General features: G+C 37.9%; 48 protein-coding genes and 3 pseudogenes (1 of these 51 running past the window's edge). 19 read left to right on the top strand and 32 right to left on the bottom strand.

What is annotated here, in order from left to right; genetic code table 11:
• Both JOC54_RS14050 and JOC54_RS14045 read right to left on the bottom strand, forming a co-directional pair.
• Positions 1 to 705, bottom strand: partial view of a DUF871 domain-containing protein gene (locus JOC54_RS14050; RefSeq protein ID WP_204466829.1) — the 5' portion only. It extends 354 nt beyond the left edge of the window; the window shows 705 of its 1,059 coding nt (coding positions 1–705); the start codon lies at positions 703 to 705; the stop codon falls past the left edge of the window.
• An 18-nt stretch (positions 706 to 723) separates the two neighbouring features.
• Positions 724 to 2,079 carry a PTS transporter subunit EIIC gene (locus tag JOC54_RS14045; RefSeq protein WP_204466828.1) on the bottom strand — a complete coding sequence of 452 codons (1,356 nt, stop codon included), beginning with the start codon at positions 2,077 to 2,079 and terminating at the stop codon, positions 724 to 726.
• A 228-nt stretch (positions 2,080 to 2,307) separates the two neighbouring features.
• On the opposite strand from JOC54_RS14045, the gene JOC54_RS23430 reads away from it, so the two are divergent.
• The 5 genes from JOC54_RS23430 (at position 2,308) to JOC54_RS14020 (ending at position 8,316) form a co-directional block, all read left to right on the top strand.
• A complete protein-coding gene (locus JOC54_RS23430; RefSeq protein WP_204466827.1) occupies positions 2,308 to 3,900 on the top strand; it encodes a sigma-54-dependent Fis family transcriptional regulator in 1,593 nt (530 codons plus the stop codon).
• A gap of 215 nt (positions 3,901 to 4,115) precedes the next feature.
• Complete coding sequence (locus JOC54_RS14035) at positions 4,116 to 5,108, top strand: 2-keto-3-deoxygluconate permease (protein ID WP_204466826.1); 993 nt, start codon at positions 4,116 to 4,118, stop codon at positions 5,106 to 5,108.
• Positions 5,109 to 5,120: 12 nt separating this feature from the next.
• Positions 5,121 to 6,422 carry a four-carbon acid sugar kinase family protein gene (locus tag JOC54_RS14030; protein WP_204466825.1) on the top strand — a complete coding sequence of 434 codons (1,302 nt, stop codon included), beginning with the start codon at positions 5,121 to 5,123 and terminating at the stop codon, positions 6,420 to 6,422.
• Entirely contained in the window at positions 6,419 to 7,411 is a 993-nt protein-coding gene (pdxA, locus tag JOC54_RS14025) for a 4-hydroxythreonine-4-phosphate dehydrogenase PdxA (RefSeq protein ID WP_204466824.1), read from the top strand. The genes JOC54_RS14030 and pdxA overlap by 4 nt, the downstream gene beginning before the upstream one ends.
• A 503-nt stretch (positions 7,412 to 7,914) precedes the next feature.
• Positions 7,915 to 8,316, top strand: a complete 402-nt coding sequence (locus JOC54_RS14020) for a DUF2500 domain-containing protein (RefSeq protein ID WP_204466823.1) — start codon at positions 7,915 to 7,917, stop codon at positions 8,314 to 8,316.
• A 41-nt stretch (positions 8,317 to 8,357) separates the two neighbouring features.
• Here the strand turns inward: JOC54_RS14020 and JOC54_RS14015 are convergent, their stop codons facing one another.
• The 6 genes from JOC54_RS14015 to JOC54_RS13990 all read right to left on the bottom strand — a co-directional run bounded on the left by JOC54_RS14015 (position 8,358) and on the right by JOC54_RS13990 (position 13,973).
• The gene (locus JOC54_RS14015) at positions 8,358 to 8,957 is read right to left on the bottom strand and encodes a CHRD domain-containing protein (protein ID WP_051991440.1); all 600 of its coding nucleotides are present in this window, start codon (positions 8,955 to 8,957) and stop codon (positions 8,358 to 8,360) included.
• A 293-nt stretch (positions 8,958 to 9,250) separates the two neighbouring features.
• The gene (locus tag JOC54_RS14010; RefSeq protein WP_204466822.1) at positions 9,251 to 10,522 is read right to left on the bottom strand and encodes a methyl-accepting chemotaxis protein; all 1,272 of its coding nucleotides are present in this window, start codon (positions 10,520 to 10,522) and stop codon (positions 9,251 to 9,253) included.
• A gap of 17 nt (positions 10,523 to 10,539) precedes the next feature.
• A complete protein-coding gene (locus JOC54_RS14005) occupies positions 10,540 to 10,920 on the bottom strand; it encodes a hypothetical protein (RefSeq protein ID WP_204466821.1) in 381 nt (126 codons plus the stop codon).
• A gap of 12 nt (positions 10,921 to 10,932) precedes the next feature.
• Positions 10,933 to 11,298 carry a carboxymuconolactone decarboxylase family protein gene (locus JOC54_RS14000; RefSeq protein ID WP_054793881.1) on the bottom strand — a complete coding sequence of 122 codons (366 nt, stop codon included), beginning with the start codon at positions 11,296 to 11,298 and terminating at the stop codon, positions 10,933 to 10,935.
• Positions 11,299 to 11,312: 14 nt separating this feature from the next.
• The gene (locus tag JOC54_RS13995) at positions 11,313 to 12,947 is read right to left on the bottom strand and encodes a thiamine pyrophosphate-binding protein (RefSeq protein ID WP_204466820.1); all 1,635 of its coding nucleotides are present in this window, start codon (positions 12,945 to 12,947) and stop codon (positions 11,313 to 11,315) included.
• Positions 12,948 to 13,202: 255 nt separating this feature from the next.
• Positions 13,203 to 13,973: an N-acetylmuramoyl-L-alanine amidase gene (locus JOC54_RS13990; RefSeq protein ID WP_054793883.1), complete on the bottom strand. Its 771-nt coding sequence runs from the start codon at positions 13,971 to 13,973 to the stop codon at positions 13,203 to 13,205.
• Positions 13,974 to 14,354: 381 nt separating this feature from the next.
• Between JOC54_RS13990 and JOC54_RS13985 the strand changes: the two genes are divergently transcribed.
• Both JOC54_RS13985 and JOC54_RS13980 read left to right on the top strand, forming a co-directional pair.
• Complete coding sequence (locus JOC54_RS13985) at positions 14,355 to 15,149, top strand: DUF817 domain-containing protein (protein ID WP_204466819.1); 795 nt, start codon at positions 14,355 to 14,357, stop codon at positions 15,147 to 15,149.
• A 21-nt stretch (positions 15,150 to 15,170) separates the two neighbouring features.
• Positions 15,171 to 15,494: a hypothetical protein gene (locus JOC54_RS13980; protein WP_204466818.1), complete on the top strand. Its 324-nt coding sequence runs from the start codon at positions 15,171 to 15,173 to the stop codon at positions 15,492 to 15,494.
• Here JOC54_RS13980 and JOC54_RS13975 read toward each other — a convergent pair.
• A complete protein-coding gene (locus tag JOC54_RS13975; RefSeq protein ID WP_204466817.1) occupies positions 15,484 to 16,017 on the bottom strand; it encodes a hypothetical protein in 534 nt (177 codons plus the stop codon). The two genes, JOC54_RS13980 and JOC54_RS13975, sit on opposite strands and share 11 nt — an antisense overlap.
• Before the next feature lie 69 nt (positions 16,018 to 16,086).
• Between JOC54_RS13975 and JOC54_RS13970 the strand changes: the two genes are divergently transcribed.
• The gene (locus JOC54_RS13970) at positions 16,087 to 16,545 is read left to right on the top strand and encodes an NUDIX hydrolase (protein ID WP_204466916.1); all 459 of its coding nucleotides are present in this window, start codon (positions 16,087 to 16,089) and stop codon (positions 16,543 to 16,545) included.
• 18 nt (positions 16,546 to 16,563) lie between these two features.
• On the opposite strand, the gene JOC54_RS13965 is transcribed toward JOC54_RS13970, so the two are convergent.
• The 5 genes from JOC54_RS13965 to JOC54_RS13945 form a co-directional block, all read right to left on the bottom strand.
• Positions 16,564 to 17,235 (bottom strand): 5'-methylthioadenosine/S-adenosylhomocysteine nucleosidase family protein, encoded by a 672-nt coding sequence (locus tag JOC54_RS13965; RefSeq protein ID WP_035419449.1) that lies wholly within the window; start codon positions 17,233 to 17,235, stop codon positions 16,564 to 16,566.
• Positions 17,236 to 17,393: 158 nt separating this feature from the next.
• Positions 17,394 to 18,449, bottom strand: coding sequence for a LacI family DNA-binding transcriptional regulator (locus JOC54_RS13960; RefSeq protein WP_275582715.1), 1,056 nt, complete (start codon positions 18,447 to 18,449; stop codon positions 17,394 to 17,396).
• Positions 18,450 to 18,570: 121 nt separating this feature from the next.
• On the bottom strand, positions 18,571 to 19,410 hold the full coding sequence (locus tag JOC54_RS13955) for a sugar ABC transporter permease (RefSeq protein WP_054793888.1): 840 nt from the start codon (positions 19,408 to 19,410) through the stop codon (positions 18,571 to 18,573).
• Positions 19,410 to 20,657 carry a carbohydrate ABC transporter permease gene (locus JOC54_RS13950; RefSeq protein WP_204466915.1) on the bottom strand — a complete coding sequence of 416 codons (1,248 nt, stop codon included), beginning with the start codon at positions 20,655 to 20,657 and terminating at the stop codon, positions 19,410 to 19,412. The genes JOC54_RS13955 and JOC54_RS13950 overlap by 1 nt, the downstream gene beginning before the upstream one ends.
• Positions 20,658 to 20,819: 162 nt before the next feature.
• Positions 20,820 to 22,091: a sugar ABC transporter substrate-binding protein gene (locus JOC54_RS13945; protein ID WP_204466815.1), complete on the bottom strand. Its 1,272-nt coding sequence runs from the start codon at positions 22,089 to 22,091 to the stop codon at positions 20,820 to 20,822.
• A 349-nt stretch (positions 22,092 to 22,440) separates the two neighbouring features.
• Here JOC54_RS13945 and JOC54_RS13940 point away from each other — a divergent pair, with 349 nt between their 5' ends.
• Both JOC54_RS13940 and JOC54_RS13935 read left to right on the top strand, forming a co-directional pair.
• Positions 22,441 to 24,552, top strand: coding sequence for an alpha-amylase family glycosyl hydrolase (locus JOC54_RS13940; protein ID WP_239586733.1), 2,112 nt, complete (start codon positions 22,441 to 22,443; stop codon positions 24,550 to 24,552).
• A gap of 120 nt (positions 24,553 to 24,672) precedes the next feature.
• Positions 24,673 to 26,436, top strand: a complete 1,764-nt coding sequence (locus tag JOC54_RS13935) for an alpha-glycosidase (protein WP_204466814.1) — start codon at positions 24,673 to 24,675, stop codon at positions 26,434 to 26,436.
• Positions 26,437 to 26,768: 332 nt separating this feature from the next.
• Here the strand turns inward: JOC54_RS13935 and JOC54_RS13930 are convergent, their stop codons facing one another.
• The 3 genes from JOC54_RS13930 to JOC54_RS13920 all read right to left on the bottom strand — a co-directional run bounded on the left by JOC54_RS13930 (position 26,769) and on the right by JOC54_RS13920 (position 30,195).
• Complete coding sequence (locus JOC54_RS13930) at positions 26,769 to 28,694, bottom strand: ATP-dependent nuclease (RefSeq protein ID WP_204466813.1); 1,926 nt, start codon at positions 28,692 to 28,694, stop codon at positions 26,769 to 26,771.
• Between the two features lie 328 nt (positions 28,695 to 29,022).
• Complete coding sequence (locus tag JOC54_RS13925) at positions 29,023 to 29,787, bottom strand: hypothetical protein (RefSeq protein ID WP_204466812.1); 765 nt, start codon at positions 29,785 to 29,787, stop codon at positions 29,023 to 29,025.
• 81 nt (positions 29,788 to 29,868) lie between these two features.
• The gene (locus tag JOC54_RS13920; RefSeq protein ID WP_204466811.1) at positions 29,869 to 30,195 is read right to left on the bottom strand and encodes a hypothetical protein; all 327 of its coding nucleotides are present in this window, start codon (positions 30,193 to 30,195) and stop codon (positions 29,869 to 29,871) included.
• A gap of 150 nt (positions 30,196 to 30,345) precedes the next feature.
• Here JOC54_RS13920 and JOC54_RS13915 point away from each other — a divergent pair, with 150 nt between their 5' ends.
• The gene (locus JOC54_RS13915; protein ID WP_367617807.1) at positions 30,346 to 30,687 is read left to right on the top strand and encodes a helix-turn-helix domain-containing protein; all 342 of its coding nucleotides are present in this window, start codon (positions 30,346 to 30,348) and stop codon (positions 30,685 to 30,687) included.
• A gap of 310 nt (positions 30,688 to 30,997) precedes the next feature.
• On the opposite strand, the gene JOC54_RS13910 is transcribed toward JOC54_RS13915, so the two are convergent.
• The 8 genes from JOC54_RS13910 to JOC54_RS13875 all read right to left on the bottom strand — a co-directional run bounded on the left by JOC54_RS13910 (position 30,998) and on the right by JOC54_RS13875 (position 40,704).
• Positions 30,998 to 32,662 (bottom strand): recombinase family protein, encoded by a 1,665-nt coding sequence (locus tag JOC54_RS13910; RefSeq protein WP_204466810.1) that lies wholly within the window; start codon positions 32,660 to 32,662, stop codon positions 30,998 to 31,000.
• Between the two features lie 243 nt (positions 32,663 to 32,905).
• A complete protein-coding gene (locus JOC54_RS13905; RefSeq protein ID WP_204466809.1) occupies positions 32,906 to 33,784 on the bottom strand; it encodes a tyrosine-type recombinase/integrase in 879 nt (292 codons plus the stop codon).
• Positions 33,777 to 35,540, bottom strand: coding sequence for a DUF927 domain-containing protein (locus tag JOC54_RS13900; protein ID WP_204466808.1), 1,764 nt, complete (start codon positions 35,538 to 35,540; stop codon positions 33,777 to 33,779). The genes JOC54_RS13905 and JOC54_RS13900 overlap by 8 nt, the downstream gene beginning before the upstream one ends.
• Before the next feature lie 120 nt (positions 35,541 to 35,660).
• Positions 35,661 to 36,005, bottom strand: coding sequence for a hypothetical protein (locus JOC54_RS13895; RefSeq protein ID WP_204466807.1), 345 nt, complete (start codon positions 36,003 to 36,005; stop codon positions 35,661 to 35,663).
• Positions 36,006 to 36,165: 160 nt separating this feature from the next.
• On the bottom strand, positions 36,166 to 37,089 hold the full coding sequence (locus JOC54_RS13890) for a hypothetical protein (protein WP_204466806.1): 924 nt from the start codon (positions 37,087 to 37,089) through the stop codon (positions 36,166 to 36,168).
• An 82-nt stretch (positions 37,090 to 37,171) separates the two neighbouring features.
• Positions 37,172 to 37,465 (bottom strand): hypothetical protein, encoded by a 294-nt coding sequence (locus JOC54_RS13885; protein WP_204466805.1) that lies wholly within the window; start codon positions 37,463 to 37,465, stop codon positions 37,172 to 37,174.
• Positions 37,466 to 37,471: 6 nt separating this feature from the next.
• On the bottom strand, positions 37,472 to 37,927 hold the full coding sequence (locus JOC54_RS13880; protein WP_204466804.1) for a JAB domain-containing protein: 456 nt from the start codon (positions 37,925 to 37,927) through the stop codon (positions 37,472 to 37,474).
• A 1,013-nt stretch (positions 37,928 to 38,940) separates the two neighbouring features.
• Positions 38,941 to 40,704 carry a DUF262 domain-containing protein gene (locus JOC54_RS13875; RefSeq protein WP_204466803.1) on the bottom strand — a complete coding sequence of 588 codons (1,764 nt, stop codon included), beginning with the start codon at positions 40,702 to 40,704 and terminating at the stop codon, positions 38,941 to 38,943.
• Positions 40,705 to 42,330: 1,626 nt separating this feature from the next.
• Here JOC54_RS13875 and JOC54_RS13870 point away from each other — a divergent pair.
• Positions 42,331 to 43,440: pseudogene (locus tag JOC54_RS13870) on the top strand (IS3 family transposase).
• A 136-nt stretch (positions 43,441 to 43,576) separates the two neighbouring features.
• On the opposite strand, the gene JOC54_RS13865 reads toward JOC54_RS13870, so the two are convergent.
• The 5 genes and pseudogenes from JOC54_RS13865 to JOC54_RS13845 form a co-directional block, all read right to left on the bottom strand.
• Positions 43,577 to 44,722, bottom strand: coding sequence for an HNH endonuclease (locus JOC54_RS13865; RefSeq protein ID WP_204466802.1), 1,146 nt, complete (start codon positions 44,720 to 44,722; stop codon positions 43,577 to 43,579).
• 109 nt (positions 44,723 to 44,831) lie between these two features.
• Positions 44,832 to 46,739: a DNA adenine methylase gene (locus tag JOC54_RS13860; protein ID WP_204466801.1), complete on the bottom strand. Its 1,908-nt coding sequence runs from the start codon at positions 46,737 to 46,739 to the stop codon at positions 44,832 to 44,834.
• A gap of 64 nt (positions 46,740 to 46,803) precedes the next feature.
• A complete protein-coding gene (locus JOC54_RS13855; RefSeq protein ID WP_204466800.1) occupies positions 46,804 to 47,010 on the bottom strand; it encodes a helix-turn-helix domain-containing protein in 207 nt (68 codons plus the stop codon).
• A gap of 253 nt (positions 47,011 to 47,263) precedes the next feature.
• Positions 47,264 to 47,860 (bottom strand): nitroreductase family protein, encoded by a 597-nt coding sequence (locus JOC54_RS13850; protein ID WP_204466799.1) that lies wholly within the window; start codon positions 47,858 to 47,860, stop codon positions 47,264 to 47,266.
• 959 nt (positions 47,861 to 48,819) lie between these two features.
• Positions 48,820 to 49,432 (bottom strand): annotated as a pseudogene (locus tag JOC54_RS13845) (family 1 glycosylhydrolase); the annotation flags it as partial.
• A 20-nt stretch (positions 49,433 to 49,452) separates the two neighbouring features.
• Here JOC54_RS13845 and JOC54_RS13840 point away from each other — a divergent pair.
• Entirely contained in the window at positions 49,453 to 49,776 is a 324-nt protein-coding gene (locus JOC54_RS13840) for a hypothetical protein (RefSeq protein ID WP_204466798.1), read from the top strand.
• Positions 49,777 to 49,807: 31 nt separating this feature from the next.
• Entirely contained in the window at positions 49,808 to 50,122 is a 315-nt protein-coding gene (locus JOC54_RS13835) for a hypothetical protein (protein WP_204466797.1), read from the top strand.
• A 632-nt stretch (positions 50,123 to 50,754) separates the two neighbouring features.
• Here the strand turns inward: JOC54_RS13835 and JOC54_RS13830 are convergent.
• Positions 50,755 to 52,278: a flagellin N-terminal helical domain-containing protein gene (locus JOC54_RS13830; protein WP_204466796.1), complete on the bottom strand. Its 1,524-nt coding sequence runs from the start codon at positions 52,276 to 52,278 to the stop codon at positions 50,755 to 50,757.
• Positions 52,279 to 52,364: 86 nt separating this feature from the next.
• Positions 52,365 to 52,574, bottom strand: a complete 210-nt coding sequence (locus JOC54_RS13825; RefSeq protein ID WP_204466795.1) for a carbon storage regulator — start codon at positions 52,572 to 52,574, stop codon at positions 52,365 to 52,367.
• 356 nt (positions 52,575 to 52,930) lie between these two features.
• Between JOC54_RS13825 and JOC54_RS23425 the strand changes: the two are divergent.
• The 5 genes and pseudogenes from JOC54_RS23425 to JOC54_RS13800 all read left to right on the top strand — a co-directional run bounded on the left by JOC54_RS23425 (position 52,931) and on the right by JOC54_RS13800 (position 57,549).
• Positions 52,931 to 53,754 (top strand): annotated as a pseudogene (locus JOC54_RS23425) (MurR/RpiR family transcriptional regulator).
• Positions 53,755 to 53,859: 105 nt separating this feature from the next.
• Positions 53,860 to 54,786 (top strand): 1-phosphofructokinase, encoded by a 927-nt coding sequence (pfkB, locus tag JOC54_RS13815; RefSeq protein WP_204466794.1) that lies wholly within the window; start codon positions 53,860 to 53,862, stop codon positions 54,784 to 54,786.
• A complete protein-coding gene (locus JOC54_RS13810) occupies positions 54,779 to 56,203 on the top strand; it encodes a PTS fructose transporter subunit IIC (protein ID WP_204466793.1) in 1,425 nt (474 codons plus the stop codon). The genes pfkB and JOC54_RS13810 overlap by 8 nt, the downstream gene beginning before the upstream one ends.
• A gap of 21 nt (positions 56,204 to 56,224) precedes the next feature.
• Complete coding sequence (locus JOC54_RS13805) at positions 56,225 to 56,680, top strand: PTS sugar transporter subunit IIA (RefSeq protein WP_204466792.1); 456 nt, start codon at positions 56,225 to 56,227, stop codon at positions 56,678 to 56,680.
• Entirely contained in the window at positions 56,680 to 57,549 is an 870-nt protein-coding gene (locus tag JOC54_RS13800; RefSeq protein ID WP_204466791.1) for a class II fructose-bisphosphate aldolase, read from the top strand. The genes JOC54_RS13805 and JOC54_RS13800 overlap by 1 nt, the downstream gene beginning before the upstream one ends.
• The last annotated feature ends 122 nt before the right edge of the window (positions 57,550 to 57,671 follow it).

Here is a 57,671-nt window from a genome sequence, read left to right as displayed (position 1 = left end):
CGCATAAAGCCGGAACTGTTCCAAACTTTCAGCTGATAAGCCAATGTCCCCGATAATAACGGTATCAACAGACTCACCTTTGAACAGATCTATAAAGGCAGCAAATGGAGACCAATCCCGATGATCCTCTAACGTTGGTAACTGTTTGAATAGTGGTCCTCTTGGGTTGTCTCCTGGAACAAAAGCCATTACTGAAAATCCTTTTTCTCGAAAGAGCTTATTTGCCTGTTGAAACGTAGCTCGGCCAAGCCCCGTCTCCGGTCTTGGATAGAAATTATGACCAACTTCTAGATGATTTTGGTTTACTCCTGCTTCAAGCAAGGTCTGTATGTCCTCTTCATGTAGCGTACTTGCATTTAAAATAACGGTCATCTTTGTTGAAATAGTAGCAACTACTTCGGGGGAGAAGCCATAATCGATTCGCAGCCCCGTCACACCCCAATCCAGCAACTCTATGATCTCATCTTCATCAATCATTAAATACTTGAGCGATTGAGGTGACACATCGCATATAAGCTCCATTTGCTGCTGCTTGGCAAAACGCGCTACTTCTTTTAAACGACCTGCATAAAGAGATGCATCCTCTTCAGGAATATGCAGAGAAGTGAACAGCAAAGTAAAACCATTTTCATAGACTGTCTGCAAATAGTCTCTCTGCTCTTTAAATGATTGATTCAGATAAACCGATACACCTAGCTTCACCATATAAACCCCACCATCTTTTTAAATATCCTTTGCCATCTCATCTTTAAAACCAAATAGATACGTAAAGATAAAACCAAATAAGTAGGCGAGACCGATACCAATCAAATAGTTCAGGTATTTGCCTTCTGCAATGAGCGGTGTTAGAGATAAACCGGAAACTCCAATGCCAAGAGCACCTGTTGAAAACATCGCCTGCACGGCTCCACCAATTGCTGCACCCATACTCGCTGTAATAAACGGACGACCTAGCGGGAGCGTCACACCATACAACAACGGTTCACCAATACCGAGAAAGCCAACGGGAAGGCCACCTTTTATAATGTTGCGTAGACGCTGATTCCGTGTTTTTGTAAATATGGCAATGGCTGCACCGACCTGACCTGCTCCTGCCATTGCGAGAATTGGCAGCAAGGTTGTGAAATCAAATGCATTTATTAACTCCGCATGAATAGGTGTTAATCCGTGGTGCAGACCGACCATGACGAGCGGTAAGAAGAATCCTGCCATCAATGCACCCGCAAGCGGACCGCCAAAGCTCAATACAGCGTTAATCCCTGATGTAATTCCTTCTGCAAGTACACCAGCAACAGGCATAATGGCATAAATCGATAGGACGCCTACAATTAGAACGGTAAACAGTGATGTAAAGATAATATCAACCGATCGCGGAATAATCTTTCGAATATGACGCTCAAAAAAGACCATCAGCCAGGCTGCAAAGATAACACCGAATAAACCACCCCGTCCTGGCTGTAAGGCTTCACCAAAAATCGTCACTTGCTCAAGTGCGGGGTTAAAGATAAACATCCCGGCTATCGCGCCTAGTACCGGCGTACCGCCAAATTCTTTTGCCGTATTCCATCCGACCATGATTGCTAAGTACGTAAATAATCCGCCGCCAAGAATGGTCATCAGCTGGAGCCAAGTATGATCTTCTGCCTGCACACCCGTATTTATAATGAATTGAGCAACCCCGTTAATAATTCCAGATGCGACAAGACCCGGAATTAAGGGAATGAAGATGTTTCCAATTCTGCGTAAAAACTGTTTAACAGGCGTTTTGTTTTTTCGCTTGCGCTCGTCCCGGTCTGCCGCAGCTGTCTCTTCAAATGAGCTGCTTTCTTGCGAACCAATCATCCCTCTTATTTCCGCTGTAACGGCATTAACTGTGCCTGGTCCGACAACAATTTGCCACGTATCATCTGCTACAACGCCCATTACTCCATCAATTTTCTTGAGCTTTTCTTGATTAACAAGACCGTCATTTTTTGCAGCAATTCGAACGCGGGTCATACAGTTTGTTAGTTTGAGAATATTCTTTTTTCCACCGATATGCTTAATAATGTCAGAAGCCATTTGTTGATCTTTGTTCACCCATATCGCCCTCTTTCTTTTTCAAGTTTTCCACCTATCAAAATTTGAATTATTCCTACAATGATAAGTATATTACCCTCTTTTTAAAATATTTAGTCAATATTTTATTTTCATATCAGTTATTAAATTTCATTTAGATCGGCCTCTATTCGATTATGTCCAATAGATTGTTTTCACCTCTCGAAAGTGGTACTGTCAAAGTGAAAAGTAACGTATGGAGGGTAACAGGTGAAGAAAATAAAAGTAACCATTATCGCACCTTATGAAGGGCTAGTTGAAATAACGAAAAGGATTAGTCCAGAATTTCACAAGCTTTCTATTGATGTTCATGTTGCCGATTTACAAGATTCGGTTCCTCTTTTAACATCAGGGATTGAAGCAGATACAGACCTGTTTATAAGCCGTGGTGGTACGGCTAATGTGATCCGTACTTATACGACCAAACCAGTTATTGAAATTCCCATATCCGGTTACGATATTTTACGAATGATTTTGCTTTTTCAGGCCGAGTCCGATCACACGGAAATTATTGCATTTGAGAACATCTCACATAACTTCAACAAAATATCAGAGCTCATTCAGACAACCATTCCCATTACAGCCGTTACGTCAGCTGAGCAGGTAGAGCCGGCCATTCTTCAGGCAAAGTCAATTGGACGTAGAATTATCGTCGGAGACGTCATCACAATAAATCTTGCAAAAAAACATGGCCTCGATGGAATCTTAATTACCTCTGGTGAAGAATCTGTTCACACGGCACTTGAGCAAGCTGATTTACTTGGAGCCTCCATGATTCAAAAAGACAGCAACGAGGCGTTATTACAACGTGCTTTTGAGCAATCAAATGAAATGTTCTTCATTATGAACCGGAATGGACATGTCTTAAAGAAAAGCCCGCACTTTATCCATACATATGATCAAACAACGCTTGAACGGTTTATTCGTAAAGCAAAAGCCTTGCTGAAGCAGGAAATTAGCTCGACTGTTATACTCTCAAAAGATGCATATATCCAGCTTCAAATTAAACCATTCACGCACGAAAACGAAAAAATGATTTATGTCTCCATCCTCAAGACCAATCAATCCAATCCATTAAAAATCGGCCAGATCCAAACAAAACACCTCAGCTTATCGTTTGTACTCGGACGAAACGAGCCCTTAATTCAATCGTTTAATGAAGCGACAAACTATAAAGGAATTCTTATTAATGGACTGGAAGGATCAGGGGAAGAGGTTCTAGCAAAAGCACTATTACCTAAACACGCGCAAGTAATTGATGCCCTAAACCTGCTTGAACATTCACCGATTGACTATTCGACCATTCCGCTATTCATTAGGAATATAGATGCTCTTGCAGAAACAGAACAGACTCACGTATTGCAAACAATAGAGGCTTTTTCAGAGCCTGTAGTTATTCATAGTAAATTTCTTCTGACAACTGATGATCAACTCTATCCCATTCAACTTCCCTCTTTGATTGAGCGCGAGAAAGAATGGGATCAATTTGTCAGGAAATTGATTGGCGAAGCGAACCAATTGTACGGAAAGCAAGTGATTGGCTACCGAGGTGAATTACCTGAAATCGCATTAAAGCGGTACGAATGGCTAATAGAATATGTATTTTCTCTAGTGAAATCATCGATCCAGCCACATATTACGTTATCTGAAACGAGCAACCACTTTATTTCCCTTCATAAATCGCTTGAAGAAATTGAAAAAGACATAATTAAACATGTTCTTGCTGAAGAAGACTTTAATCAATCTAAAGCGGCGGAACGCTTACAGATTAATCGAACAACCCTCTGGAGGAAATTAAAATAAAGATTTAGCTCCTGCCGCATTACCTAATTTAATCTTGGTAATACTACAGATAATTTAAAAGAATAAAACCAGCTAATAACGTTGCATTATGCAACGTTATTTTTAGTATTACTTGTTTTTTTAAAAAGAAAGCGTATTATTCGTTTTGTAAGCGATATTATTTTATACCCTATTTATTTTAGTGTTGAAAAATGAAACAGAGAGAAGGTATACTCATGAAGTTAAAACAATCAGTAGAAAAGATTCCAGGCGGGATGATGGTTGTCCCCTTACTAATTGGTGCCTTGATAAATACAATAGCACCGGACATGCTGCGAATTGGAAACTTTACGCAAGCACTCTTCGTTGATGGAGCCACAACGTTAATTGCACTATTCTTATTGTGCGCAGGTTCCCAGATTAATGTTCGAAGCTTTGGCGTTTCTTTTGGTAAAGGTGCTACGTTACTCATGGTGAAATGGATTTTTGGAGGAGCCGTTGGTGCTATCATCTATCTATTAGCCGGTGGACCAGAAGGGTTATTCCTTGGTTTAGCACCTATTGCTGTTATCGCGGCAATGACCAATTCAAATGGTGGACTTTATGTAGCGCTAGCAGGGCAGTACGGTAAAGGCGAAGATAAAGCAGCCTATTCAGTACTTGCCATGAACGACGGTCCTTTATTTACAATGCTAACGCTCTCTTTAGTCGGTGCAATGGGCGTTCAAAGTGGTTATTTCTCAATTACAGCATTTATTGGTGTTCTTCTCCCAATTGTCATTGGATTTATCCTCGGTAACATCGATGAAGACATGCGCACATTTCTTGGCAAAGGAAGCGACATGCTCATTCCATTCTTCGCCTTTGCACTTGGAATGAATATTAGTTTTGCATCTATTATCGAAGGCGGCTTACCAGGTATTGTTCTTGGTGTGATGGTTGTATTCGTTACTGGAATCACCGGTTACTGGATCTTTAAATTGTTTAAATGGAATCCCCTCGTTGGTGCAGCTGAAGGATCAACTGCAGGGAATGCGGTTGCTACACCAGCAGCAATTGCAGCAGCAAGCTCAGCTTTTGCCTACAATGTTGAACTTGCGACTGTCCAAGTTGCAGCAAGTGTTGTAACAACAGCAATCTTGCTTCCAATCTTCGTCGGTTTTCTAGCTAAACGACTTGAGAAGAAAGGGCAGCTGCCTGAGGAAGCAAAGCAACAAACGGAAATGTAAGGAGAATGTATGATGGAGATTGCTATTATTGCAGATGATTTAACTGGGGCGAATGATAGCGGTGTCCAGCTCGCTAAAGCAGGTTTAGACACCGTTGTCTGGCTTAATGGTGGCGGAAATGACGCAACAAGTGCTGATGCAGTCATTGTGGATACTAATTCACGAGCACTTGAACCATCTAAAGCTAAAGAAGCCATTCACCACGCAATGGACAAGCTTAATCAATTTGCACCAAACGTTATATTTAAAAAAGTCGATTCAACCCTGCGCGGAAACGTAGGTGCTGAACTTGAAGCAATGATCGAAGCGTGCGAGCCAGACTATGTCTTGCTTGCACCTACCTTCTTGCCAAATAAACGAACTGTCAATAATGGGATACTCTATGTAAACGGACAGCCAATTGGAGAGACTGAATTTGCGCAGAATGAAGCCGATCCTGTGAAGCACTCCGCTATACGTGACCATGTTGGTCTACAGTTCAAAGGCTCGATGACTGTCGTTCCTGAATCCATTTGGGCTAAGGACGCTGTTGACATTCAAAACTGGTTTAACAAAACAAAAAGCGGTCGTCCAGCTGTCTTTATCTGTGACGCTAGTGCACCTGACACACTGACAAAGATTGCTGCTTTTACAGAATCTCAAGACCAACGCATCCTGCTAGCAGGTTCAGCTGGATTATCCGAAGCGCTTACACAATCTATCTCGGGTAAGAACAAGCCTTTCATTCGTTCAAACTACGGCGCTGATCCCATTCTTTATCTTGTTGGTAGCATGAGTGATATGAGCAAGCAACAGGTGTCGCGTTTATTGCAACACAATGAGACGGTTGGAATTCGCCTTGATGCAAGCAAAGCGGTTAACGAAGATCCTTATGTGCAGGCCCGTGAATATGAGCGACTGATCATGGAAGCGCGCCATGCTCTAGCCAATAAACAGATCCCCGTTATTTATTCTGGTACAACACGCGCAGAAATTGATGCCGTTTACGCCTATGCTAAAGAAGAACAGCTCTCTCTCCACGTTCTTGCAAAACGCATTGTTAATGTGCTAGCTGTTGTCGGTGAAGCACTTATGGAAGATTTCTCATTCCAAGCGGTCATTATGACAGGCGGAGACACGGCAAAAGCACTTTGCAGTCGAATGAACATCGATGAACTCCGCTTGCTCGATGAATTTGAACCCGGTATTCCGGTTGCTCAATTTCCCGGAAAATATCAAGACACGTATGCCATTACGAAAGCCGGTGCATTTGGTACTAAAAATACGTTTTCAAATCTATATCAGTTTTTTATGGAAGGGGCAGAAAATAAATGAAACCAATCATTGGTATAACTATGGGTGACGCGGCAGGCGTTGGACCGGAAATTATCGCAAAGGCCTTTGCTCACGAATCAATTTTTGCCACAGGACGACCTTTCGTCATCGGAGACGCAGCGTTAATCGAACGTGCTGTAACGGTTACACAAACCGAACTAAACGTTGTTAGTGTCACAGACGTAACGGAGTGTGTGTTTGAACCAGGCACGATTGAAGTATTGGATCTACGTCTTCTTTTAGACACACTTCCATTTGGTGAAGTAAGCGAAGAAGCTGGGAACGCGGCATTCCGCTATGTAGAAAAAGCAGTTGAATTAGCAAAAGCAAAAAAGATTAATGCAATTTGTACAGCACCTTTAAATAAAGAAGCGATGCAAAAAGCGGGTCATATGTATCCAGGTCACACAGAAATTTTAGCAGAGCTAACTGAAACAACCGATTTCTCAATGATGCTCTCCGCACCAAATTTAAAAGTGATTCATCTTACGACTCATGTTGGTTTACGTAAAGCCATTGATATGATTAACCCTGAACGGACGCATAAAGTTATTAACCTTGCTGATGAAACGTTGAAAAATGCTGGTAATTCAAATCCTCGCATTGCCGTCTGTGGGATTAATCCTCACGCTGGTGAGAATGGACTCTTTGGTGAAGGTGAGGAAGAAGAAAAGCTCATCCCAGCCATCAAGCAAGCACAGCAAGAAGGCATTAACGTTGAAGGACCATACCCAGCAGATACGCTTTTCTTCCGCGCTGCTCGTGGTGACTTTGATATTGTGATTGCCTGTTACCATGATCAAGGCCATGTTCCAATCAAAGTTATGGGTCTAGAAGCTGGCGTTAACATTACAGTCGGTCTAAAGGGCGGCATTGTCCGCACATCCGTAGACCACGGAACCGCATTTGATATTGCCGGCAAGAACATTGCCGACGAGCGTAGCCTGCTCGCCGCTTATCGCGACGCAGTTGAACTAGCGCCTAAGTAAGAAGGGGCTAGGACATAACTAAAAGGAATAGTTGAAATGGCGAATCATCTAAAATATGCTGAGTAGCATCGCTACAGGAGAATTCGTCGCTTTCCAGGGGCACGGCCTCAGCCTCCTTCGAAAGCGCCACTCCAGAGACTTCGGATTCTCCTTCCGGCTAATCTTATTATAAAATAAACGACGAACGTTCCTGAAAATAGGAACGTTCGTCGTTTTAATCTGTCTATTTACTTTTGTCCCAGTCTCTTTGTTGTTTTTCTATTTCCGATCTATTACCTCAAGCACTGCATCTGTTTCTGTTATGGTTTGAACGAGCGCTTCTTTCCAACCTACTCCTTTATAGGTTCAAGCTCCTTAATTCGTAACTGATGACGTCCCTTCTCCAATTTAATCGAACGTTCCCTTTAACAAGCTTTCCCTATCCGGTTTGAACATTTTTCATGTATTTGAATCCACCTATCCGTTCGAATCGTATAGCACTTATATCTAAAGGGGGAATGTGCATGGTTGATGTTTACGATACTGGAGGAGATTGGACCTTCTCTGTTTTTCCGGTCTTGTTTTTTATTGTTTTTATTATCATCGTAGCAGTATTTGTATTTGCAGGAGTTAATGGAGTAAAAGAATGGGGCAAAAACAACCAGTCGCCGAGATTAACGGTTCACGCTGTTCTGAAAGCAAAACGAGCCGATGTCAGTCGCCACATCTCTCATCACAATGACCACCATACGCATCATTCCTCAACAACGTACTACGCGACGTTCCAATTTGAAAGCGGAGATCGCTCAGAGTTTCGCTTAACAAGCCAACAGTACGGCATGCTCGCCGAAGGAGATGAAGGGAAGCTTACTTTTCAAGGAACGCGCTTTCTCGAATTTGAGAGACAACAAAAAGAGATAGACTAAAAGCCCACTTCTGGGCATTTAATCTATCTCGACAACCTTATTTATTTAAACAGAAAACCAGTAATCCCTGCCCATAGAGATGTAAACCAGTTTCCTGAACTTGATCCACCCATCCCAGTTTGAGGCATTTCTGATGGCATGTTTGCTTCTTCCATAGCAGCATCTTGTGCCGCCTTATCAAGCTGTCCACGGATTTCTCCATCTGGATACTCTTCCGTATGAATGTTTACATAAATCTCACCAGCTACAAGCCCCATCGAAAACTCTTCCCAGCTTAAATCACCAACAAGATCATCGGCATCTAATGTACCTGAAGCAACTTCACCATCATAATCCATTGGCTCATCATTGTGGAATAAGAAAAGTTCTACCGGTCCGTCTTCACCAGCTGGACCACTATGCAAGTGACCTGCAGTCGCACCTTCTAAATACTTAGCATGTACCCAAAACTCAAGTGTATCGCCATCTTCACTCACTTCAAAGTGAGCTTCTCCTGTTGCATCACTTTCAACATCCATGACTTCATTCTCCGGAGTCAGTTCAACTAAAAACTCACGACCCTCATGGTCTGCAGAAGCTGTACCTGCAAACGTTGCTACTGCGAGAACCGCCGCTAATGGAAACATCATTGCTTTTTTCATTGAAAAATCGCCCCTTTTGATTAATGAAATCACATTTAGCTGTCCTCAACGCCTCCTTTTCCACTAGTTGTTTACATACGATACCTAGCTAATATGTAACCTCTTACAGAGCTAACGAGAATAGTGTCAGAATGGATCACTTTTTCTGAAACTTTTTTAATAAGTCTCTATAAAACATTGGTTATACGTAAAATGTGCACGCTGACACTAACCCACTATAAGAATAGTCTTCGCCTTCCAAAAAAAAAGACGATTCATTCCTAGACAGGAATAATCGTCCTTTCATTACATCCTTACGAATATGCAGGAACCAGTGGCGCTTCTTCTTCAGTCTCATGGTTCGTCTCTTTCTCTTCCAGCTGCGCGTTGGTCACGCTCGCCAATGTTTCAGCTGAAGCTGTCATTTCTTGCATCGACGCGCTTAATTCTTCAATTACGGCTGCGGCGTTTTGCACGCTGCCGTTTGACTGGACAGCTGCTGCTGAAACTTCTTTCATCGTATTCGAAATGTCTTCCATGCTCGTCGTCAATTCACCAATTGATTCAGATAAGTCTTGGATAAACTCGTCGACTTCTTGAGCGTTCTCATTAATTGTCTGGAAGACCGCTCCCATTTCCCGGTTTAAACCAATTCCAACCTCAACGGACTCAGCTCCTTGCTGAATCGCGTTGACCGCATCACGGCTGCCTTCGTGAACTTCAGTAATAAGCTTTTGAATGTCGGCTGTAGCCGCATTTGTTTGCTCTGCAAGCTTGCGCACTTCTCCCGCTACAATCGAGAAGCCTCGGCCATGTTCACCTGCACGCGCCGCTTCAATTGCTGCGTTTAAAGCAAGTAAGTTTGTTTGATTGGAAATACCCGTAATCAGTTGCAAGATCTTTTCGATTTCAGCTGTTTTTAACCCTAATGCTTCAATCCGGTCTTTTGAAAACTGAACATCTTTCCCGATTAAATCCATTTGTTTCATCGATTGCTGCACGGTCGCATTTCCTTGCTTGGCATTTGTAAAAGCTGTGCTTGATGAATCGGCAACAAACTGCGTACTCTCGCTTATTTCTTTTAGGTTAAAGAAGATGAAAGAGACCGTCTCATCAATTGATTTAATCGCATCGACTTGATCATTATTGTTGGAAGCCAAATCCTGCATCGTTACTGCAATATCTTCAACACCGGCACTTGTCTCACTTGTAGAAACTTGCAGATGATTGGCAGCTTCAGCAGACTGGATTTTCCAATCATCTTCAACCGCCAAATCGACTGACTCCGATTTGGTCTGCAATGACGTTAATAAGTGTGCAAGATTGGTGTGGCCTGTCGTTTCCTCTGTTAAAGTTGCTAGTTGATTTTCAGCTTCCTGCAGTGGACGAATAATCTGGTTGTAGAAGAAGTAGGCAACTGCTCCAACAATCGCCCAAATGAGCACAAGCCCTACCCATAATAGCCCGTTTCCACTCATACCACCACCAAGCAGAACCGTTAATAATGAAATGAGCGCAATTGCACTGACCGATCCGCTCATGGCGATCGTTAGTTTTTTATAAAGTCCTTTATTTTCAGTATTCAAGCCGATCACTCCTCTTTTTAGCTAAGCTTAAAATCGGGAACCTCCATAAAATCAAGCGCTTGATTGATATCCGTGAACGCACGAACGCTATCATACGTACCTGATTGCTTGGAGATGCGGTTTAACTGCATCTTTAGTGAAGCACTTGGAGCAATTGTTGCATTCTTCTCTACTTGAGATGAGACAGTAGCCATAAGCTCGCCCCAAACCGCACCAACCTCAGGAGCAGCAACAGACGTTACGTTGCGGTTATCATTTAGAAACTTCTTAATTTCTGGCTTAGCAAGCTGCGAACGAACAAAATTAGCCTGCTCCTGTGCTTCTTCCACCGTACTTGCCATTTCTAAGTAATTAAAATAAAAAACGTCCTTTTCTACTTTCCACTCAAACTTTTCCATTATAAGTTCCTCCTATGCGTTTTCTAACGCTTCTTTAAATACGTGCAGGGCATGAATAGCTTTAGGAAATCCAGCATATGCACTGCAATGATTAATGACTTCCAAGATCTCTTCTTTTGTAACGCCAACACGCAGTGCCGCTTTAAAATGATACGTTAAGCCTCGACCTTGATCTCCTTGTGTAATTAACGAAGACAGCGTAATTAAGGCGCGCTGCTTTAAATCAAGTGCTTCGCCAAGATACACATCTCCGTAACCGAACTCAAGCGCCAGCTGGGCAAGTCTTGGCGAAAATTCCTCAACCGCCTTCATTGACTGGATACCTGGCTCGCCTGCTAATTCCTCAATCTTCTTCCAACCTGCTGCTGCTTTATCCATGCAAAGACCTCCTCTTACCCACGACCAAGCGTAGGTGGCACTTCTTCCTTATTAACTAACACTTCAATGATGACAGGACCTTTAATCCCTCTTGACACTTCGTATGCTTCCACAAGCTCTGCCTCAGTTGCGCAGCGGAAACCTGCTGCTCCTATTGATTCGGCAAATTGAGCAGCATGAATGCCTTTGCTGTACCGGGTGCCTGCCGTAACGCCAAGATTGTATTTCATTCCTTTGTCAACCATATCGAGCATCTCGTTGTTGAAGACAACGAAGAGGAGATCTGCTTCTTCGTCTACTGCCGCGGCAATCTCGGTTCCGTGCATAAACAAACAGCCATCACCAGTGAAGCAGGCAATCTCCTGATCCGGCCTCGCCAGCTTAGCCCCAATTGCGAGACCAATTCCATTCCCCATTGCCCCAAATACATCATCAAAGCGAAACGTTCCTGGTACATGCGTTTTAAAATGTTTAATCGTATAGAATGAGTGGCTGCCATCATCACCATACACAATCGTTTCATGCGGTAAGAGCTCGCGAAGAACCTGTGCCGTTCGAGCTGAAGACAACCGTCCATCTTCTGGTTCAGCTGTTTGTCCTGTTTCTTCTTGTAAATAAGCAGTTAAATCGACTTTCGATACTGAAGAAGGGCTCGCCTGTGCTAAAAGCTGCTGCAAGTTCGTGCCAGCATCTCCCTGCACAAAAATCGTCTCGCTCTCAAGCGTTTTTCCGACAAAATTCGCATGCCAGTCAAAATGTAGCACCTTATCCGGCTCTCCAGCCGTCAATAGCCCCACGGTCGACATATCGCTAAGCTTTGAACCAACCACGATTAACAGATCGCTTTTGCGCTCTTTTACATAAGCTGCTGCCGCTTCTGTTCCGCCAAGGCCAAGCGCTCCTAAAGAAAGTGGATGTGTTTCCACAAACGATCCTTTTCCACCCGGGGTTGTCACGACAGGAATTTGCCAGTGCTCCGCAACTTCTTTAATCGGTCCGTATGCAGAAGATAGATGAGCCCCTTTTCCAACTAACATTAACGGTCGCTCTGCTGCATCTAATGCCGCGATGGCGCTGTTTATGTTTCCTGAGACAATGGTATCCGTTGCCAGCTTAGCAAACTCAAACGGCTCAATCTCACTTACTAAAATATCGAGTGGAACAGAAAGATGCACTGGACCTTTAGAGCCTGTTAATGCTTGCTCTTCCGCATGCTGTAAAAGTTGACGCAACATATCCTTGCTTTCAACCTTGGCGCTGAATTTGGTTACCGGCTTAAACAGCTCAACTAAATCGGTTCCAAACATGCTTGAATCCTGACCAAGTGCCTTACCCGATAGTCCAAGCGGCGGATGGCCGGTAATGAACAACACAGGCGCATGAAAAGCTAATGCCTGCGCTGCTGCCGTAAGCATATTTGTCCCACCAGGACCAGACGTGCCAATCGCTACTCCAAGTGATTGATTCTGCAAGGCATACCCGGCAGCCATATAACCTGCACCACATTCATGGCGCGCAAGCACAAAGTCAACGCCTTCCGCTTTCATTGCCAAAATCAGCGGAACAACCGGTTTACCCGGAATTCCAAAAACTTTCGTACAGCCTTTTTCCTTTATAAATTGGACGATCATTGACGAAACTTTTGTCATGTTTTATCCCCTTTTTTCAAAGTACATGGCGCTGTCTTTTTCCAGTTGGCAGCGAACATTTATAGCCATTGTGAACAAGGAAACCATCGATATGTATGACACTACTTACCGACTCCTCTCTTTTTATCGGCAACTGTTCCTTTACTTTAAAGTTCTTCAGCGATATTAAAACAGAGAGAACGCTTTCAATTTAAAAAAGGAGACAGAACCCCTACAAAGCAAAAGACGGGCCGCTAATGCGCCCGCCTCGTTCACTTATCCACTTACAACCGCTACATCATAGCCGCGGCCTCGTAGTTCACTTGCAAGGGCCTCGGCATTGGCACGGATTGAAAAAGCTCCCACCTGCACAAGGAATAACGAACCACTCTGAACGATAATTGACTCGTAGCCATCCCCTCGCAAGCGTGCCTGCTGTTGATCTGCATTCGCACGAACCGAAAAAGCTCCTGCCTGAACGCGGTAAATCGTTCCACCACCCCCGCCTCTACGCTGCAAATTAAAAGCTTGTGCTAAACCGTTGGCGTGCCCTCTTGCAATTCGGTCTAAATAAGCCGGACTGCGTAACAAATCAGCATCTGCTGCACGATCAATAAACAGGTTTTCAGTTAGAATTGCTGGCATATTCGACGTTCGCAGCACCGCAAAATTGGCCCGCTTCAGACCGCGGTTGGTTACATTCATCTGCTGAATAATAGCCGGATGGATGATTCCTTGCAGCCTAACCGACTCTGCGCTTGCATTCGTATGAACAAAGGACTCAAACCCTGTCCCCCCACCAGCATTAATGTGAATCGACATAAAGTAATTAGCATTCCAAGCATTCGCCTGCTGTGTCCGCTGATCTAATCCGATAAACACATCCGTCGTTCTGCTCATCCGTACCTCGACTCCTTGGTACTCGTTTAATAAAATATCGCGAACACGCGTAGCGATTGATAAAGTCAAATTCTTTTCCTGTAACCCATTTCCGACTGCACCTGGGTCACTTCCACCATGTCCTGGATCTAAAAATATTCTTGTCATTGGTATTTCCCCCTTTTTCTAAATAGGTGCCTGTCCACATCCACCTAGGAACGTGAAAAAGCACGCAGCGTTTAAGCTACATGCTATTGATATGCACAATCTATCGAAGTGTTAGGGTGTTTGCTAGAGCCGCGCTACAAAAGGGGCAGATGAACTGCTAGATTGTTAGGTTAATATAATGCTTTTGGTTCTTTTGGATAAAAGCGTTCGGTTATGTCGTTTGAACGGATAGACATCCACTCGCACAATTAAAAAGGTACGATTTGCAAGAAAACTCCACTCTTTCACTTAATTTTTTACGAATACTCGCACTGTTATGGATCTTATTTTGATAGACTTTCATTATAAGCATCCTACTATCCTACTTTTGAGGTACAAATCATGAAAACCTTCTTCTTATTTGGCTATCACCAAGCAATGTCCTGCATTTTCCCAGTTGTGATCTTTGGCGCTTTAGCCTTATCTCAACTAATTGAGATTCCCTTTCTTGCTCGCTATGATTTCATTTTACTTGTTTGTGTCCTCGCCCAAGTACTCATGCTTGTCTTTAAATTAGAGACCTTTGATGAGTTTAAAGTAATTTGCTTGTTTCATGTAATTGGTCTAGGGCTCGAGCTTTATAAAGTCCATATGGGTTCATGGGCATATCCAGAAGAAGCCTATAGCAAATTTGCTGGTGTCCCTTTATACAGCGGGTTTATGTACGCCAGTGTCGCAAGCTACATATGTCAGGCGTGGCGTCGCTTGGACTTGAAAATGGTTCATTGGCCAAAAGCCGGTTTTGCGGTGCTTTTGTGTGTACTCATTTATGGAAACTTTTTCACGCACCATTTTTTCTGGGATGCAAGATGGTTGCTGAAGCTTTTATTGGTGCTTGTCTTTTTACGCACCGTTGTTTATTTCACTGTAAACAAAAAAACGTTTAAGATGCATATGGTTCTCTCTTTTTTCTTAATCGGATTTTTTATTTGGATTGCCGAAAACATCGTCACATTTTACGGAGCTTGGACATACCCCAATCAAGAAACCTCCTGGTCGATTGTTCATATTGGCAAAATTAGCTCTTGGTTTTTACTATGCGTCATTAGTGTCATCATCGTGGCCCAGCTAAAGCGGGTAAAAGGGGAGAGCGTGGTTACGTTCAAACAGGAACAAACAACGACTTCTTTAGATTAGAAGGATGGTGGAAAATAGCAGATGAAGCAATTTTATTTATGCCCAGTATGCGGCTATAAAGGGCTTGAAGACCCCCCTTATGATAAGTTAGGAAATAGTAGCTTTGAAATTTGCTCTTGCTGTGGGTTTCAGTTTGGCGTAGATGATGACGATGTTTGCAGCAATGAAGCTATGTATAAGCAGTACCGAGAGAAATGGCTGAAAAATGGGTTCGTGCCTTTCTCTAAGTATTATCCAGCCAGACTTCAAGCTAGTGATGGTTCCGTCAAAGTTTCCGTGTTAAAGGGGCAGTTGAAAGATATTGGTGTAGCGTTTACTTTATACTATGACAACTTCATCCGCTAGATCTTGTCAGCAATACCTCATAACGTCTATCTATAAAAGATGCAAAATCCTGTTTCACTCCTGCTATGATTCTTTTGGTAGAGATAAGATCCATTACATCTGTAGTCACGTAAATGAGAAAATCTTTATTATAAAAACAGATGTGTAAATCATGTTGAAATCCCCGCATCGACTGTTTCAAATAGTGGTGAACATCTGCAGAAGCCACATTTGTTACCGTACTAAACGTCACAAAAGCGTCTAAGTCGTTGTTCCAGTAGCTACAAGTTTTGACGTTTGTTATTTTTATCGTCCGACCGATATTTCCATACTCAAACTGCTTTCTATCCTTAAACATGTACCCTGAAATAAAGGAACAATTCATGTCGTCATTGATATCAATAAGATATTTATATACTTTCTTCAACAAGCCTGGATTGTCTGCAAATGTATCCATAAGAAAACGAACTCTTTTATCCCCATTTGTTTGAAAAAAAGGCGCGGATCCTACGTTTAAATCTAGTTCAAAGTCGTTTATTTTCATCGTTCACCTTCATACATTTTATTTATAATACGCTAAGTCCCATCTTAGCTTAAACCCTATCAAAAGGAAATTTCTATGCACACACCAAAACATATTGTTGCTGTTTCAGCGTACGTCACAAATGCAAATAATGAGGTTTTACTCGTCAAAACACATTGGCGCTCAGACACATGGGAGCTTCCAGGAGGACAAGTGGAAGAGGGCGAATCGTTAAGTGAAGCGGTTAGGCGTGAAGTGCTAGAAGAAACAGGTATTAAAATTAATCCCATTGGCGTAACAGGCGTCTACTATAATGCTACTGATGGAATCGTCAGCATCGTATTCCATGCACACTATGTTTCTGGTGATATCAAGCTTCAACCAAGCGAAATCAAAGAAGCGGAATACATCGCACTAAATGAAACAAACATTGACCAGTATCTGGTTCGCCCGCATATGAGGTCTCGCACATTAGATGCAATGAAAAAGCAAGCGGTTCCTTACGAACACTGGGAAGTTTCCCCGTTTCAATTAGTAGAACGACTGTAACTCTCTGACCACAATCACTTAAATAAATCGGTCTACATACTCCTTAAAGATTTTGTTCATTACTTTTGGCGTATTTTCTAGATAGACATTTATTTGTTGCGCGTTCGACTCGAACTTGTCCCCGTCCCGCTCATCTGTCGGAAAGTCTGATATGCCTTTTATGATGATGCATTCCACATCATTCTTCTTACAACAATAAGCAATGGCCGCCGCTTCAGTGTCAGCTATTGTGATGGCGTTCTTTTTTAACTCCAAATAGTCCTTCCACATCACAACCGCTTTATCGGCAGTGCCAATCGTTCCTGTTAAAAATTGATTCCCATAGATTGATAGATCAATATCAACGATGAATGATTGCTTAATAAGCGGCTCAACTTCTTTAACAGTGCAGTCATATTGAACCGCTTTATTCGGTACAACAATATCTAAGTTGCGAAACGTATCGTCTATTCCTGCACAGGTTCCCACCACAATGATTTTTGCTAAATTAAACGTAGAAATCATATACTGGCACCCGCCAACACCATTCACTTTTCTAACACCGGTACAATAAAAAAGTAGCTCGCTGCCATTAACGTTCCTAAAAAAGTATTCGCCATACGGATAGCGAAAACGCTCATTGTCCTTAATAATAAAGTAATCTAACGCTGCTTCGAATTCCCAGTTCGTAGCTATACTTATCCCAATCATTAACTAAGCCTCCCCATGAATTTTGAACCTCAACATACAAAAATGAAGCATCAAGAGTCTTTGATGCTTCTCGCTGCTACATTCAATTTATCACACAATTACAATTTTTATTTGTCCAAAACCAATTTCTTTTCCATCTTTTATTATTTAACAGAATCCTAAGTTTCTGCGATTTTTGGAATACATGTCGATTCTCTAACCTTTATGATAGTCGGTATAATGACGCTATGCTTAAACATTTCTGTGTCATGAATGAGTTCTATGACACATCTTGAAGCTTCATAGCCTAATTGATAGGTTTGTATATCAACTGCCGTCATCGGAGGGATAGAGAACTGCGACAGAATCGTATTATTAAAGCTTATAATACTCATTTGTTCAGGGACAGTTATTCCTCTTTCTCTTAGCTCTTTCATGACAGCAAATGCATTAACATCGGCTGAAATGACGATTGCTGTGGGCTTTATCGTGAGAGCTACCAACTCATCAATAATCTGCTTCACTCTATCGGTACCATAGATAAAATCTTTTACATACGCATCGATTACTTCTAGTCCACTTGTCAGCAACCCTTCGCGGTAACCGTTCAGTCGATCTTGCATCACTTGAAAGGTCGGATCATCTCCAATAAAGCCAATTCTCTCATGACCTAACTGAATTAAAAATTCAGTCGCCTCCTTTGCTGCTTGAACATTATCGTTATCCACATACATCATTTGATTCGATTGCGAGGCAGGCTTTCCTATGACTACGAATGGGATTTTTTGCTCCAATAAGTAAGGAACGACCTGATCATCCTCTTTAGAGTAGAGAACAATTAATCCGTCTACCCTTTTGCCTTGAACCATTTTTATTACCTCTTCAAAGATGGCCTGTTCAGATTCTCCGGTTGTTAATGAAATGCTGTACTCTTTCTTATGACAAAAGGCGCTTATCCCTCTCAATATTTCAGGAAAAAAAGGATTTTGCATGGATTGACTAGCAGAGTGCTTCATCACAATTCCAATCGCTTTCGTTGATTTCTGTACAAGAACACGAGCGTTAAAATTGATGTGATAGCCTAATTCATCCATTGTTTTACGAACTTTTTTCTTCGTTTTATCACTAATTTTACTACTGTCTGATAATACGCGTGACACTGTTGAAGGTGAGACATTAGCCCTTTTAGCTACGTCTTTAATGGTGACAGACATCCTTCTCCTCCTATTTTTCAACTAGATATACTCTTCGCTTACATACAGCATCCTCTCCTATCGTAATGGAAGCCCCTATAAATGGATGTCCGAGTAGCTACTTTCGTTGCTTTAGGGAGATTCTACCGCTCAACAAAACTTCTTAACCCTTTGTCCCACCCGCTGCTAAACCAGAGATTAAAAAGCGTTGCAAATACAAGTAGACGGTCGCAATTGGTAATGCAATTAAGACTGATCCAGCTGCAAATCTCGTGAAATTATTCGAAAACTGATCGTTAATAAAGTTAAACAACCCCACAGCCAACGTATAGTTTTCTTTACTCGAAAGCACAATTGATGGCAGAAGAAAATCGAACATCGGTGCCATGAAATTAAACAAGGCAACTACTGCTAAAATCGGCTTTGCCAAAGGGATAATGATACTCCAGAACACGCGTAAATGACCTGCTCCATCAATGCGAGCTGCCTCATCTAAATCGCGTGGAATTGTATCTAAATAACCTTTCACTAACCAAGCATTAAACGGAATTTGTCCGCCAAGGTAAATTAAGATTAATCCTGAAAGTGTGTCCAGTAGACCTAGCATATTCAAAAAGATATACAAAGCGACCATCGCCATCATAACGGGAAACATTTGCAATAATAAAAAGATATACAACCCATTCTTTCGCCCAACAAATTTATAACGCGAGAACGCGTAAGCAATTAGAGAAGTCAAAACGACACTCCCTATTGCATTCGCAATCGAAACAATAAGCGAATTTTTATACCATAATAAATAGTCACTGCTATCACTAAATAGCCATTTGTAATGCTCTAATGAAAAATTTTGCGGAATTAAAGAAGAAGAGTATAAACTAGTGCCTTGATTGAATGACATTCCAACCGTCCACACTAGAGGGTAGAAAATAACAACGGCTGCAAGCGCGATAATGAAATAGATCGCCGTTAACTCCAGCCTCGATTTCGCTTTTCTATACATTAGATCTCCCCCTCTTCTTTAAACGCTCTTGTTTTTCTAAACTGATAAAAAGCAAAGCCTGACACAATTAAGCCCATAATAATGGAAATAACAGCTGCCATCGAGTAATTATTTGTATCAAACGTCAGCTTGTACACCCAAGAAATTAAGATATCTGTTCCGCCGGCGTTTTGACCTCGTACCGGTGGCCCACCTTCATTAAATAAATAAATCACATTAAAGTTATTAAAGTTAGATGCGTATTGCATAATCAATAAAGGTGCTGTGGCAAACATCACATGAGGAAACGTGATGTTTCTAAACTTCTGAAATCGACTAGCACCATCGATATCAGCTGCTTCGTACCAATCACTTGAAATGCTTTGCAGAATCCCTGTGATTAACGCAAAGATAAAGGGAAAACCTAGCCATGTTTGAATGAGAATTATGGCAATTCTCGCGTATAACGGATCGCTAAGCCAGGCTACCCCATCGCCGCCAATTAGCGGGATAATAATATCGCGATTAATTGTTCCGAAATCATCATTAAACATCGCCGCAAAAATTAAAATCGTTACAAAAGAAGGCACTGCCCAAGGAAGAATTAAAATCGTTCGAATAAGTTTTTTCAACTTTACTCTTGGATCATTGACAAGCACAGCTAAAAAGAAGCCAACGCCAATTTGCATCGTTGTTGCGACAACTGTCCAGACAATTGTCCAAGAAAATACACTGAAGAATGTATTTTGCCAAATTGGAACCGTGACTAGACTCTTAAAATTATCTAGCCCGACCCAGCTAACAAGGTTCCGTGGCGGGGAATTATATAAATCATAATTTGTAAAAGCCAATAAGATAGAAAAGAGTAGCGGAAAAATCACAACAAAAATCATCAGTAATAATCCCGGCAATGTCATAATATAAGGAAAAGCATAATTGTAAAATTCTCGCACAGTTTCTCTAAACTTTAATGGTTTCCAACCCTGTTGGATCTTTAGTGCCTGCTTTCTTGCATCAATAATGTTAAAGATATAGAGCGTTATCGCAATGACCGATACAATTAAAGCCAATACACCAAGCACCAGCAAGCGAATGGAATGATCCGTTCCAGGAATAGTTCCTAGCGTACGAAGCCCCCATAACCCGTAATTAAGCGATTCTAAGCTCGTTACGATAAAAGCTAGTTTAATAACTATAAAGATGGAACCTTTCAAATATCTGCGATTATAAAGTTGGCCTAAGCCTGCAAAAAGTATTGATAAAATCATTGCGACCTTCGGCTTATGATTTTTTTGGCGCGGTACCTTTGAATTCACATTCTTCAAATGAGGCTTATTCAACTTATTTGTTGACGGAGTAGGCAATTCTGTACCCTCCTTCTATTATTTCAATATAATAAAGTGGGAAGTATTTCTTCCCACTTTATCGCCTTAATTTCCAGAACCCATTTCAATGTTCATCTGTATTTGCTCAACCGCTTCATCAAGAACAGACTCAACTTCTTCACCTTCAGCCAAGAACTGTAAGGCATCGTTCATTGGGGCCCACACTTGCGCCATCTGTGGCGTACTTGGCATTGGCACACCGTATTCAATTTGCTCAGCAAAAGCAGCATAAATCGGATCATCTAAGTTATTTAGCACCTCGGTGTTTGGAGGAAGTTCCCCTGCAACGTCAAAGTAATGTGCTAGATTATCTTCGTTTGTCATAAATAACGCTAAGTCTTTCGCCCAATCTTTGCTTTCCGAGTAGTAAGAGACCATCCATGATTTCACACCAACAAATGTCGCACTTGCTTCTCCATTAATTGTTGGAAATGGCGCAAATCCTAAATTCTCACCCAGTGCTTGTCCATATGTTGGAATGCTCCACGGTCCATTAATAACAACGCCCACTTTACCTTCTGTAAATAATCCATCAACCACATCGACGGTTGTAGATGCTGGGATAAGCCCTGAACCAAAGAATGATTGAAACAGCTCGCCGCCTTCGTAAGCACCTTCATTGTTTAAGCCAATATCGTCAGTATTATATTCACCGACCTCTCCACCAAAAATATAGCCACCGTAATTTTTTAAGAATGGAAAGGCAAAATATAAATCATTCGGTCGCATTAGAAAGCCATATTGATCGGCTGATGCGTCTGTATTTTCCTCAAGAATTGTTTTTAATTCCTCAATGGTTTCTGGTGCTTCCGGCACAATCTCTTTATTATAGAAAATTCCGTATGTTTCGATAACAGCAGGGACTCCATAGATGTTTGACTCTCCTTCAAACTCATAGGTTACTGCATCTACAGAAGAACTGGCATAATTGGCTAACTCTTCATCTGATAGATCAAGGGGATCTGCTAGCCCTTGTGCGACAATATTTCCAATTTGATCATGAGCTTGGAAAAATAAATCTGGACCATTTCCTTCTGGTCCCGCTAATGCTAACTCTTGCAATTGATCCATCATGGGCTTTGACTCAACCTTGACGTTAATTCCGCTCTGTTCTTCATAATCACTTGCCATTTTTTCAATTGCCTCTAACTGTTCTTCTTGATCATTTGCCCAAATAATTAACTCTTCCGGTTTTTCCGCCGCCTCGTCAGTTCCATTACTTTCACTTGGCGTTGCTGTCTCTTCATCCCGTTCAGGAGCACAAGCAGCTAAGAAAACAAGCAATAAAAACATGGATGCTAGTGAACTTTTTTTCATTTCTTCTTCCCCCTATAAAGTTATATCAATCTAGCGTTTTCTGAGCTACTTTTACATTCTCTGCATAGTAGCGCAAACGTTTGCGCCAGATTTGATAACATCATACATGGCAATTTAAAATATAGCAAGCGCTTACAAAAAAGATTTTTTCGAATCATATTTTAGTTCTAATGACCTATTTACGAATTCAGTGTTTATGCGCTATTAATAAATAAACAGCATACTATTTACTAATTCAAGGGCAATGCTTTTGGTTTTTTACAAACAACCCCGTCTTTTATTCTTTTAAAAGGCGGGGTTGTTTTATTTTATAAAAGATTCATCACATTATCTTGAAGGAGGAATAAAGTTGAGATCTTTAAAAGTTTGTGTGAAAGCGATTGCATTAAGCTTTATCTTTTTCTCACTTCTTTCTTTACCTACAGTTGTTGAGGCTGGTGTCACAAACAAAGTCAATTATTCAAAAGATGTTATTTACCAAATTGTGACCGACCGGTTCTCAGACGGAAATACAGCGAACAACCCAACTGGAACCATTTTTAGTCAAAATTGTAGTGATCTTCATAAGTATTGTGGTGGTGACTGGCAAGGAATTATAAACAAGATGAACGACGGTTATTTAACCGATTTAGGGATTACGGCACTTTGGATTTCTCAGCCGGTCGAAAATGTTTATGCGCTGCACCCGAGCGGCTACACCTCTTATCACGGATATTGGGCAAGAGATTACAAAAAAACAAACCCTTACTTCGGGAATTTCACTGATTTTGACCGATTGGTTAGTACCGCCCATAGTAAAGGCATTAAGATTATTATGGACTTCACGCCAAATCATTCATCACCTGCGCTCGAAACGAATCCTAACTATGTTGAAAATGGAGCGCTCTACAATAATGGCGCACTGTTAGGCAATTATTCGAATGATCGTAACAAACTCTTTCACCATAATGGGGGAACAGACTTTTCTTCTTATGAAGACAGCATCTACCGCAACTTATACGATCTAGCCGACTATGATTTGAATAACAAAGTCATTGATCAGTATTTAAAGGAGTCGATTAAGCTTTGGTTAGATAAAGGAATTGATGGCATTCGAGTCGATGCGGTTAAACATATGTCTGAGGGTTGGCAAACCTCTTTAATGAGTGACATCTATAGCCATAAGCCCGTTTTTACCTTTGGAGAATGGTTTTTGGGCTCAGGAGAAGTCGATCCGCAAAATCATCACTTCGCCAATGAAAGTGGTATGAGCTTATTAGACTTTCAGTTTGGCCAAACGATTCGAAGTGTCCTAAAGGACCGCACGAGCAACTGGTACGATTTTAATGAAATGATTAAAAACACGGAGAAGGATTATGACGAGGTCATTGATCAAGTAACCTTTATTGACAACCATGACATGAGCCGTTTTTCAGTAGGAGCGTCTTCAAATCGTCAGACAGATATGGCGCTAGCTGTCTTGCTTACATCTCGTGGTGTACCAACAATTTACTATGGAACAGAGCAATATTTAACTGGCGGCAACGACCCTGACAATCGGAAACCGATGAAAACGTTCGATCGTTCTACAAACTCTTATAAAATTACTAGCAAATTGGCTTCTTTAAGACAGCGCAATTCTGCACTAGGTTATGGCAATACAACTGAACGCTGGATTAACTCAGATGTTTATATTTACGAAAGAAAATTTGGCAATAACGTTGTGCTAACTGCCGTAAACAGTAGCAATCGAAATCAAACAATCACTAATTTAAGCACATCATTACCCCAAGGGAACTATACAGATGAACTCCAGCAGCTTTTAGATGGCAACGCTATTACCGTTAATGCCAATGGTTCAGTAAATTCCTTTCAATTGCGGGCAAACGGCGTAGCGGTTTGGCAAGTAACCAAGCCATCAACGACTCCTCTAATCGGCCATGTAGGTCCGATGATCGGCAAAGCTGGAAATACCGTTACGGTAAGCGGTGAAGGATTTGGTGACAAGAAAGGTACCGTTCTCTTTGGCTCAACATCCGCAGAAATTGTTTCTTGGTCGAACACAGAAATACAAATTAAGGTTCCTAGCGTGACAGCCGGTCACTATAATCTTTCCGTTGTTAATGCGACGAACGCAAAAAGTCCCGCGTATGAGAAGTTTGAAGTATTAACAGGAAACCAAGTCAGTGTCCGCTTTGGAGTTAACAACGCCACAACAAACTCAGGAACAAACATATATATTGTTGGCAATGTGAGTGAACTTGGTAATTGGGACCCTAACAAAGCGATTGGACCGATGTTTAATCAAGTGATGTACAAATACCCAACTTGGTACTATGACATCAGCGTTCCAGCGGGTAAGAATTTGGAATACAAATATATCAAAAAAGATCAGAACGGAAACGTCATCTGGCAAAGTGGCAATAATCGAACGTATACGTCTCCTGCTACTGGGACCGATACGGTCATAACAAATTGGTAACAAACTCTTTTAGCCAAAATCAAATTCATAATTTAAGGGTAATGCATTGTGGCTTAACACAACAACCCCATTTCCAGTTGCGGAAAATGGGGTTGTTTTATTTTGAAAGGAGACTTCATTATGTTCAAAGAAGCGATCTATCACCGACCAAAAAACAATTATGCGTACGCCTATTCAAAGGATAGCTTACACATTCGCCTACGCACAAAAAAGAATGACCTTGTCCAAGTCGACCTCATCTATGCCGATCCTTACAATTGGGACGATACAGGCTGGCTCTTCGAACAAAAAGCGATGCGCTTAGAAGCGTCTGACCAGCTATTCGACTACTGGATGATTGACGTTACTGTACCATATCGACGTCTACGCTACGGTTTTAAACTTAGCAATGAAGAAGAAATCATCTACTATACCGAAAAAGGTTTTTACGACAAAGCCCCAACAGATGACACAGCCTATTATTTCTGCTTCCCTTTTATTAATCCGATTGATATTTTCCAAGCACCTGAATGGGTAAAACATACGGTTTGGTATCAAATTTTCCCTGAGCGGTTCGCTAATGGTGATTCAAGTATCAACCCAATAAACACGCTTCCGTGGGGAAGCACAAAAGCCACTCCTACTAATTTCTTCGGTGGCGATTTTGCCGGAATTCTGCAGCACATCGATTATTTAGTTGATTTAGGAATAAACGGTATTTATTTTACACCGATATTTAAAGCAGCATCAAATCATAAATACGATACGATAGATTATATGGAGATCGATCCACAGTTTGGCGACAAAGACACCTTTCGGAAACTAGTAAACGCTTGTCACGAAAAGGGCATCAAAGTCATGCTTGATGCTGTCTTTAACCATAGCGGTTATTATTTTGAACCTTTTCAAGATGTGCTGAGACATCAAGAGAAATCAGCCTATAAAGACTGGTTCCATATCCGTGAATTCCCAGTCACTCCTGGTCCTAAGCCTAATTATGACACATTCGCCTTTGTTGATTATATGCCAAAGTTAAATACGGAAAATCCAGAAGTTAAGGACTATTTTTTAAAGGTCGCCCGCTACTGGATCGAGGAATTTAACATTGATGGCTGGCGTCTCGATGTCGCAAATGAAGTCGACCATCAATTCTGGCGCGACTTCAGAAGAGAAATAAAAGCAACCAATCCAGGTGTCTATATCTTAGGTGAAATATGGCATGATTCCATGCCATGGCTACAAGGGGATCAATTCGATGCCGTCATGAATTATCCTTTCACCATTGCTGCTCTAGACTACATTGCCAAACAAAAGATTAATGCCCAAGAGTTTGCCAACCAGCTAACAGAAGTTCTATGTTCATACCCAAACAATGTGAATGAAGTGACCTTTAACCTGCTTGGCAGTCATGATACAGCTCGCGTTCTCACCGTCTGTCAAGATGATAAAGAAAAAGCAAAGCTACTTTATTTCCTTTTGCTATCATCAAAAGGAACGCCTTGTATTTATTACGGTGAAGAAATTGGCATGTCAGGTGAAAACGATCCAGGCTGCAGAGACTGTATGATTTGGGAAGAAGAAAAACAAGACGTAGACTTCAAAGCATTTATGAAAAAAATGATTCACCTGCGCAAAACAGAGGCTGCGTTTGGTAGCGAAGCAAGCTTAGAAGTTGTTGAAGCAACAATTGAAAGCAACCATCTTATTTATGCAAGAGAACATAATAATGAGAGAATCTATTTTATGGTTAACCCATCCAAACAGCCAATTAGCGTTTCATTTCCAGTTAGAGCTGACAGGAAGCAGGTTAAAGACGTTTGGAATAAACAGAAGATTGCCGTGATAGATGGGAACGTGAAGGTGGATATTCCTGCGGTAGGTTTTGGGGTTGTTAAGGTGGATTGAGCGTGGTGTAGCGTATAAGTAGTTGTTTCATTTGACGCAGTGGAAATAGAAAGTATGGTACTTTCTATTTCCGGCTGCTTGGTGGTGGATGGTTTTTATTTACTTATGGTACGGTTCTCCGTGATGGGTGTAAGTGAGGTTTTTCCATGCGTAATATGAATTCAGTGAATAAATTGATCTAAATAAAAAAAATTGCACCCCATAAAATTTACAGGGTACGTAGGCATTTATTTAGAATAAAATAACCATATTACAGTGGCTTCTTTTTCTCCTCCATCTCTATAGAATCAGCCTAAAAATTTGAATAAACCAGATCAAACTGCTCAAAATCACTAACCCTTTAGAGTTGGCGTTTGTTCAATTAAAGTCTCTTCTAATTCTTCAACGGTCAAATAGCCATCTTCTGTATTGAATGATCCTTGAAAGATACTTTGAACTGTTTTTCTCCATTCTAATGGGATGTCCTTCCATTCACTTCCCCAATTAGTTAAGATCTTATTGTATGCTGTTGCTGGCTTGTCAGAACTTGGAGCAGGATAACCAAGGATGTCCTCTAAACATTCTTCTAACATGAAACGCCGGTTAGATTCAGTAACCTCTGCTAATATAGGTTCATTAAAAACTTCGGCTCTAGGAGTACCACCATCACGATCATGCATTACGTAAGGATTTATACCTGAAGCTTTAAGATATTTAATTAAAGAAATAATAGAGGCTTTGCCTCTTGCTTTAATGATCTGCCAATTTTGAGATATATCCAATTGTACTTTTTTAGGCATTCTCGCGATAGTCTCTCGTAAAACTATATCTTCTGTATCTCCTTCAATTATTAATACTTCCCTAGAGAAAAATACTCTTGAGATATAATCATCCATTTTTAATAGCATTTTCACATAATTTTTTTCATCATTATGAAGGGATTTAAAAGCATGTGATGTATTAAAAGGGTTAGAACAAATTTTTTCAACTTGAACCTTAGTATCTCCACGTTCGATATACGAAGTCTCCACTGTAAGATTATTTAAGATTTGAGATGGCTTCTGACCAAGGTCGATCATATATGGAGAATGTGTTGTACAAACAATTTGATTAAAATCGTAACTAGCTAGTTCATAGATGGTGTTACGCATTAAATTAGATGCATTAGGGTGTAAATATATCTCGGGTTCTTCAAAGCCAATGATCAGCGGTCTAACAAAGTCATCCTGTGAAAATTTATTATTCTCTCTCATAGTTCTGTATCTTAACAATGCAAATACAGCTGATCTTATAACGCCTGTTCCTTGTAAATTTACACTCGTATGAACGTTACTTTTAATACTAATATCAAAAGTAGGTTTTATGCTTTTGTCTGCTTCTCCAAGTGTTGTTTCCGCTTTAATTCCGATATTAGAGAATATACTCCCTAAGACATTATTTAGATCCCCCATCATAACAGCGAATTCACTATTTTCATCGTTAGGATCAAGTTCCTTAGCTAGAAGTTGTAAATACTTTTGAGCCTCTTTAAAATTTAAAGATGCATCTCTTACATCTTTAAATAACTCATTTAAAGTGCTATGCAGAGTCCCGTTAGAACTTGAAAGTTCAGACATTTTATCTTGAGCTGGTATCAGCAAGAATTTAGGTAACTTATGGAGTACAACACCTGGTATTCCACCTGGATTTTCGGTCCATTTTTCTTCAGTCTCATCAATATCATAGGCACATTCTAAATCAAAGATCTTCTTTAAATCCGCAACTGATATTTTCTTTAAAGGATTGTCTGTCCTTATTTTTAGGTCTTCTAACATTTCAATAGTAATTCCATACTCTAATATATCTTTGATTGTTTTGCACTCTTGTATTTCGGGTCTAATCACTTTGTTAAACTCTTTCATCTCAACAATATAATTTGTATTTGGCTTAAAAATCTTTCGAAACACAATTTTATTTCCTGACTCAGAGTTTGTTTCGTACTTTAGTATTCTACCCTTAAATCCAATCCAGTTATTTGCGACTTCAGGGACATTTCGAAATTCAATAGTTAATCTTACCTCATCACATATGAGTTCATTAGTTAATTCATCATCACTAAGTCTATGAAAAAATTCGTTCAGATCAATTTTTCTATGATCATTTAGTATAATTTCCAAAGCATGAAGTATACTACTTTTTCCTTTGTTATTCTCACCAATTAAAAACGTTGCATCTGAAAAGTGCACAGTCGTGTCGATGTGTCTTCGAAATCCTTCAATTCTTAGAGAATAAAGTTCCACTATTTAGCCTCCCTCTTGTAAGATAACTACAGTATTAGATTCGACTATAATTTCCTTTTTCCTCTAATTTATTATATATTACTCGTTAAATTTATATATAGATATAGATTAAGTAATATATTTATGCATTATGAGGATAATTGCGATGCTTTTTAAATCAGGAAAACCACTAACAGAAATCATTCTGGAGTATGACTTATCGCCTTTTACGATTGATAAGCGGGTGAACCAACATGAAAATTGAGGTTCATTTAAAGAAATTTCCCATTAGAGATTTCTGCTAATGTATTTCCTATAAGTTGAATCGAAATTTACGAACTATTACGGTCTAACTCAACTCTTCATAAAATATAACCCAGTTGACATCTTCCATATATTCAACCAGCATGTATAAACCATTATCAAGAGAATAGTTTACAGATATCTCCACTTCTATAGTTTGGGATTGACCTGTAGGAATAGTAATCACATCACCATACTCTTCGTCAGTATTATATAATTCTGTGAAAAATATCAACCTGTCATCGTCACTTCCAGTACTTCCACTGATATTACTTGCATATACGCTCACATCATAGCCTTCATCATTATAAAATTCCGCTGTTAATAGATAATGATAATACTCATTATTTACCTCTTCAAGACTTATGATCTCCATAGATGTTTCATTATCATGGTTTAATAACACTTCATCACCAATGCGGAAACCATTCTCTTTTTTGTCTTGTATCTCCCTAGCTCGTGTTTCAGCCCCTATTCCCTCACCTCTTTTTTTCAATTCCTCATAAGTCTCAAAGAATTCTTTTACGTTATCTTGACTGTTATCAGATCCGAAAATATCTGTTTCAATATCATCAAATAAACTATATTCATCCTCTATCCCAGCAATAGCATCAGACCATCCTGCCCAGTAAGCTGCTTCTAACTCTTCCTCCCACTCCGCATCAGTTACATTTGTTTCTGAAGATGTTGTTTCTTGGGCTCCAATTTCTTCTTTATCCTCTGTTTGAATTTCTTCCGTATTATCTCCACACCCTGCTAATAAAAACACGGTTGATGTCATTAATGATAAACCAAAAAGTATTTTCTTCATTTTTTATTCTCCTTTTTTAATATTCTCTTTGATATAGAACATAATTAAGCCCTTTGATTTTAACCAAAGGGCTTATTTTGACTAGACTTCTGTGCTTAATTCTTTTTGTGTTTTTGATGCATCCATAAGGATTAGTACCGCTGAGACAATATGTAGCGCCATTCCTAGACCAGGAATAAATCCAAGAATACTAGCTCCAATACCAACAATGTTTCCTACCGGTAGTGGATGCTTACTTTTAATTGCAAAGAATACGATTAAAGCATGAAATGCCAGCATTAAAAACAACGGTAACCATACAAGTGCAATGATAAAGCTTCCACCTAGAATAGGAATACCTAAAAAGGCTTCAGCCCCCCCTGACACCCACTTTAATGTTGTAAGGTTCTTCTTACTCAATGAATTCATCTAAAATCCCCCTATTTAAATTAACCATCTTACTATTATTATCGGCGCTCCAAAAAGAACTTTTAAGTACTTTTTTATATAAAAAATACCTAATTTATTAATCTGCACTTTTATGGTTTACTCTTCTAAGCTTGAGAAGAGGTGGTTCAAGTGACAGACTTGCAGAGTCTTATTGGAACAAAAATCCGTTTACTCAGACGAGCTAAAAATATGACCCAACATGAATTAGCTGAAAAAGCTGGTTTAATTGACTCATATGTTGGCGGAGTGGAACGCGGAGAGAGAAATATTTCATTAAAAACACTTGAAAAGATAATGCATGGGCTAGAGGCATCCCCTTCTGATTTGCTAACACTTGCAAGTAATGATCAGGACGAAAGCAGACAAGAACTCATTAGCAAATTTATCACTGGTACAAGTACGCTTACCAAAGAACAGATAGAAAGCGTTAATCGTATTATCACTGAGGTACTTAATACTTATAATAAATAGCACCGTGATATCTATTACCTTAACGCCGATTTGAACAGCAATAGACATGAAACAAGAACTTAGCTGAATTTTCTAAACCAATCTTGTTCGTCTTTTACCTGAGGTTTTATTCTGATACTCAGAGACGCTTTTAATAATTATGCAAGTAAAAATCCCTACAATAGTACCCAACAAAAAATATGACATAAATTCACTCTCCTTTATCCTCAAGGATTGATACAACACTTATAAATACAGATACTCCGAAGGCCATACCTGCTTTAAACCATTCTACTGATGTCAAACCACTCACCTCCCTTCAGATCGCCTTTTAATAATCCAGTGTAATAACAAAAGAAGAGGAACCATCATCATTGGATGGTCCCTCTTCTTTATTTGTTTCTGACGCAACTTTATTATTGAACTGTATTTGTATACTTTCAATCTCCCTAGTAGGTGCTATGGTTATCTTTTTCACCAGTAGCTGCATGGCATATTTTCGTTGTTCAGCTGTACCAGTATTCTTGTAAAAAGAGAGGAAGTCACGTAAGGTATTCGTAACTTGGTATGCTGAGATCGCTTGCACCTGGTCACCCGTTAATTGGCTCTCTATCGGTTTTATCTGAGCTTCATTATAACGAATAGCTTCATTCAACTTATTGTACTCATTTTGAAAATCTAGCTTGTTCAAAATGCCATCTTTGTAGAGGTCGAGAATTTGTTGCTTTTGTAACACATATTTCTCTCCCTTTATCCTCAATTGTTCTTGCTCTTTAATTAACGGATCCAATACAGTATAATGTCGCGTATTAATTTTCTCGACAATGTCTTCTACCAGTTGCTTATTCTCGGCTAAACTAGTAAGTTTCTTCAAGACGAATGGATCTGCATAATCGACACGTACCCCATTGGAATGACAAACAGTACTGCCTTTACTCTTCCATGCCCCACAGACGTAATATTCCAGCGCATAACGAGTACCGTCTTTACGTTTGTTTGTTGTCCTTCCTAATACCATGCTCGCTCCACATTCTGGACACTTCATAATGCCTGTTAAGACAAATTCTCCACTATGGACTCGATTTGGTTTTTTGCTTCGCTGCTTCAGTCGCTCCTGAGTCTTCATCCAAACGTCCTCTGTGATAATTGGTTCATGTTGTCCCTTACCAATGTGTGGCGTCGCATTCGTGCCCTTGCGACGCTTTTTAGACCAATTCACTTGCTTGTTATAGCGAATGAGCCCAACATAGATTGGGTTTTCTAGGATGGTCTTCACACTATTGAAGGAGAAGGGGTTGCCAAGCTTCGTTCTATACCCCTCTTTATTTAGCTTATTCGCGATTGATTTATAGCCATGTCCATCCAAGTAGAGATGAAATACCTTTCGTACGGTACGAGCTTCATCTTCGTTAATAATTAACTTTGTTTGCTTGCGCTTCTTCGTTGAGACAAACTCACTGACTGAATCATAGCCCAGAACTCTTCCTCCATTCCATGCCCCTTCTTTCGCACGTGCTGTCATACCCATTTTCACATTTTCTGCGATATTGTCTCTTTCAAATTCTGAGATGGCCGCAAGCATATGAAATTGCAGTTTCCCAGCTGGTGTTTCTGTTTCTAGATTTTCCTTGAATGAGCGAAAATCAACTTGTTTATCTTCAAGCATTTTGACCATTTGTAGAATATCTAAAATGTTTCTTGCTAAACGGTTCATTTTCCATACAATTACCATGTCAAAGTGATTTGCTTCTTTAAGCATTCTGAGCAATGCTGGCCGGTTCATAGATTTCCCACTAATACCACGATCAGTAAACTCATCATAAACACTGTATTCTTGATTCTCGCACCATTGCCTTAAAACGCTTAGTTGTTCATCAATGCTATAGCCCTCTTCTGCTTGCTCACTCGTTGAAACACGAGCATAAATGGCGACTTTTTTAATAGTTGAATCGGTTGAATAATTAACGGTAGTTGTAGTTGCTAGATTCGTTCTCATGACACTACTCCTTGCCTTCTGAATTTTGCGTGGTTGTATAGGTATAAATCATTTCTGCAAGTATTGTAATCAGTTGATCGTATTCACTATTCACTTTCTCTTCCATGTCAAATCCCCCGTTTACATATCTATAATATATATTTATATTTTGATTTGATCCCTAACCCACCTTGAAGCGGGTTAGGGAATAATGTCGTTTAATACGACTAATGCTTAAATGGACAAATGCTGCATTTCGTAAGATTAAAATTGTGCGTTGATATGCTCAACCGCATCCTCAACGGTTTGCTGAGTAACATGGGTATAGCTGCTCGTCGTTTGCAAGTTTGCATGGCCTAGTAGCTTTTGGATCGTCACAACATTAATGTTCTTGCTGACCAAAGTAGAAGCAAAAGAATGCCTAAGAGTATGGCAGGTCACTTTTTTGTCCCAACATAGCTGATCGGTTGCTTGCTTCAAACACTTGTTTACATATCGATCAGTAATCCCACCTGAACGTGTAAAGAACATTTTTTCTTTTATGTCATTATCGCTAACGTATTTGAGTAAATAGCTGTTTAAGGATCTGCTTAGAGGGATCGTTCTTTGTTTCCCTCCTTTACCGTTAACGATCCGCATGTTCCGGTCTTGAAAATTTAAATGTTCTCTTCTCAGATTAATGCATTCCGAAATTCTCATTCCAGTGTAATAAAGAACAAGGACGACTCTCCTGACATCGGACGAGTTTATTGCAGGGAGCAGCTGATTAATTTCGTCTTCAGTTAAAAAAGTTTGTTCAACCTTTTCTGCCTCTACTTGTTTCAATTCAAGTGCAATATTCTCAGTAACGACACCACTGTTTAGTAGGTGCTTCCAAACAGAGCGAAGAGTATTCTTACGTCGATTCCTTGTGCTTGCGGTACACCCCCTATGAGCAATAAGCCAATCTAAATAGTCATTCAAATGTACAGCTTTCACATCATTAATTTGACTGATATGAGGATAGTGCGAAGCTAAATAGTCCGTAAACTGTTTTAAGTCTTTCTTATACTCACACACTGTTTTCTCTCTGTACCCTCTTTGTACAATGCCATTAAAGTAAAAGCTAAAGGCCTCTGATATTGATATTAAACCCTTATTCATTGAACAGATCCTCTGGTTTCATTGCTGGCTTCTCGTCATTAATTCTTGGTCGATCCTTTGGCTTGCGTAATTCACTTCCATTTGCTTTTGCACTACCGATAGAGAAGCCATCTAAATCATAACTAGGGATAAACTCAGATAAAAAGTCATGATCATAATGCACGCAAATCGTATATACGTTACTCCCATCGATACTCGTTCGAATTTTTCTCTTATTCTGGTCGTGCTTTAAATAGCTATTACTTTTCAGTTCATTCAAAAGCACGTCAGTATTCGTAATCCTCAACTCTTGAGCAATCTTTTTGTAAGCTGATTCAAGCAGGTAAACGTGTACATCATCCCCTTTGGTAGTAATTTTTCCATAAATATCCTTATGTGAAGCTGGTCTAGAATTGTTGATCTTAAAATGGCCAATGTATTCAATGATTTTCGCCTTCAATTTATGATGGAATAGCTTGGCTAAATCCCTTCTCATCAGAGAATCTTCTTCCTGCTGTACAAGTAACGTTTTTACGTGGTCAGTTGACAAAGATAAATCAAGGGACTCATTAGCCAACTTCGTTGCTAACAAGATAAAAGCAAATTTGTTTGCGATACGGTCTCTGTATTTTGAATGAGGTAGAGATTCCATTAAATCAGCTTTACATTCGAGATACTTCTCATTAATTCTATCTTTGCCAAGACAAAGCAAGTGCTTTATAAAAATTGGTCCTGCTGTACCATAATTTCTCTGAATACTGGCATTCAATACTTCCGCGTGTTGAGCAGATTTTGTCCATTCGATATTAGTTAACTCAAAAAGCCTAACCTGAAGTCCCACATGCGCTTTTGTTTCATTCAGAAGGGAACCTTCACCAGTCATAAGAACTAAAGTGGCCCAAGTTGAAATCTCCCTCGATTTAGCCTCTTTTGTTAACCGACCTTTCCCCCGATTTTCAGCTATCTTGTAAATAAAGGTAGAAAGCTGACGTGTAGTCATTGAGTGCATAGATGTTTCATCGAGGACAAGTGGCACTCCGTAATTTCCTGAAAAAAAATGTTCTAACGCATTTGGAGTCCCATTAAAGCTCTTAATTAATCCATCATTACTTGGTCTTGCAAAAGGAGAGACAGCTAATGATGCAGCTGTAGACTTACCCATTGAACTATTACCGACTAGATGAAACAAGATCGAATCAAGTTTTTCTGCATTATCTATGCCATACCAGCCCACTAATGATGCCGCGAAGCCCATGGACAGCGCGAGTTCTAGTGGAGCATGCCCTTCCACATGACTTTTAATAGCGGCTGACCAATCTTCTAGTGAGCCCCTTGGCTCTAAATTTATATCACCGGTATAATTAGAGATTAAGTCTTCGGACGTAATTATATTTTTTAGTCGGTACATTGGTTTACCCTGAACATCTATCCATCCTAAATTAGAGTGAGAATGTCTAATTTTAGCTTCTTGTGCCGATTGCAACAAACAGTTAAACACATCATCTTGTGACGTATTGCTAATGTCTAACCCGCGATTCATGAATATTTCTAGATGGTTTCTTGAAAGCTTCCCTTGATCAAATTGATGCGACTTCCAATCCCCATAATTGAAATACCTAATACTCAGTGAAACTGTATCTTTTTCAATATCCCTTACAACTTCTTCCACGTAAGCCGGATTTGCTATCCTTTTTAAATTGGTTTCGCCTTTACTCTCAACTATTTTAAAGATACCTTCATCATTAACTTGGAAATTGTTTAAATCTAAATTCTTCATAAAAATCCCCTTTTCTTGTTTGTATTGGCAATTTATAAATTAGAAACTGTATGACTTGTGTTGCCAAGCTTGAATTCATTTTGAAACAATGAATTCAAGCCAAGCTTTAGAATTTGTGTTTTAATGGACTTCATAAAAGCTAGTTACATTGGAGTATCCTTTTCTTAGTCCAATTGAAATTCCGACTTCTTTTCCAATCAATACTTTTAAGTCCAATTCCTCTTCAACAGCATCATCTTTTAACGCTGATGACAAAAGCATATCTAACAATGAATGCCCGTTTGAATTGATTGGAATTTGTTGAGTGAACTTCTTGTCACCGTCTACAAAAGTAACTAAGATTGTTGGACATTGTTCATTATTGATGACAACACTTTTTCCTTCTTTAATGCTTTCAATAGTGACGTTATGACTACCCACTGTTAAAAATTTAGGCTTTACTCTTTTGATAATTAGATTTTCCATTCTTTTCAACCTGCCTTCATTTAATATTTAATTACACCCTTACTTTACAATGGCTTTTTTTAAGTAGTTAGGGGGGACAGAAAAAAATCTTGAATCCCCCTAAATCGTTCTTAAATCAAAAAAAAACTCTATACAAAATAGAGTTTTCTTAACCGGTCTATTATTTTATTTTTATTAAGTCTTCAGCACTACTCCATAACCCATCTCTAATCAATGTCTGGACAGATCCATCTAGTATCTCCTCAATTGGCTTATAAGGGGAAGGAGCATTATCATCTATTGTCGATAACTTTAGATGTTTTGTTTCTTCTACTTGTTTAAGGTCGTTAAACTCTTTCTTTATTGTTTCTAGATCTACATGGTCTGTAAATGTTCCTTGCATTTGCTCAAATTCACTCGTTTGGTCTTCCTGTTTCATAGACTCAATCTCGGAATATATATCTTTATCAATAACTAATTTGTCTTGAAAATGATCTTTAAGAGAGGTAAGGCCATTACTTGTTTCTATTAATCTCTCTTCACTCACATATTGAATTAGATTAATCCAATTGTTGTTCGTTTGTCTTAGCAATATCCTGTACAAATTTAACATCTTTTCTTTATCTTCTTGATTAAAAAATGCTGTTGAATCAATTCTTAGCAAGTTATGAGCTTCGTTTATGATTATTGATTCAAAGTCATTTTGGATATTAGAAATCGTTTTCTTCATGGTATAGTTCAGATTCATATGCAGGGAAACCAAGTTGTCTTTTAATATTTTACCATCTAATTGTGCTTTTAGAAGATTTTCTGTTATATCAATTAGGTCTTTTAATTCGTCTAAATCAATACCTTCAGTATCCCAAGGACTAATAAATTCTTCTTTTTTTCTATCATAAAAATTTAGTATTGAAATAAGATGATCTCTACCTTCATCAGTAAAAGCAAAATGTCCCTTACTATTCTTAAAGATGTTAGCATCAATTAATAATGTTGACATAATTGATTTAAATTTCTTTTTAACAGTTTTCTCTTTGTTTTCTAATTGATTCCCTTTCAAATTATACAGATCTCTGACAATGCTATACATAGAATGCGTTTCCATATTATTACCCCTATCTAATTCAAATTTAGTAAACACTAAGGGTATATTTTACTAAAAAGAAAGCTATATGATAAACAATAAGCTATCGCAGAAATTTTTTAATCAGAATCAAATCCCCGTTTTTTTCACAAATTAAAAGTAAAGGCACACTTTCAGTCAGTTCATGTACTACACCAATGGTCCATTCTTCATCATCTTTGACAATGCTACAGTAGTCAACTCGAATCTCGTTCGGTAAATTAAGAGTGCATATGCTTTCAAAAGACAGCTCTTCTTTCTCAAGATAAACTGTTTCCTCTCCAACCCCATCCTCATCTATATCCGTATCAAATTCATTTTTCATGAAAATGCAAAATTGTTCTGATCCAAAATACATTCTTTCTCACCCCATATACCTTTTCTCTTTCATCGACAAAAAAGACCCATCTCCAATAATGAGATGGTCCAATAAATATATACCAAAAATGTCTGCTGCTTGTTGCAACCTTTTTGTTACTGCTATATCTTCTTTGCTTGGTTCTGTGTCTCCTGATGGATGATTGTGGGCTACTATGAATGACACCCCATTACTTAAAATAACCGGCTTAAATACTTCTCTAACATGAATAACACTTGAATTAACCGTGCCTACATGGCATACGTTAATGCTGTTAACATTGTTTTTAGAATCTAGTGACATCACAACAAATTTCTCTCTATCAGCGTCTTTAAAGATGCTTTCTAATACACTATAAACATCGTCTGGCGAACTTACTGTTTTAGGACGATTCATTGAGATAGCTTCTTCTTTAACAAGTTTTATTGATACAAAGTTTATACTTAATTCATCTCTATACATTGCCTCTCCTTTCTTGTAAAAGCTTAATTGTTAAAACTTTTACACTTCTCTTTTATAATATGTGCTTATAAAACTTGTAAAAACGGATATTAGGCCACTCCTCCTAATCTCCCTCTATTTTTCATAACAAAGCCTTTTTATAAAACAATATTTGGTACTGAATTAATATATTTTCTGAACATGTTCGACTCACTTCATCCATGGCAACAAACCAAAATATAAATTCAAAACTTTAATTAGTTATTATCAATGAAAGTCGATAGCTATAATTTCCATTCTGATAATGACATTTTAGAAATTATCACACAAATAAAAGAGGTTACTACAGAGTAGCAACCTCTAATTGAAAGTTTTGAGTAACAGAGACTTGTTAGCACATTTTAAGTATAATTCTTATTACCGTATCTTTTTTACGGTAGATATGACGTCATTAAGTTTAGAATAGTTCGTTTATTATAATCAAGCATACTACTAGAACAATAAAGAGTATTCATTGTAAAAGGCATTTCAAAATCTAGCACCTTTATTTTCTTCAGCTATTTGTAGAATGGGTTTTTAAAAAAAGAAGCCAACTCAATTCATAAGTTGGCTTCTTTTACATATTTACTTTTAATTACCGGATAAATGTTTTAGTAATAAAAACTGTTAAGAGAATAGGAAAAACAGATAGAGAGACTACTATAATAAGAAAAAATTCAGCCGTGTTAAATATTTCTACTATAGCAATAGCAATGCTAATAACAAATTTTATGCCAATAATTAATGGTGTTAACTAGTCCAATTTAGACCCAATTTTTCCGTTAATATTAATTTATGTACGGTACCTAAACATAAATTAAATTCAGTGGAAAATCATCTTCAAGAACTTAGCTCTGGCAATATAATTTCCATGATGGAAAATCGATTCTTTGTCACTTTACCTGTTGCTCCATTGGACGATTTATAGCACGATTTTGGAGTGAATTTTTCTGACTAAAACTTTTTGTATTTTTTCAATAAACGTTAGTAAATAACTAGAGTAAAATATTCGACAACTCTTTTTTTAATAGTTTCTTTCGACTTTCATAAAATGCTTCGAATTCAAAAAAATCTAAGTCTGCGTCCATTGGTATGTAATTGTCACTCCGATACTTGATTTTGTCACCTAATTTAGTATTTTCTTCTAACCACTTTTTAACCGGCTTTTTACTTTTGCTGATGTTTTCTTTTCCTTCCATCATTTGAAGATTTGGAAGTGTGTCTTTATAATCCTTCCATTCATCCCATTTTTCATTTGGTATGTGATACTTTTTTAACTTTGAATCAGTAAAAAAACTAGAAGGGTGAATGTGATCTTGATGGAAACTAATCTGATCATACCTTAGATTAGGATACAGCAGTGATAAAACCATAAAAGTGTATGCACTTTTTTTATATTCTAAAATCTCATCTAGATCCTCGTTGGACATTTTTAATGATTTATTTCCAGGTAACTTAAGCTCCAACAGTTCTTTTAGCGGGAAGTTTTTATACTTAAGAGTGTGCAAGTCACCACTCACTTCTCTTAACTCATCTCTAATACTTGTTAATACTTGATCTCCCTGACCTCCATAAATTTGCATGAGTAGCGAGTTTATGAGGTACTTTTGTATTTCTTTTTCCGAACCTTCAACATTGCCACCCTTTAAAATAAAATACGCTATAGGTACTAATGCATTGTGTGATGTTAAATTATCTCCGCTAAAACCGAACTTAACAATTAAATCTATAGTAAGTGAAAGAGCTTCTTTAATTTTAGGCCATTCAGTTCTTATTCTAGTAATGTTGTCCCTTCTAAAATTCTTAACACTAAATAGTACCGGGCAATCTGTTAAAACTAAACACGATCGCATAATAAAATCATTGTCTAACTTGAATCCATCCCCTTTGTTGTTGAGCATAATTAAGAAGTCTTCAATCTCATCTCTTGCTTCTTCCCAGTTTGCAACAATAGTTGAAAACAAGAGATCCGACTTTGATAGAACTGTGCCACCACTATTAACTCTTACAAATATATCCAAAACCTCATCTAAATCTTGGTTTTCCAATTTGAAATCGTTTATCAATTTTTCTAAGACAATTTTCATATGTAATTTTCGTAAAGTACTCTTTATCTGTGATTTTTTACTTTTGATTGCCATAATAAGTTCATTGTTATTAACTTGATTATCAATTACCTTATCGTAATAATCATCAATTTCTGGGTCATCACCCCAAGTTAATACATTTTTTATCTTAAACCATAATTTGTCCTTACTTATTAATTTAGCTTCTTGTTCAGTAAGGAATTTAAATTGATACATCAAATCATCACTATGTTCACCATCACTATCCATATTCTTCATTAGATTTATATATAGATATCTTTTCGGAAAAGCATTATCGTTGTCCCACCTTGCATATGCTTTCTTATATGCATAAGAGCCTTGAAGAGCTATGTACATTGAACTTAATCTTTGTTGACCATCTAAGACACCAATAATTTCATCTTTTAACTGGGGGTTAGGTGCAACTTCGTTCCTGCCACCTCTTTCGTGGTAATTTTGCAAAAATTTATAGAATGTATAATTATTCTTCTTTTCGCCACTTATGTACCAAAACAAAAATGTTCCTATTGGATAACCTCGCATGATCGAGTCAAATAATCTCTCAATTTGTTCATGTTTCCATATAAATTTACGTTGTATAGCGGGTAGATATACTTCATTACGACCAATCATTTTTATAATGTCTTTAATACTTCTTTCTTGATAGCTCATATTACTCCTCCTATTAGAATTTTGTGTTAATTTCATATTCGAACAACCTAAATGAAATATATTCTTATGACCTTGTAAGTAAAAAGAGGGGGAATTAGCCCTTGACACAAACGTTTTTTAACCCTTACTTTCATGACCAATTTCACTATAATTAACTTTACGAGATTATTGACCATATGTGGTACTAATCGTAACTAATTGACCTTTAAAAACATAGCCATCAATTTAAAAAAACGAATGCCTTAATGGACATGTAAATTAATCCTTTTTCCACTCTCGCTTAATTCAATAAAACGTACTCATTGAAAGCTCGATAACTTGTTAAATATTCTTCCCCAGATGAACCATTCTAAGCATTCTTATTACTTCAATGTAAGTTAATTAGCTTGTCAACGCGCATTCGCTTTTACCTGGTATTTCCCATTACGTTTTGCTAGTTCAAATCCTCCTCGTTAAGCAATTCAAATGCGACTCAACTCCCTCTTTGCCATCCATGCCTGACGAATTATAGTAACCAACTTCCCAATTCAACAGTATATCGGTCCCATGTGTCAAATTAAGCTTATTAACATACGTACCCGATATGAGTCACCGACAAATCACCTCCCAGTTGAATAATCTTTAAGCGCAATAAATTTTGCTCTAAAACTACACCAAACGCAAACGATAACATTCAAAATAACCAAACCACTTTTAATTAAACAAAAAATGATACTATTAATGTTTATTATTGAGCATCTTGTGCTATTATTTAATAGAAATCTTTTGTTTGATATTTACATAAGACATAGGGGCAACCATATACTTCTTCCTTAAAGGACTGATGTAAATGGAAATTGATTTTATTATGCTTTTTATTATCTTATGTAGTTTATTACTTGAGTTCGTGAAATACTATGTTCCACTTTTGGACGAGAGTGTGACACGAATGGAAATAATATCTATTCTATCACTTATAGTTGCAACTTTAAGCTTTAAAAAAGGAAAAAAACCATCATAAACAGATGATTCTTTTCCTAAAAGGAGACATGATGTCGGTTGCTCCTATAATTTAGTAAACAAAACAAGATTTCAATAGTCAGACGTGGCACCGTCTGACTTTTTTGTTTATCATATAATGTTTTTACTAAATATAAAAAGGTTCACAGTTTTCATCTTTCATTATATAGTATAATTTTATACAATTACGAAAGCAACATATAATGATTTATTTAATAATTATTTATATTGGTAATCCCCCTAATTAAAACTATTACAAAGAAGATCGTAAAGAAATTTTGTGTAAATAGAAACCATATTTAATATATAAACCACCCTTTTAGCTCCGATCTTATCTATACTTGCTGCTTGACTTTTTTATAAACTGGAGAATAGAGAAAGATATGAAAATTAAAATCTAAATACACTTTTAATTTTCACCCCTAGTCCCCCTCCAACTTTAGCGCCCACAAGTCCTCTGTCTATATCAATGCCTTAGCTCAAGCGTCTTATAAGACAGAAATTCGTTCGAGGAAAGGGTTTAGCCTACACGGATTTTTTACAGTGATTATGGATAGGCTACACTTAGTTGGACAGATTTTTTAAGGTCAATTAGACTAAAATCAATATACTTGAAGAGAATATATGATGACCAAAAGAAAACGTCGAACGTTTAGCGAGGAATTTAAAAAACAAGTGGTGCAGCTTTATCAATCAGGAAAACCACGAAAAGAAATCATTCGGGAATATGACTTAACGCCTTCTACATTTGATAAGTGGGTGAACCAACATGAAAACTCAGGATCATTTAAGGAAAAGGACAACCTTACAGAAGAACAAAAAGAGTTACGCGCACTTCGCAAACGAAACCAACAGCTCGAAATGGAAAATGATATTTTAAAGCAAGCCGCGCTGATCATGGGACGAAAGTAAATGTGATTCGTCAAAACGCTCACAAGTACTCGGTATCAGCAATGTGCATCGTCCTCAACATCCCAAGAAGCGTTTATTACTACGAAACAAAAGAGAAGTCCAACGATGACGTCCTTTTAAAAGACGTTATACGGATCTTCCAAAAAAGTCGGCAAACGTATGGCACAAGAAGAATCAAACACAAGTTGAAAGAGTGCGGACACGTCGTGTCCAAACGCCGAATTGCCCGCATTATGAAAGAACAAGGACTTGTTTCCATTTATACAGTTGCCCAGTTTAAACCAACTAAAACCGCTTGTAATGAATCAGAAGTTGGGAATACATTAAATCGTAAATTTAAACAAGACCAGGAACTGAAGGTAATCGTGAGCGACTTAACCTACGTTCGTGTTCCAACAAAAATGGCATTATATCTGTTTATTCATTGATTTATTTAACCGAAAAATCATTGGGTTTAGTGCTGGAGCCCATAAAAACGCCAAACTCGTTCAACGTGCCTTCGCATCTGTACAAGTCAGTCTAAATCAACTAGAATGCTTTCATACAGATCGCGGAAGCGAGTTTAACAATAAGCTGATTGACGATGCGCTTGATGCTTTTGGAATTAAGCGCTCATTGAGTAACAAAGGAACACCCTATGACAATGCCGTAGCTGAAGCGACTTTTAAAACCATTAAAACAGAGTTCGTTCGCGGAAAGGTTTTTTCTAGCCAACACGAACTTGATGGAGGACTATTCGATTGTGTCCATTGGTACAATCATATCCGAATTCACGGGTCCCTTAGCTATGCCACACCAACAGAATATAAACTAGTAGACCTTTAAAAAAGTGTCCGGATTACTGTTGTCATTCCATATCTTTAGAATCAAAAAACAGACTGGAGACTACAACAAATTATCTCCTATCTGCTTTTATTAATAAACTATATAACCAAAAGAAATAAACTATTTTAAAATATTATTAACTATAACGTTTCGTGATGTAAAGCTCTACATTTTCATTTATAAACTCAAGATCCAAACTTGTTTTTGGGGTAGAGCCTGTTAAATAGGTCAAAGAACTACCGCTAATTTCGCTAGAGAACTGTATTTCTCCATTAGAATTAAGCATTATTAAATTCTCATCAAATAATTTATGGTGATTTTCACATAGCCATAATCCATTATCCCTATTCGTAGAATACTTCAGTTTCTCATCTAAAGTTAATTGATGCTGTCTTTTAATCTTCGCCACTGGCCATATATGGGCTCCTTGAATTAGCTGTGGGATGTCACAATCACAGAAAGCACATTTTTTCGGTCCTAATTTATCTAAAAGATTATAAATAAATCGCGCTGAACGTAAACTATTATTTAATTCTAATTCTCTTCGCTCCATCGTTGTAGTAGTTTGAACTACTTCAATTTTATTTAATGAATCTATTACAGCTAAATCTGGAGCTGGAAGGTTAGTTAGATTTTGTTCGCAAATGATATACAATTTGGCTCTTTCAGATAAAATATTTGAAAGGGCTAAACATAATAATGTTGTTTCCTTTTTATTTGCCCCATATGTCTTTCCAAATATTTCTACTGTGTTATCAGAACTCTTTGTTATATAAGTAGAGTTGTTCGATTTATTTCTATTGCGGTTTGATTCACGTATTGCAACAATGTCTTCCAAGGTAGTAAAAGGGTGAATCTCAAAAGGTAAATACTCGCTAGTATTTAAAAAAGATACGCCTGCCGTAGCCATTAATCTATACAAAAACTTATAATAGTTCGTTGTATTATTCCCTTTAAAAGGAAGGAAGTAAAAATAAATGCTTCTTTCCATACAAGGATCGTTGTAGTATTTTACTATAGAAGTAGGGAAGCTCTGAAAATAGGAATTACGACCATTAACAGCTAAATCTGGCACTAATACATAGAATACCGCATTATTATATTCGAGTAAGACAAGCTTCCCTACATTGGTTTCCTCTATAAAATCCACAGTATATTCTTCTCTACCCGTAATTCTAAAACAAATATCTCGTAAAATATCATTGGTTAGAAAATCAGAATATTTACCAGGATATTTTTGATAATTATTCTTAATCGAGAAATGCGGTGGGGTTTCATTCATGGTTAAATATGCCTCCCGTAATATAGATTATAAAAATTATTTAAAGCAATTTAACGAGCGGTGACAATTTACCCCCTGTAAGAAAACAATTAAAGTTGTAAGCTATGGTTTAAAAAGAATGTACGCAATTTCCCTCAATAATGTCAGAAGAAGAAACTAGAGAAGTTTCCTTTTCGTAATTTACAATTAAAATCTCCTTTCTTTTTCTACCTGGAACTTTGGGTATGGATATTATTCTGTACCCTCTATTATCAATCCAAGATTTTAATTGATGATTAATTTCATTTTTATGTTCCATTACGTAGGAAATCATAAACTTAATTCCTTTAGATTCTAGATTATCGGCAAATGCGAACATTTGCTCTTCGTATACCTCATTCCAACCTTTAAATCCTCGTTTACCATCATTATATGCTCCTGTAGTAAATCTATATGGTGGGTCCATATAAACAAAGGAATTTTCATTTATATTACTTATTAATTCCGTATAATCACAGCTGTGAAAATTTACATCCTTCTCTTTTATAACTCTCGAAAAACTAATCATTTTCTCTAAAACTTTGTCATTAAACCATCTCATTCCAACAGGATTGTTAAAATTATAGTTACTATTAAAACGAATTTGTTGTTGAAAACCATATAAGATAATTGTATACAAAAGTTTAGGGCTTCTCTTACTATATGGTAACGAATTGTAATAATCCCTAGCTTTTAAATATCCTTCTGAATTAGCAGCTTCAAGTCCAAATTTTTTAATAGTCCTTTTCATGTATAAAAGGTAATCATAAGTGTCTATTTCTTTAAAAGATCTTATAAGATCCTCAACTAAGTAATTAACATCATTATAAATTATTTTATTTGCATCATTATTTATACCAACGTTAAATCCACCTCCAAATGCGTCAATAAAAGTATCGATGTTATCTGGTAAATGTTTATTTATATAGTTAATCATTTTTGATTTACTACCTATATAATTGAGAGGTGACTCATAATTAACTTCATTAACATTTTTTTTTTGAACAAAGAATAAATATTCGAAATGGTCTTTTTTTCCGTTAGACTTAAAGTTTTTATATTTTTTATATGAAATTTTTTTGCATAAATATGAATCTACTTTGCCGTATCGTTTTAACGTAGATTCAATAAAATCTTTAGATAAAAAACCATCAATACTGTAACTAAATACTATATACTTAGCTTTGGTAGTAGCAATAATTTTGTCAAAAAGTATATGGCTCTTAAAATTCTTTGACCAGTCAGACCTCATAGGTGTTGTACTTCTAGAGCCAGTAACAAGGCTAATCTTAGGTTTATCATCTAATATGAGAGTTTCTAAAATGTGATACTGAGTACCGTACTGATTTTGCGTATATGGTGGATCTAAGTATAAAATATCACAATCAATATCCGAAATAATATCTTCTGTCTTTTTATTGTAGACATCTAAGTTATTGCAGTCTACGTTATTTGAATTAATTTTTACAAATTGAATTGGTTTTGTAGATCGTGGATCCCAATGTTTTAAAAATGCACCATAAACGCCTGCAGTGTTTGAAACAAAAGAAATTGATTCAATTAAGCAAGCTAACAAAAAACAATATTCATTATCAGATAAGAAATCTTTACTTTTCCACTCCTCAATCTTTGACCTAAAAAAATCTATTCGACCAGCATTATAAGGAGTGAAATACATTCTATTTGACTGAGCTGGTGAATAATTCAAATAGAAAAACCCCTCTAAAATTTCCTCGTTATTATTAAAGTAATCAAATGGATTAAAACTCAGTTTATCGAAATTGCAATCATTTGCACAAATTCTACCTCTTGAATAAACTACACTCCATGTCATAGAATCATTAATGATTATATTAAAATTCCCTTTTAAAGCTTCTGCAACTGAACCAGTTCCGCAAAAAGCATCAAAAAAAGTAAGGTTTTTATTTAAAAGATTTTTTTCCTTAAGCAGATCATAAATCTCTGGTGTTATGGTTTCTTTATTACCTATGTATCTCATTGTCTACTCCAATTTTTAATTTATTCTTATGTTGGCTAGGGGGCCTGTAATAAAGAATAATTTCTTATTTATTCTTTTTTATTTCAAAAATATCATTTGGCGAACAATCAAGGGCTAAACAAATTTTTTCAATAGATTTCATATCGATATACCCATTTTTACCCATCCTCGCAACTATATTTCCAGTAATATTAGCTTCTGTCTTAAGGTCTCTTTTTTTCATATCTTTTTCTATTAGTAAACGCCATAAAGGTTTATAGCTAACCGCCATATTTATTATACCTCCAAAAGAATTAAATATAGAGAATTATATCAAAAAAATCACTTACCCTCAACTAAAAGTAACGCAGACTAAATTCACAGCATTAATATAGACGCTGGAAAGCCAATAAATCAACTTCATTTTTTGAGCAATAGAAAAAAGGACCGACATGTAAAATTTTCGGTCCTTTTAAATGAAAAAAGCTTATATATTAGTGAATTTCCTTGTCAGCAATTTATCGAAATCATTTTTTCGCTCTCTTTTATTTAAACACTTTTACACGCTCATCCAATGGTTTAAATTCTTTATCCCCTGCACTTTGTAGAGGCTTGCCAAACGGCATTTGCGCTCGAAGTTTCCATGTTTTTGGAACATCCCACTCATTCGCAACCATTTCATCTACAAGTGGATTATAGTGCTGTAATGATGCACCTAGTCCTTCATTGGCAAATGCTGTCCAAACGACAAATTGGTGCATGCCTGAAGACTGTTCAGACCATATTGGAAAATTATCAGCATATAGAGCAAATGCTTCCTGTAGACCGTGAATGATTTCTTGATCTTCAAAGAATAAGACCGTTCCGTAACCAGCTTTAAATCCGTCCATCTTCTCTTGTGTTCCCTTGAAATCGCCGTCACCAACAACGCCTTTTAAAATTTTCGTCGTATTGTTCCAAAATTTGTCGTGCTCATCATCTAGTAATATAAGAACGCGAGCAGTTTGCGAGTTAAATGCAGACGGAACATATTTAACTGCATGCTCCACAATTTCTTGAATGCGCTCCGTTGAAACGACCTTCTCTTTTGAAATTGCATACGAAGAACGACGAATTTCAATTGCTTCAAAAAAATTTGTCATAACCGTTCCACTCCTTTTCTTTTTATATAACAAATGCTACCATTCCAAGGTTATAATGCCTAGTACGCACTTTATAGTGGCTTAGTAACTTAAACTATACTATTGAACTCCCACCCGTTTACTACAAACATTGCAGTATGAATCAATCAGTAATACTGAACCTAGTAATGAACAGCTTCTTGCTCAAGAGGTGTAGACGTCATTTTGAATTTTACACTTTTTGCTCGTTTCTTTTTGACACTTCTGCTGAAAAAGTACTTTTCCGATTTTTCATTCGAAAGATCAATCACCTTTTAATTTAATTTCTCCCTATTCCCCCTCAGATTTTCACATAAATACCTTCTATAGTAAAAGATATTTATTTAGTACTGATTTAATTTGTTTTCTGAACTTCAATTATGGTTTGCGCGACTCCTTTCATCAACGACAATACACGCAAATGTAAATCGAATAATTTCTTTCTTTTTTCAACTCCGGCAGTTTATAAGTCGTTGGATAGCTATGATTCTCTATACTGGTAATGAGTGGACAGAGGTTATCTAAGAAAGGAGAAAAAAAAGCATTTAATGTTGAATTTTTGAATATGTCAACCATTCCAACCACTTTCTTCAAGCAAGTGGTTCCATAGAGATTTTTCTGCTTAAAGACGTCCAACGTTCGCCAAGTCCACTTAATCCTTTTCCGGTTTCGTCCTTCTGTTTCAGTCTAGATCGACACGCGCACTATTACTTCTGCTGACTTCTATTGTCTCAGCACTTGTTCACATAAATAGTTATGAAATGTGTTTCACCTTTAAACTTTATCTCCCAGGGGAAGTGCATACGCTTCACCCCTTTTATCATTTTGACTTTGATTTGTCATGCAGTCTCTAAGGAGGTGCACTTGGAGCAGAAGATCTTACTCAAACTTCAATAAACCACTATATTTTAATAAGTAAACTTACAAACATAACCTAGGTTTCAAAACATTAATAAGAAGCCCTTCATCAGTTTAGTAATAAAGGGCTTCTCTTCATCTTTTATAGTTCCTTTTTCATTTGTTTTAATTACATTTTTGTACCAATTAAAAGAGTCTCTACGCTTACTCATTTCTGATGTAGAAAAGCTAATTAAATTTATAGAGCCCCATGCCGTGTACCCCTTTAGGTTGACACCGTCTTTTACAGCTTCTTTCATTTATTCAATGTGTTTACTCAAGTAATCTATTCTGTACGAATCATGTATTGATCCATCTGGTTCAACCTTATCATATGCACCTAAACCATTCTCCACAATAAATAATGGCTTCCCATAACGATTATTAAAATCTCTTAACGCTATTCTTAATCCCTTAGGATCAATTTGCCATCCCCAATCTGAGGTCTCTAGATATGAATTTTTAACAGCTCCCTTAACTAAATTCCTTCCGTCTTTTCATGTTGGCCATGAGTTGAAACTGAAATACTCATATAGTAGCTGAAAGATATAAAATTAACTGTGTATTTTTTAAAAGTTCATCGTCATCCTCTACCTTCTCTATAAAAATATTATTCTCAGCAAAAAATCGATTCATAAAGGCAGAATATTCCCCTTTAGGTATGGTTGCTAGATGATGTGCGATTCCCAACAGGATACGCCAATGGAAGAGTTGCCTCAGATTATCCTGAAAATCTTAAAAAATATCTTAAAATTCATCAATTAGATTTTGTTGGACCTCTAGAAGATTCTTCAATTTTAGTGAAATGGGGAAGTCCGGGGAACAGATATTCATTAACGAAAAAAATAGAAGCTATTGATGATAAAATACTAGGAATTATCGTTGCTAAAAAAACAGGAAATAATAGTGTCGATGCCACTACACTACAAAATGTTAGTCATTTGGAGAAAAACGGCCTGTTATTTTGGGGATATTCCAGAGGGAGATTGTTATGTAAATAGAATAAGTCACTTATTGAATGAAGGAAAGCATGTGGCGAGTGTTGGAATACTCTATCATGCTGAATCAGAATGGCTTGGGAATAATGTGCAATTTCAGAAACCGGCGCGCGAATTAATGCAGCATCAAATAGATTTTGATGTTATGTCTGTGGAACTAGTATGTAATGAGACAATAGAAAATCAACAATTTGATTTGAATCATGAATATTTTCAAGCCCTTATCATTCCGTATTCTGGCATGACTCATACCATCTACACTTATGACGAAAAGGGACTTCAATATTTAGCACCTGTATTTCCTTCAGCTAATTTTAGATTAGGTTTAAAAAAAAAGAAGCCAACTTAATTCAGAGTTGGCTTCTTTTACATATTTCCTTTTAATTTTTGGATAACTATTTTAGTAATTACAATTAGCGAAAGAATAGGAAAGACATATAGAGAGACGGCTATAACAAGAAAAAATACAGCCGTGTTAAATAATTCTCCCATGGCGATGCTAATAACAAATAATATGCCAATAATTAATGGTGTTAAACAATCCGGTTTCCATCCAGCTTTTCCGTATTTTTTTGAAAAAAAACTACTGATTCATAAATGATTAAAATAAGGATAGCAGCAATTATAAATCCCCATAGAAACTCGGACATAAATGCCTCCATAAATATTAATTTATGTCTTATATCCTAACGTATAAATTTATATTATGCATTGGTGAGGATGAGAGCGTCAAGAAGCTATTGTAAATGTAAAGCCTTATTACTGCCTAAGGTCTAAGTATACTCGAATTTACTAAAATAAAAATACTAAAATATTAGATTGCTCGGTTAGTCTAAATTTAATAACCTAATAATTGTAGACTGTTAGCTTATGTTGAAATATTTAAACGGCTTTCAGTTAAATGATTAGTTGTTTTTATGTTAAATGTTTTACGCTTTATCACATAAAAAAACCCTTCTCTAAAGAAGGGTTTACTAGAAATTATCCTAGAAGTTGTAGTACTTGTTGCGGTGCTTGATTTGCTTGCGCAAGCATTGACTGAGAAGCTTGAGACAAGATGTTTTGCTTCGTGAACTCCATGATTTCTTTAGCCATGTCTACGTCGCGAATACGAGACTCAGCAGCTTGAAGGTTCTCAGAAGAGTTGTTCAAGTTAGAGATTGTATGCTCTAAGCGATTTTGGTTAGCACCAAGGTTAGAGCGCTCATTAGAGACTTTATCAATTGCACTTTGGATAGTTGTAATAGCTTGAGCAGCTGATTCATGAGTTGAAACATCTAATGCCAGTTCAGTAACGTCACTATTAGTCCCATTAGTAACTCCTAAGCTATCTTTTTGAGCTTGTGTAGCGTTACTTAAAGAAGTTGTCAAATTTAAAGCATCTGCGCGCATATCAGCTATATTCAAAGAAAGTGATTGACCTTGGTTAGCACCAATCTGGAAAGTTGAACTAAATTGACTTGTAACTTTTACATCAAAGTTTTCTCCTGATGGAGTTGCTTCGGTTAAAGTAATTACGTTGTCAGTTGCTGAAGCAATACCACCTATTGCGTTAGCTAAGTTAGCAGCCGTAGCCCCTGCATCTTCACCAATTACAAATTGATTTGCTCCTGCTGTTTCACCTTGAGCTACTGCTGTAAAATCCGTTCCATTTACTGATATCACTGTACCAGCTTTAAGATTATCAGACAAAGTTAAAGTAGCCTCTCCAGCAGTTGCTGCTAGTTGAGACGGTGTATCTTGAGTAAGTTCAATATCGTTTACATTTGAACTAAAAGTAAAGTTCTCTCCTGATGCAGCTGCTTCAGTAACAGTGATTGTTGTACCCGTTCCTCCAGAATTAAAGTTATCATTAGCACCAATAGCTGTACGTAAGTTATCTATAGACGCTCCAGCATCAGCTCCAACGTTAAATTGGTTTCCTTCAGCCGTTTCATCAGCTGCTATAGCTGTAAATGTTTCACCGTTAATTATAAAGGTATTACCTTCTGCAATTGTAACATCAGCTAAGTCAATTGATCCTACACCAGACGTTGCTGTAGCAGGACCTGCAATAGAGTTTACAGTTTGGTTCGTTTCAATTGAACTTGCACCATTAAGAAGTTTTTGACCATTAAATTCCGTTGTATTACCAATACGGTTAATTTCAGATGTTAGTGAATTTATTTCATCTTGAATATTTTGGCGATCCTGGTCTGTATTTGTACCATTAGCCGCTTGTGTAGCGAGTTCACGCATACGTTGAAGAATTGAATGTGTTTCAGAGAGTGCTCCCTCTGCAGTCTGAATCATAGAGATGCCATCTTGTGAGTTACGGCTAGCTTGATCCAAACCACGAACTTGCGCACGCATTTTCTCAGAGATAGCAAGACCAGCAGCATCGTCTCCAGCCTTGTTAATACGAAGACCTGAAGATAATTTTTCTTGTGCTTTTGCCGCCATTCCTTGGTTAACTCCAAGCTGACGATGAGCATTCATTGCGCTCAAATTGTTATTAATAATCATAATCGACACTTCCTTGTATTTTTCTTATCGCCACATCCTTGTGAACGATAGATTTATTTTCAAACCCGCTTTCACGAGGAATGAACTTACTCTTTTTCAAATTCTTCTAAGACAAGCTCCAATCTTTGAACAGAAACCTGTTTAGGTGCGTCAACTAATACTTTAACTTGAGCACCGTTTACCTCAGTAATTGTAATACGAATGTCGTCTCCAATTAAAATACCTTGGTCTTCTTTTCTCATTAGAGCAAGACCTTTTGTCTTTCTCGTGGCTAGTTCATACTTTTTGCTATTCATAAATGATCCTCCTGATCAATTTTCTTCTTCCTGAAACTATGAAAGCAAGAATTATTCAATTTGTTCATAACTATTATCGGCCTAAATTAAATTGTGTTTAACGTTTTTCTAAAATTAATTAAATAAAATCTGTATTCATATCAATCATCGAAAGAAGACTGAAGAGATGCACAATCTCTCTCATTTTAAAATAGTGTTTAAATTATTAATAAAAATTGATTAAAATGCACCATTTTATAAACGAGGTACAATTAGTCTATATTACTTAGATAATAATGAATTGTCGTTTACGAAAGCATCATTGGTGTTAAACTATTTGATAGTTCAACTTTTTACAAAAAGAGGATGAGGCCAAAATGGATAAAGCTTTGTTTAATGTCCCCCCAGACGTTTTTGAGCGACTGAGTTCAACAGAACGTTACTTATTAACGTATATACATGATCATTTAGATGATATTGCGACGATGTCAATTGTGACCTTGAGTGATCGTGCAACCGTGTCAACCGCTACTATCGTTCGATTGATGAAAAAGCTTGGGTACAGAGGATACACCTCCTTTAAATATCGGTTAGAACAAGACAAGACAATGATTGATACAGAGGGTAACTTAAGTGGTATTGATCAATCTATTAAAAAAGCACTTCAGAAAAATGAAGAAGAAGTGCGAAGAACAATTCAACTACAAAGCATCGGTCAGATTGAAGACGCTGTCCAAAAGATGCACGATGCAAAAAAATTTATATCTTTGCCCGAGGTTTCTCTCAAATGATTGCCCACGAAATGACTGTTAAGCTACAGGTATTAGGTAAGACTTGCGAAATGCATGATGATCCAAATATCATTCGGATAAAATCACGGAAAATGGACCATCGTTCAGATTTAGTCATTTTTATTTCATTAAATGGTGAAACCGAAGAACTTGTCGAAGCATGTCAGAACTTAAGTATCTTGCAGGTCACAACGATTACACTAACAACTAAAGTAAACTCATCACTTAATAAACGATCTGATATGACCTTGCTGGGCTATAAAAGTGAAAGCTCTCCCATACCCGACTATGAAGTTCGTTCTAGACTCTCTTTAAATGTAATTGCACGTGTTCTATTAGATGCTTACGTTATTCGTACCAGCGATACATCCGATACCTTCACACAAAAACCACACCGCTCCTCATTCTGATTTAGGTGTGGTTTTTTCGAGTTTTCATAAACTGAAAACATTTACATAATGAATCATGCCATACTTTAATTAAGAAATTAGATTCCAAGAAGATGGTGAGAAAACATGATTTACACATGCACGATGAATGCCGCTATCGATCTTTACGTTGAACTTGACACGCTTCAACCTGAAATAGTTAATCGGACAATCGATGAGGATTATCAACCTAATGGCAAAGGTGTTAACGTTTCAATTATGTTAAAGAAACACGGTATTGACAATGTAGCAATGGGGTTTGTAGCAGGCTTCACTGGAAATTTCATTCAGCAATCTTTAAACGATTTAAATATTAAAACCGATTTTGTTCATGTTGATGGCATTACTCGTATAAATGTGTTCATGAATGCAGATAAAGAATACAAAGTTGTTAATCAGGGACCTTCGATAACAGATGAAAAACAACAGCTTTTGTTAAGTAAAATAAAACAGATCAATAAGGGAGATACGCTAATTGTATCCGGTAGTCTTCCTCTTAATGTAAGCGACACTATTTTTATAGAGATTGCTAAAATTTGTGAAGAAAAAGAAATTGATTTTGTTTTAGATACAAGCATTGCTTCACCCGAACAAATTCTCAAACACAAGCCATATTTGCTTAAACCGAATGACGAAGAACTCGCTGCCTTTTTTAACCTAGAGCACGAATTAGATGAAAACGAAATTATTCATTACGGGCAGGAACTCATTAAGCAAGGAGCAAAACAAGTCTTAGTCTCACGTGGAGAGAAGGGAAGTATCTTCTTAAATGAAGATACATGCTTTGTTCTAACATCTCCTCAAGGGTCGGTTCTAAATACAGCATGTTCTGGCGATGCTTTACTTGGTACTTTTATTGGCCTTTATAAACAAGGGAAATCGCTAGAGGAAGCGTTAATACACGCGACAGCTACAGGTGCTTCAACAGCTTTCTCTAAGGGATTGAGTGATTTAACAGATATTCCTCAGCTTGTTAAACAAGTACAAATTACTAGGAGGGGTTTAAATGAGTAGAGTAAAAATTATTGCTGTTACTGGTTGTCCGACCGGAATAGCTCATACTTTTATGGCAGCAGCCGCGCTTAAAAAAGCAGCTGAAAAGATGCCAGAAGACATTGAAATAAAAGTAGAAACGCACGGTCAAGCTGGAATTGAGAACGCTTTAACGGAGGCGGATATAAAGGAAGCTGCTGGAGTCATTATCGCTGCAGATAAAGATGTTAACGCTGATCGTTTTCATGGCAAACCTGTTGTTGATGTTCCAGTAGCAAAAGCACTTCGCGGTGCGGAAGCACTAATCCAGCAAGTTCTTACTAATGAAGCTCCCATTTACAAATCAAAAAATGGTAACACCTCTCAACAAGAAGGGACGGCAGATCGTTCTTCTAAAACTGGCAACACGATTGGACGATCGATCTACAAATCATTAATGAATGGTGTATCCCATATGCTTCCTTTTGTCGTAGGGGGTGGAGTGCTTATTGCTTTATCTTTCTTGTTTGGTATTTATTCTGCTGATCCAGAACACGAGACATATAATGCGTTTGCTGCCTTTTTAAATGATCTTGGTGGTCTTAGTTTTAGCTTAATGGTGCCAATACTTGCAGCATTTATTGCCGAATCAATTGGAAAACGCTCAGGAATGGTCGTTGGTTTTATTGGAGGTTTACTAGCTGTTGAAACTGGTGCTGGCTTTCTTGGCGGAATTATAGCAGGTTTTGCAGCAGGTTACTTAATCGTGCTTCTACAAGTTCTTTTAAAGAAGCTACCAAAATCATTGGACGGCTTAAAAATGATTTTCTTGTTTCCCGTCCTCGGCATTTTCTTAATAGGGGCGATCATGTTCCCGCTTATGACACCAATAGCATCAATTAATGAAGGCATGATGACGTTTTTATCTTCCGTCCAGACCTCTAGCCCGCTTTTATTAGGATTAATCGTTGGCGCAATGTGTGCGTTTGATATGGGAGGACCTGTTAACAAGGCTGCTTACGTAACAGGAACGTTGTTGTTGTCACAAGGAAATCTTTATTTTATGGCAGGTGTTTCTGCTGCGTGTATTGCCCCACCGTTAATTACTGCTTTCGCTGTGTTATTTTACCGTAAGTATTTCAATAAAGAAGAACGGAACGCTGGAATGGTTAACTTTATTCTCGGTTCTACTCATATAACCGAAGGGGCAATTCCATTTGCTGCTAAAAACCCCATTGTCGTCTTACCCATTCTTATGTTGGGCTCTTCAATTGCGGCAATTATGACGTATTACTTCGGTGTACAGGTTCCAGCACCACATGGTGGCTTTCTTGTATTGCCTGTTGTCACAGGTGCATTAAAGTGGGTGTTTTCAATCTTAACTGGTTCAATTATTGCAGGCATCATTTTTGGACTATACCGGAAAAAAATCGCTGGTGGAAAACCGATAGAAGGTTAATTTCTCAAAGGAGTGAAGGACATGATTACGCAAAACCAAATTTATTTGCACTCAACTGCAAAAACACAAGAAGAAGTCTTTACGGTTATTGCTGAATTGGCACTACAAAATGGTATTGCTTCAAGCGTCGAAGGAGTGATCACAGGTTTAAACGAACGGGAGTTACAAAGCTCAACGGGGTTTCAAGATGGTTTTGCCATTCCCCATACACAAGCCGACGCCATAAAAAAACCAGGAATTGTGGTTGTTCGAACGGAACAAGGGATTGAGTGGAATTCATTTGATGACCAACCTGCTTTTTTCTTCATTTCCTTGCTTATTCCTAAAGAAGAAGCTGGCTCCACTCACCTGAAGGCCTTAGCTTCTTTATCAAGTGCTTTAATGGATGACGAAAAAAGAGATGGATTTCTTCATTCACAAACTGAACTGGAGCTTTCAAAAAAAATCAATCTAGCTATTATGGGAGATGACAACTAATGGGATTACAATCAACAACACCAATGCTCCAAAAAGCAAAAGCAAATAAACATGGAATCGTTGCTTTTAACGTCCACTCTTTTGACAGCATCTTCTGGGTGCTAGAAGCTGCGGCTGAGTTAAAATCCCCCGTGATCCTTCAGACGACTGTTGGAACGGTCAAATCGCTAAAAGCAGATAATATTGTTCGCGTTGCAAGAGCTGCGGCTGAGCATTTTAACGTCCCAACAGGCCTGCACCTCGATCACTGTACCGATTACAGTGTGATAAAAGAAGCAATTAGAGCAGGATATACTTCTGTCATGATTGATGCATCCATGCACCCTTTTGAGGAAAATGTAGCCCGGACCCAAGAAGTTGTCGCATTAGCAAAAACATTGAATGTCAATATTGAGGCAGAACTCGGTAAAGTTGGCGGCGTTGAAGATGACATTGTTGTCGCAGAGGAAGATGCACAGAAAGCAATTCCTGAAGAGTGCAAACGTTTTGTTGAGTTAACAGGAGTTCCAACTTTAGCTCCAGCTATTGGTACGGCACATGGTATTTACAAAGGCAAACCAGACATTGATTTCAAACGAATAGAAGAAATCGCTGCCAGCGTCGATGTTCCATTAGTGCTCCACGGTGGATCAGCAGTGCCAGAAGAAGATGTACGTCATTGTGTTCAACTTGGGATGGCGAAAGTGAATGTTTCTACTGAATTAAAAAATGCGTATTCAGAAGCCATTCGTCAACATTTCATCGATTCACCAGAAAGTCTAGATCCTCGTGCATACTTACAAAAAGCAAAAGAAGCCGCCATTGAAATGGCAAAGTCTAAAATCCAAATAGTCGGCAGTGAGAATACGGTTGTTCCTGCATTTGTATAAAAAAAACCCCCCTTTTACTATAGACTAACCTAAGAAAATGAGACACTATAAAACACCTTCGAAATGGTACACTTGAACAAAGTACAAATTCGGAGGTGTTTTTGCATGGGCAAAAACGTATA

This window comes from Shouchella xiaoxiensis, from assembly GCF_016907895.1.
GTDB classification, from domain to species: domain Bacteria; phylum Bacillota; class Bacilli; order Bacillales; family Bacillaceae_D; genus Shouchella; species Shouchella xiaoxiensis.
This window is presented reverse-complemented; position numbering and strand designations above follow the sequence as displayed.

Coding starts and splice junctions, on each gene's coding strand:
- JOC54_RS14035 (WP_204466826.1), top strand. CDS start 4,116: ATGAAGTTAAAACAATCAGTAGAAAAGATTCCAGGCGGGATGATGGTT.
- JOC54_RS14030 (WP_204466825.1), top strand. CDS start 5,121: ATGGAGATTGCTATTATTGCAGATGATTTAACTGGGGCGAATGATAGC.
- pdxA (WP_204466824.1), top strand. CDS start 6,419: ATGAAACCAATCATTGGTATAACTATGGGTGACGCGGCAGGCGTTGGA.
- JOC54_RS14020 (WP_204466823.1), top strand. CDS start 7,915: ATGGTTGATGTTTACGATACTGGAGGAGATTGGACCTTCTCTGTTTTT.
- JOC54_RS14015 (WP_051991440.1), bottom strand. CDS start 8,957: ATGAAAAAAGCAATGATGTTTCCATTAGCGGCGGTTCTCGCAGTAGCA.
- JOC54_RS14005 (WP_204466821.1), bottom strand. CDS start 10,920: ATGGAAAAGTTTGAGTGGAAAGTAGAAAAGGACGTTTTTTATTTTAAT.
- JOC54_RS14000 (WP_054793881.1), bottom strand. CDS start 11,298: ATGGATAAAGCAGCAGCAGGTTGGAAGAAGATTGAGGAATTAGCAGGC.
- JOC54_RS13995 (WP_204466820.1), bottom strand. CDS start 12,947: ATGACAAAAGTTTCGTCAATGATCGTCCAATTTATAAAGGAAAAAGGC.
- JOC54_RS13990 (WP_054793883.1), bottom strand. CDS start 13,973: ATGACAAGAATATTTTTAGATCCAGGACATGGTGGAAGTGACCCAGGT.
- JOC54_RS13985 (WP_204466819.1), top strand. CDS start 14,355: ATGAAAACCTTCTTCTTATTTGGCTATCACCAAGCAATGTCCTGCATT.
- JOC54_RS13980 (WP_204466818.1), top strand. CDS start 15,171: ATGAAGCAATTTTATTTATGCCCAGTATGCGGCTATAAAGGGCTTGAA.
- JOC54_RS13975 (WP_204466817.1), bottom strand. CDS start 16,017: ATGAAAATAAACGACTTTGAACTAGATTTAAACGTAGGATCCGCGCCT.
- JOC54_RS13965 (WP_035419449.1), bottom strand. CDS start 17,235: ATGATTGGGATAAGTATAGCTACGAACTGGGAATTCGAAGCAGCGTTA.
- JOC54_RS13955 (WP_054793888.1), bottom strand. CDS start 19,410: ATGTATAGAAAAGCGAAATCGAGGCTGGAGTTAACGGCGATCTATTTC.
- JOC54_RS13950 (WP_204466915.1), bottom strand. CDS start 20,657: ATGATTTTATCAATACTTTTTGCAGGCTTAGGCCAACTTTATAATCGC.
- JOC54_RS13945 (WP_204466815.1), bottom strand. CDS start 22,091: ATGAAAAAAAGTTCACTAGCATCCATGTTTTTATTGCTTGTTTTCTTA.
- JOC54_RS13935 (WP_204466814.1), top strand. CDS start 24,673: ATGTTCAAAGAAGCGATCTATCACCGACCAAAAAACAATTATGCGTAC.
- JOC54_RS13925 (WP_204466812.1), bottom strand. CDS start 29,787: ATGAAGAAAATACTTTTTGGTTTATCATTAATGACATCAACCGTGTTT.
- JOC54_RS13920 (WP_204466811.1), bottom strand. CDS start 30,195: ATGAATTCATTGAGTAAGAAGAACCTTACAACATTAAAGTGGGTGTCA.
- JOC54_RS13910 (WP_204466810.1), bottom strand. CDS start 32,662: ATGAGAACGAATCTAGCAACTACAACTACCGTTAATTATTCAACCGAT.
- JOC54_RS13905 (WP_204466809.1), bottom strand. CDS start 33,784: ATGAATAAGGGTTTAATATCAATATCAGAGGCCTTTAGCTTTTACTTT.
- JOC54_RS13900 (WP_204466808.1), bottom strand. CDS start 35,540: ATGAAGAATTTAGATTTAAACAATTTCCAAGTTAATGATGAAGGTATC.
- JOC54_RS13895 (WP_204466807.1), bottom strand. CDS start 36,005: ATGGAAAATCTAATTATCAAAAGAGTAAAGCCTAAATTTTTAACAGTG.
- JOC54_RS13890 (WP_204466806.1), bottom strand. CDS start 37,089: ATGGAAACGCATTCTATGTATAGCATTGTCAGAGATCTGTATAATTTG.
- JOC54_RS13885 (WP_204466805.1), bottom strand. CDS start 37,465: ATGTATTTTGGATCAGAACAATTTTGCATTTTCATGAAAAATGAATTT.
- JOC54_RS13880 (WP_204466804.1), bottom strand. CDS start 37,927: ATGTATAGAGATGAATTAAGTATAAACTTTGTATCAATAAAACTTGTT.
- JOC54_RS13875 (WP_204466803.1), bottom strand. CDS start 40,704: ATGAGCTATCAAGAAAGAAGTATTAAAGACATTATAAAAATGATTGGT.
- JOC54_RS13865 (WP_204466802.1), bottom strand. CDS start 44,722: ATGAATGAAACCCCACCGCATTTCTCGATTAAGAATAATTATCAAAAA.
- JOC54_RS13860 (WP_204466801.1), bottom strand. CDS start 46,739: ATGAGATACATAGGTAATAAAGAAACCATAACACCAGAGATTTATGAT.
- JOC54_RS13855 (WP_204466800.1), bottom strand. CDS start 47,010: ATGGCGGTTAGCTATAAACCTTTATGGCGTTTACTAATAGAAAAAGAT.
- JOC54_RS13850 (WP_204466799.1), bottom strand. CDS start 47,860: ATGACAAATTTTTTTGAAGCAATTGAAATTCGTCGTTCTTCGTATGCA.
- JOC54_RS13830 (WP_204466796.1), bottom strand. CDS start 52,278: ATGATTATTAATAACAATTTGAGCGCAATGAATGCTCATCGTCAGCTT.
- JOC54_RS13825 (WP_204466795.1), bottom strand. CDS start 52,574: ATGAATAGCAAAAAGTATGAACTAGCCACGAGAAAGACAAAAGGTCTT.
- pfkB (WP_204466794.1), top strand. CDS start 53,860: ATGATTTACACATGCACGATGAATGCCGCTATCGATCTTTACGTTGAA.
- JOC54_RS13810 (WP_204466793.1), top strand. CDS start 54,779: ATGAGTAGAGTAAAAATTATTGCTGTTACTGGTTGTCCGACCGGAATA.
- JOC54_RS13805 (WP_204466792.1), top strand. CDS start 56,225: ATGATTACGCAAAACCAAATTTATTTGCACTCAACTGCAAAAACACAA.
- JOC54_RS13800 (WP_204466791.1), top strand. CDS start 56,680: ATGGGATTACAATCAACAACACCAATGCTCCAAAAAGCAAAAGCAAAT.